This window comes from Staphylococcus argensis (assembly GCF_002902305.1).
Classification (GTDB): Bacteria; Bacillota; Bacilli; order Staphylococcales; family Staphylococcaceae; genus Staphylococcus; species Staphylococcus argensis.
The window spans coordinates 221,092-278,762 of sequence record NZ_PPPX01000016.1; the positions used below are offsets into that span (position 1 = coordinate 221,092).

The following is a 57,671-nucleotide window of genomic DNA, read 5'->3' on the forward strand; positions in this document are numbered from 1 at the left end:
GTCCTTTTAACGCTGGTTGAACGCAAGACACGGTTTGAAATACTTACCTTAATTGAAAACACGAGCGCACAAGCTGTAACACGAAGTATTCGCTGTCTTCAGACACAACTTGAGTCTTATATAAACCATATTCAAATCGATAACAGCTGATAATGGCTCTGAGTTTAGTTTATTAACTTTACAGCTTAAAGGTCAGGTTTCAGTCTATTTTGCCCATCCGTTTGCCTCATGGGAAAGAGGGACGAGCGAAAACCAATATAAATTAATTCGTCGCTTTTTACCGAAAAGTATGCGATTAAGCGTTATTTCAAATCGCAAGGTTCAAGCGATCCAACGATATATGAATAACTATCCTAGAAAAAATTTAGGTAGTCAACCCCCCTCTTGAGTGCTTTAAGCATGAACTTCAAAAGCTTAAACTAAATGTATGACTTTTCAAAGCCCTTTGATATGGAGCCTGTCGTCACAGCGTTTCTCCCCAGAGCGAACAGAATGGAAAAAGCATCTGTTTACCTATAAGGTTAACGCTGTGCCTTCTCCATATAAAAGATGCGACATGAATTAAAATAACGACTTTGAAATAACATGAGCCAATTAAAAATAGGTGGCTAAGTTAAACTTGAAATTTACCATTAACAAAATCATTTGATTGATGCAGAATAATAAAAACCGAACTTCAATTGCGCATCCACTAAAGATCCTTTAGCGTAGTAGCCATTTTTTTCTTTTCCTACACATCCTATTAAAGGATTTGATAGTAAGTTCAGCATATTTTCTACTTCTTCTCTAGTTAAGCTTATATCATTAAATTCACCTTTATCTTTTATTAACATATAAATCTCCCGAATAGTTAATATACCTTTCGTAAACTCATCATCACTGTTAACTATTAAAGTCTCTATAATTAATTTAAATAGCGCATTATATCTATGCATTCTATTATACGTAGTTTCTAGTATACTTATATCAACTTCTCCTACTTGTTGAAATAACTTTTCATATTCAATAGCTTGTAGAGGATAAAGTTGATGTCTTTTAACAAGTAGTTCTAAATTATCTATATCTAATAATAAAACCTGATTATTTTCAGCGAATTTTTTTACTCTTTCATTATAATTTTTACCTACTATAACTAAATAATCTGCTGCATGCTTTTTCTTATGTTCTTTAAGAGCATCAAAATTTACAAGGTTTTCGCTAATTATTCCTTCTTTATTAGTTTTTGCCTCAACAGCAACTTTATAAGTATAATCTGGTACTGTACGTGCGGTTAATAATATATCTGTAGTTCCTGCCTGCGCTAACAATTTAGTTTTAAACCCTAATTCTATAAATGTTTTTTCTAATAGCTTTTCAAATTTATGTGGTTCTGAAGAGTTTGTAGAAGCTAAGCGTAATTCTTTTAATAACCTTTTGTAATTACCCTCATCATTTTGAATTAAGTTTTTTTGTTTCTTTTTTGTATTTTCTTCATTCTTCATATTACTTCTTAATATGGATAACAACAATTCTCCACGCTTAGATAATCTTAAATTTTTTCCTTTATCATTTAAAATTAATTTAGCATTTTTTAAATGTGTTAATCTTTCTCTAATTCTATCGAGGCTTTGAGATTTCATGTTATATTCAGTAACTCCCATAGCCGCTAACTCGGTAGGCTCTTGTGGGGATTTCTCTAATTCAAATAATATTTCAAAGATGTATTTGTATTCATTATTGATAAAAAACAGTAAATTCACATCAGGTAAATCAGAATTCAACAGATTTATACCGTTTTTTGAAGTTTTATATACTTTTTCACCAATTCTATCAAGGATATTTAAATTAGTTAAAAAGGTTAAAAAACTATTTACAGAAGACGATTTATAATCATAATCACTTTTAATGAAATTGATTAATGAAATACTATCTTTTGCATTTAGAGCGTATTTTAGTACACTTAAAATCAAAGTAGTTGCTTGAGATCTTCCCCCAGGTATATAACCTAATCCGTCTTTTTTATTAATGTTGTTTTTATTCCAGTTTTCAACTATAAGCCATTCAGGTAGTTCAATATTCGTTTCACTTTCAGTAGTATCTTCAATAAATTCTGATACAACAATTGGTTTCATAGGTGGGTTTAGAGTTAAAAACCGTTTACCTTCGTCATTTATAACATATGTTCTCTTATAACTCATCGAAGTAATAAGTCCTAAATCTTCTAACCATGCTAAACGTTCATGTATTTGTCCTTTTTGTTTCCAAGACATATTATAATTTTCATTAGCATCATTTAATATATCTTTAGTAGTTTTTGGATTTTCGATATAGGTTAATAGCTCAGATATATATTTTACATTTGAATTTAAAAATTCAGCTAAATTTCTTCTAAAGGTATTATCATCAGAGCTTTTCAATCTTTCATTAATATAGTAATGATCTTTCTCATCTATTTTCACAAAGTTATATCTAAATAATATACTTACGTAATGTTTTAATGTATGGTTTGTAGTACTACCTTCAATTTTCACTGGTGTATCTAACTCTATTTTAGAATCTATCTTATGAAATAAAGTCTTTAATGTATCAACATATCCATTTTTAGACTTAGATCTTGGTAAACGAGGTAAGGCATTAAATTTATTATTCCAGTTTTCAAGAATATCCATATGTCTTTAACTCCTTTATTTTCATCTAATTTCTCAATTGTTTTATATCTTAACTTTAATTTTAGTAATTGCTACTATATACATCAAAAATATAAGTTCACTTTTTAAACTATTTATTACTTGTTATCAAAACTAACTTCAAAATGTTCTTCTATAATCTTCTTTAATTCCTCTTCTATCTTAGAAAATTCCTCACTAAGTTCCAATGTCGTTATACTAATTTTATTACCGCTCATTTGAAACGTCTGATGAGGGGTAACAGCTTCGTCAGTTTTAGCGTAGAGTAACATTCCTGAGACTTTCTTTGTTTTAGTATTTGAACTTGCATCTAAATTTTTCACATACGTATAGATTTGGTAGAGGTTTCCTGAATGCATTTTGGGTGTATTATAGAAATTTTGAACCGTTTTACCGTAATATTTTGCATCAATAATTAAATATTCATCTTTATACGATAGCATAATATCACTTTTCATCAGTGGCAACATGGTAGTTATTCCGTCATCAACAACCTATGGAATATGAGAAGCTGAGACAGAGATTTCAGGAAATTCTTTCTTATAGTATTCTAATATAAACTTTTCATATAGACGTGACATCCGCTGTTCATCTACAAAGTCCATGAACTGTTTATTGCCCTCTTTTGTAGTTTGAATCAAGCCTTCAATAATTAAATTACATATTGAAATCAACATTTTGTAAGTTCGATTGTTGCTAGTAAATCGTAAATTCCAATTTATTTTGCGATAGTTTAAAATGTCTACTTGTTCAAAATAGAATGTAAGTCTTTTTATTTCTTTTTTACGCTTTTTCGGAATATCTGATTTTAGTAAAAGTGTAAGTGTCGTTTTAATAATCTGATTCATGTAATTATTGGGTGAGTATTCATCAAAAGAACAATGCAAGCGTTTGTTAACAATGTCTAAATCTTTAATAGAACGAGTTACATTTATTTTTCCTCGTATCGTAGAGAGCGCATCTTCCTGTTCAATGTATTCATGATGTAGACCTCTTTTAATCTGGTTAGATAAACCTCGTATCAAAATCGCAGCATAAAGCTCTGTTGAATTCACGAAGTCCTCAGTGGCCAAATTCTTGTATTTATCTTCTTTTAACACTGTGAATGCATAAGAGAGCATATAATAAATGTTATTAATCTTTATCATCGAATAGCACTTCTTAACGTATCGGCCCAAATATCAACTTTAGATGGCTCATCAAACCAATATTCTTTTAATAATGGAATAATCTCAAATTCTACGATATTAGATAAAATAGTATCTGTTACTTGCGTTAAATTACTGAAATAACTATGACCAATAATAAAATCTTCTCCTAACATTTCATCATTTCGTATATCATTATTTAAATCCTCTACTCGTTGAATTAATGAATCAAACTTAGGACTTTGAAGCTTTTCTTGATACTCTTTAAAGCCCTCAGTAGAGAAACCGGCACTTATATCGAAGAACGCGAAACGTCTACGTAATGCATAATCAAGTATAGCTAAACTACGATCTGCTGTGTTCATAAGTCCTATAATATAAACATTGTCTGGCACAGTGAATTTTTCATCTGCGTACAATAATTCAAGCTCTGAACCACGCTTATCGTTCTCTATAAGCATAAACAGTTCCCCAAATATTTTACTTAAATTACCACGATTAATTTCATCGATGATAAAGAAATAATCATGATCCATATCTTGCTCTGCTTGCTTACAGAAATTATAAAAAGCACCTGTATGAAGCTTAAAACCTGTTTCTGTCGGTCTAAATCCCATTATAAAGTCTTCATACGAGTAACTTTGATGAAATTGAATCATCTTAACGCGGTTTTTGTCTTTCACTCCCATAATCGAATATGCTAAACGTTTAGCTGCGAAAGTCTTACCAACGCCTGGTGGACCTTGTAAGATCACATTCTTCTTCATTTCAAGTAGTTGAATTAAACGATTGTAATGTTGTTCACTTATAAACACTTCGTTTAAGAAGTCTTCACTACTATACTTTGGATATTTGATTTGTTCTTTACCTAAGTCTTCTTCACTACTAGTAGTAAATATGTCGTTCAATGCTTCTATCGTATCCTTATATGGAGTGATTTTGTATAATTTTTTATTTTTGAGCTTAATTGGAGTTGTCCATTCTCCTTGCTCTTTCCAATCGATTTGACGTATATTTTTGAACTCTCCATTAGGTTCGTAAACTTGTTCAGAAGTTATCTTGCCCCAACCAAGCACTTTAGACTGTTCGAAAGTAGCGTATACAATATCTCCAGCTTTCATTTCGTGAGTAAATTGCAAAATAGCGTTGGCAATATTGTTGTAACTACGATCTGTATCATTTGTTTCTTGGAGTTTCTCTTTAATTTGTTTTTTATCTTCGTAAGTTGAAAAGTCGCCTAATTCGTTAAATCCTAGAGCAATAATACTATTTTCTAAGAACTCTCTCCATTTAGTCTCTTGAGAGTCCAGTGAAATTGTCCAATAATTCACTACTTCAACATCTTTATCGGCATCTGAAGTTTCAATTTCTCTATTCTTATCTTTAATTTCTTGAGAATATTTCCAAGCTTCGTAATATAAGTCAACAAAACTATTCATCACTGTATCAGAGCTTGATAAATATTCTTTTAATTGTTTTACAATTTTTAAATACTGCTTAGCTGATATTTTATTTGGGATTTTTTCATTATGATTAATATATTTATCCGAAATTTTTTCAGTCTCATAAACATATTGTGAAGTTCTCCAATCCAAACTTGAATATACTTCTGGGGCAATCCAATATAAGCCATTGGTTACTTTATTTCTTCCATTACCTTTTTGTTCTATTGACATATCGAAATATTTCATAAATTTTTGTTGATATTTTTTATTCTTGGCATAAGCTAAAGCATTTTCGAATAATGACCATAAGTTATCGATATCGTTTTCTTCTCGATCTCCTAAAAAATAATAATAGGTCGCGTTCATTGTATTAATTGTTGGTACACTTTCAAAGTTAGTTGGAACTTCGGAGTTAATATTGAAAATTTCAGCAACAGTCTCTAAAATTTTTATTTTATTCGAGTCCTTCATAGCACTCTTATTAAATAATCCGAATACAGTAAATGGATCAATATCCACCAATTGATGATTTTTTTCTAGTTTTGGCATCCTTATATTTGTTGTTACATATATCTTTTTTACATTCTCAATTAGTTCTTCACGGTTATTCTTATATTTTAGTAATCTTTCAGCAAGTTCTTTGTAGAAATCAATCCATGTTCTATCTATCTCATAGGTCATACTGATTCTCCTTTTTTAGCCTAATTAGATGTTTGCTTTTCTTTTTCTATTTGTGCTTTACTGTAGTCATTTACTAAATCAAAGACCTCTTTATATTGATCTGATGGTACATCTTCGGAACTAGTTTCGTATACTGGCATACCTTCTTTATAAACGAATGTATTGTAAAAATCAGTAGTTGTATTATAAATATCTTTATTAACATAACCATCTTTATCGTCTATAAATCCATCTGGTGAGGTGATTGCTCCACCACTATCAACTATTTCACCTGTATATTTATTTACAATAGCATAATTTTTAACTGACCCATTAATACCTCCAAAGGGTGTTTCAATAAAAATTTCATTATCTGTACTTCGATCTTGATTATAGATCAGTTTATTTTCGTCCGTAGTTAAACTTTGAACATCGTCTGCTTTATAAGCAATCGCTTTCGCCTCATCAATTGAGATAGGTTCATTATTTTCGGCTACTTGATCGCTATTTTCAGCATTATTATTTGGGTCTTCATTTTCAAACTCTTGATTTGGATTCGATTCATCATCTTCAGAGTGATTCTGTTCATTGTCATTCGTTTGTTGCTCAGATTGATTATTCTCTGTTTGTTGCTTAGACTTATTTGACTTCTTATCTGTTCTCTCTGAAGTTTCATTCTCTTTGTCATCTTTACGATTCTCGTCACTATTGTTTCCACAAGCACTTAGCAGTAAGACAGATGATAAACCAATTGTCCATAAAGCTTTTAATTTCATAAATACATCTCCTATATTATATTCACATTCAATACTAACAGACTTTTACTATTTTGTAATACTATATTTTTATAATTGAGTAGCATGTATAGGTTTATAAAAAAGTAAACCCGACAACTACTCTATATAGTCATCGAGCTCAATTACTACTACATCATATTTTGTATGTTATTAATTATTAATGCTCTACTATAAATATTTATCAACAAAAAACGGCTAGTGAGCTTGGTCACTAACCGTCGAATCTGGTATTATTCTAATCGTTATATGTAACACTTATTTATTCATCATCTCTATCTTTAGTTCTTTTAAATTTATCGCCATCTACTTTAATATGATCTTCATCTATTATCTTAACTTTACTTTTAGCATCACCATCACTTATTTCAAGAGTATCTTTCTTTTTAGTTTCTTTAACTTTTCCAGTCACAAGTGTAATTCCCATATGTTTTAATTCCGCTTTATCATCTTTAATTTTTAAATATATCTTCTCTCCGGATTCTTTGTACTCCCATTTACCTTGTACTTTTTCTTTAGCACTTTTACCACATGCTGAGAGAGAAAGTACTAGTGCACATACAACGCATATCATTACTAATTTTTTCATGATATTCATCCTCCTTAAACATTCCAAAAATTAAAGCTTCTTCCTTAGCAAGAGAAAGAAGCTCCGATTTGTTACTGCTTACTTCTTAGCAAATTTTCTACTAGCTAATACTCCTATACCAAGTACCAATGCCATTGAGCCAATAATAATATTTACTGCAGTGTTATCGTTCTGACCACTATCTGGCAGTTCAGTAGTTTGATTATTAACTTTTTGATTTTGATCAGTTTTTGCTGTAGAGGCATCTTGTTGTCCATTGTTATTTTCAGCTTTTGGTTGTTCAGATTCGGAAGTTTGATTGTTATCTTCTGCTAAATCGTAACTTCCGAATTTGGTAAATTCATCATTAGCTAAACCGCTACTTTTAACCTCCCCATCTTTATAAACACGATATACACTACCACCTACATGTGATTTATTATGCATATGGATTTCATAGTAGTCACCTTTGTCCTTAGGGTCAGAATATTCACCTATATCTGGATTCATACCATGATCTGAACTTACATCTTTCACTATATCCACAGCATTATCGTCATTTACTTCGGAATATTGTTCAGCTGCATCTGCATGATTAAAGCCCATACTACCTGCTAAAACAGCACCAGATATTGTCATCGAACTTAGAATTTTTAAATTTTTTGACATAAATAATACTCCTCTCCCCTTAGATAGTGTGAACTTACCATACATCATATTTAATAGCAATATATTTTTATAATTAATTCTAAATAGTTCATTATTATCATTAAGCAATTATCTAATAATCATCATATTGCCGAACAACCTTTATTAGTATATAATAAGCTTATTATCCACAGAAATAACTTTACATATTATGACTTCAGGAGTGTTTTTATGAAAACTATTTTCAAACTTATACCTATTCTTTTACTAGTTGGAACTTTATATGCTTGTGGAAATGATGAAAGTACAAATGATAATAATGATGAAAGCTATAAACATGCTTCCAACAAAAGTGACTCTTCTAAAAAGGATAATGACAACAAAAATAATACTGAATCTAAAGAGGACGATGCGCAAAAAACTAATAAAATTGAGTTACATGATTACATGAATTCTTCTAAAAAGAAAATTATGTACAGAGTAGCAACTAATATATATGGGGAACCTACAAAAAATGGAGATCAATTTGAATTAGAAGATGTGAAATCAAAAATAAAAGGTTCTTTCGATAAAGACGGTTTCTTAGACAAAATAGTAGCTGTCCAAAACGGAAAGACACGCCAGTTTAAAATTGAGCAAATCGATTCTGCTTCATCAATAACTGGGAAAATTAAATATACATTTAATGAATGTCTTAAATACGACACTGATAAATTGATGGATAAATTTGACCATTATGAAGATAAACATAGTGATCAACCATCTAAATTTGTCGAGCCACGAAAAGCTGCGAGATTAGATGAAGAAGGTAATGTTTCTACAACATCATATTTATTTGGACAAAAAGATACAGGTCACTCGTATGATAAAGATGCAAATAATCGTGAATATAAAGAGTTAAAAGAGGCATTAAAGAAAAACAATCCTTCTCATAGTTCTGTAGATGACGATAAAATAGAAAGATATTTTACATTTAATACTTCTATTAAACCATTTGAATACAAAGGTCAATATTATTCAGGTTTAGCTTATTATAGCGATGCCGGTCATGCTGGGAATATTGAAAGATTATTGCTTGTTCCTGTTGACCATAAGAACGATCAAATTGTTCTAGACGATAAAAATTATTTCAATAAAGATGAAATTATCGGTTATAAAGATACAGATAAAGGTGAAAAAGAGAAAAAGGAAAAAGAAGACGAGTTAGATAACCTTTAATTTCATTGTGATATTATTCATTAAGTGAATTTCTGATTAGAGTCTTTTATGAGCGAATCATAAAGGACTCTTTTACTATTTTATAGAAAACTAAAAGCCCCTCTCTTTGCCCTAAGAGAGAAGCTTTCTAAAAATAACTGTAATATATCCCTAACTCTATCGCCGTGTTCCCAATTTATATTCTGCTCGCTAACGTGCCCGTAAGCGTTGTTGCGTTCAGAACTTCAAAGGTCGAGACAACATGTCATCCCGTAGCCTTTGTATCTTGAACTTATCACACATCATATTTCATCGCAATATATTTAGAAATCTAATTATAGACACGTCAATTATCATTGTAATGCATTTTTAACTTTGTATTATATTGTTTTAAAATTAATTTTAAAGCGTTAACCTACTAAAATTTAAACAATCCACTTCGTTAAAGTTAAGAACAATGGAATTGTGACGATAGAAAGCACTGTACTACAGAATAGCGTAGAAGCCATCTCTTTCTGTAACGTGTTGAATTTGATCGCCATAATTACTACTACTGAACCTACAGGAATGCTGACCGCTAATGCTGTATAGTGAATCGTTTCATAAGAACAGTGGAGTAGTTTTAGCACAAAAATAACAATGAGCGGTGTAACGATATTTCGAATAATGACAGAAAGTATCACGTTAAAGTTAAAAGCAATCTTCTGCGTATAGAGGATAATTCCTGATGTAAACATCGCAATTGCAGGAATGGCCATACCCATAATTTCACCCGTTTTAATAATAATATGTGGCATTGGGAAACGAACTAAAAGTAAGATTACGGCCACTATAGGTGCTAATATCACAGGTTCCTTTAAAGTAATCAGTAAATTTCTCATAAATGAGACGTTATGTTTATTATTCTGAGAAGCAAGCATGATGAAAGTCATCGGTTGTTGAACAAGCGCAATAGCGAACGCAGCTGACACGATCAGCACAGTAGTAATGTCGTCACTCATGAAAGGGGCGAGAATCGGTTTACCGATAAATGGTACCGCCGCTGATGAATACGCTAAACTGCGTAAGGCCGTCTTTTCCGGCGATAATGAACATATGTAATGTAAGACCAGGGTAAAACAGACCATAAAAATGCTGAGTGAGAGAAATATGATAAAGAATAAATTCAAATTATGTAGTAAAGTCTTGATAGGAATTGATAATATGGATGAGAATAAGCTGAATGGCAAGAGATATTGAATCACGATGAGGTTAAACGTGTTGCTATCACTGAGCGTAAAATGTTTTTTGACACTCGCATAGTACCCAATAATTAAAAGTAGGACTATGGGCGTTATTGCAGAAATCGCAATAGAAAACATAACAATCCTTCTTTCTATCAATTGGAATAACTTAACTACTATATCACAAATAATTTAATTATTGGGGAGTACGTTTGGTGGCGAAAAGAGTTGTGTTGGAATTTAACCTGTTTCTGATGCGATTTCTATATTCGTACATACTAAATAAAGCCTCCCAACTCACTAAGTTGAGAGACTAAAATTTTATATGTCCGCCTTATTATGCTTTGAACCAAACTCTAATAATTTAAATCAATCATCTTTTTTCTTTCTGGTAAGCATTGAACCTTTAAATTCATTTTTATCTTTCTGAATCAAGTGGTTAGGTTTATCAGTCATCGTGTAATAATAACCAGGATTATTCTCATTAGCTTCTTGTTCAAGATAATGACGTTCTTGAGCAGTAGGTTGTACGACGATATCAATAATATCCCCAGTCTTTTTATCTACGAGTCCATAGGAAGACATTGGCTTACCTGTAGCACTCGAAGAAGGGAAAGTCACATATTGATACTTATCGGTACTCTTCGCTTTATCATAATGGAATTCTTCAAGTGCTCTTGCACCTTGACCACTATGACTATACCAGTCGTACACCTTATCTATTGCTCCTTTTCGGAAACCTCACCTTTATCTTCATCCTCATCAGAGCCATCATTTTCATCTTTATTTACAGAGTTATCTTGTTCTTGGTTCACATTATTTGAATTATCGTTGTCACCTTTATTGGCAGATTTATCATCATTTTGGTCGTTATTATCTGAGTTTTGGTTTTGTTTTTTATCCACGGGATTATCTTGATTTTGTGAAGTATTGTTAGAATCTTTGTTTTCCGTCTTACCTACTGAATTATCTTGGCTTTGTTGAACATTTTCTGATTTATCGTTGCCCACATCACTTTGTTCATTACTGTTATTACTATTTTCTTCGTGTGTATTATTGTGGCTACCTGACGAGTTATCGTTTTTAGAGTTGTCTTGTGAGTTATCTTGTTGGTAATTGGAACTTGATTCTATTGAACTGTTATCCTCTTTATCGCCACTGTCTACGTTATTGCTATCAGTGTTGTTTGTTTCTGTATTATTTGTCGTATTATATTCATTGTAAACATTGTGCGTTTCGTTACTACCATTGTTGCCATTATCTGCTTGGCCTTGGTCTTGATCGCTTGTAGTTCCTACATCTTCTGAATTATCATTATTTGAGTTATTATCTTTGTCATCATTAGATTTCTTATCTTTATCATGTTGTTCCTTATCAGGATCATTTGATTTTTTATCAGAATCCTCGTGATTTTCTACATTTCCGCATGCTCCTAAAAGTAAAGTCGAGGCTGCCACACCCATCAATAATTTCTTAAATTCCATACATATCTCCCTTTTTTCTATAGTTGATATATAGTCTATCAATTATATGGTAACAAAATATTTATATTGCCTACAAATTGATGATTACTATCTTTTATAGGGTGAAAATGTACGATCTTATCCATTATTTTCAGTTCTCTTATTCAACATTACTTGTATGTATAATGCGATTAATACTTCATCTGGATACACGTTCTTATTTTCTCGACTAATTCTTATATTGTGTCGCTCTCCTCTTCTTTTAGTAATGTGACTTTTACTCAGATCAAAAAAGCTTCTTTCAGCAGAAAATACTTCAACATTATTCTTTGAAATCACCGTATTCATACTAAAATAAGGATTGTTAAATTGATAAGCACCTTTGTTTGAATCAAAGATGAAAGGAAGTTGCTGTTTCATCCCCTTCTCTTTAAATAACTTCTGCATCCTTAAAATCCCGATATAAGTGTTATCTAAATAAACTTCATAATGTGCATGTAGGGACCAAAATTTAATTCGTTTTATCTTTACTGTATGATTCTCTGACTTCACAAACACTCCAAAGAGTGGAAAGAATCCGGTAATACTTATCCACTTTTGAATAATATTATTAAAGTTAGCAGTGTAATACATAGTATTATTACCATGTATCGGAATATACTGCTTATCCATTGTCACATATGGTGCTTGATAGAAGTATTGACCATCTTCAAAAGCTTGTAGATTATTGGAGTTTTCAACATCGTATAAGTTAGAAAACTGTTTTTGCGTATATCTTCTATATAAAATGAAGCCTATCATTATGCCTAACGTAACAACCCATAATAAAATCCATTGCCACAAATCTTTGATTGGGAACATTTCTCCCGTCTTTAAACTATGAATCCCTTGTATAATTAAGAGTATTGATATCCCAATCCATACTACAAAAACGCCAAATATCCCCATTTTCTCAAACCACCTTAAATTGAAGTACTCATTTTTACAATACAAAAACCACTTCCACCCCAATATTATAGAAGAAATGTCACTTGTTCTTCTACCAGCATCGGAATGAAAGTGGTAGTTATTGTATATATTTATCTAGTTTTCGACGATTACATCAACTTTTACCTTACTCAATCGGCGTCGCATAACGCTCGTTCACCTCATTGAGTGCTTGTAAGTTGCGAAGCCCTTCTTCTGCAATCCACTGACGTGCTGCTTCTTCGCCTTCTTTGACGAAAGCTTCGGTCGCACCTTTCCATGTCGCACGACCGCACAGTACGCCGTTGAATGTTGAGCCGGATTCTTTCGCGAACGTTAATGTGCGTTGGAAGAGGTCTGCTGAGATACCACCACTTAAGAAGATGTACGGTAATGTTGTACTTTCCGCTTGTGCTTTGAAGTGTTCGGCCGCTTCTGCTTGTGTATAAACGGGTGTCTCTGCTCCCAATCCTTCAACGAAATTCATATTTGTAGGCGTTTCGACCTTTAATACATCCACTTTGTAACGTGGGGCACTAAAGACTTTCATCGAACGAATGACTTTCGATGGGCGCAATTTCGCATATTCTGAACCCTTTTCATCCTGTAACTGACTGTCGTAAGTCAGAATTTCGAGTAAGAACGGCATGTGTTCCGCTTCACATTCACTACCGACACGCTCAACGAAAGCATGCTTAATGGCGTTCGTCTCCTCAGCGTCGTCCACGTCGTAATACAACAGAATCTTCACGGCATCAGCGCCTGCTTCTTTCAAACGTTGTACGGACTGGTTTAATACCAAGCGAGGTAAGCGTCGATCATCACCTTTGTCATAGCCTGTTTGTTCATAAGATAGGATGAGTCCTGCATGCGCATCACGACGTTTGGATGCAGGCAAGCCATATTCCGGGTCGAGCAAGATACTCGAACCATGTGGCGTGAGGATTTCAGACACGAGACCTTTGAAGGTGCTCATGTTCTCGTCCGTTGCTTGGTCTTGTAAGAGGCGTTTCAAGGCGCCTCGTTGGTCAATCGCGATTGCGGCGAAGATACCGCGCTCGTCTAGTAATGGGGTTAAATTTTTGTTTGTCATCTATACCATCTCCACTTGAATTTGTGTCGCAAAGTGTTCCACTTGCGCTGGATCGATTCGTCCAGTTTCTTTCTGCATTGCGTTAGACATTCCGCATGCGAGTGCGTGTCGTATGAGTCGTTCAGGCTGTTGTTTAAAATGTGTCTTGCCGTACGCTATACCTGCTACGGTTGAGTCACCCGACCCTACTGCGTTAACCGCTTGAATCGTTGGTACTGTTGCACGATAAATGTGATTGTCGAGTTTGATAATGGCGCCTCGTGCACCTAACGTTAGGAAAACGTCGATTTTTTTGAGTAATGTATGCGTTTTCATAAGCTGGTAAAAATTTTTCTCCGAATCTGGATGCTCGCCTACTAATTGCGCAAACTCGTCTTCATTCGGCTTGATACAGTGAATAGGAAGACCGCTTTCGAGTGCTAACTTTAAATCATCAGCACGTGTATCAAGAATCGTGTATTGGGCTTGGGCGGTAGAAAGTACCTCGCGTAAATGTTCAAGCGCCGTAGCACCTTCAAACTGCGGCGAACTACCACTCATCGTCATAACTTCTGGATGTACGTGAGATTTCAATTGATCTATATAATTCGCTTGTGCTACCTGTGATATAACAGGGCCCTTTTCCAACACCTCCGTCTGACGCTGACCATCATTAATCGCTAAACATTGGCGCGTCTCGCCTTCGATCGTGACCGCAGACACCGGGATGTCTAAACGATCAAGTTGACCCGCTATCCAACGGCCATTCGCACCACCTAAATAGGCATACGCATGTAAGTCTGCACCAAGTTGCGCCAGCACCTTTGAAACATTGATGCCCTTGCCTCCTGCATTTTTAATCGTCTCAGTCGGACGGTGAACGTCGCCTAAATGAAAGTCGGGCACCGTATACGTGATGTCGACAGAAGGGTTAAAGGTATGTGTCACAATCGTCATAGCGCGCCCTTACCCTTCGTACTCATAAATCGTCACGCCTTTCACGACGCGGTTAATAAAGCTATCCGGACTCGGGTTATCAGGATTCAGACCGAAACTCACCGACTTCTTACTCGCTAAGAGCTGACCGAAGATGAGATACGTCAACGCAAGCTCGAAATCATTGAAGTCCGCCACGAAATCTAGCTCCGTCGCGAACTCAGAATCTGCTTCGTCGCGACCGAGAATCAGAATATCGTAATCCGTTTGGCCATCTTCAATCTCGTGAATGAGATCTGTTTCATAACGACGGCGGTAAGCATCATTACTCCGTAACATGATAAAGAGCGAATTGTCGTTCAGCCCCGCTTTCGGACCATGGCGGAAACCGAGTGTCGTCTCACGTTGAATCTCGATTCGACCCCCAGTGAGCTCATTGAGTTTCAGAGACACCTCACGCGTAATCTCACCGATGAGTCCCGTACCTACGTAGAACACTTTGCGAAATTGGTTATTTGACGCTACTTGGTTAACGATAATTTCAAGTTCTGTAAAATACTTCTCAATCGTGTCGTAGAAGTGGTCTGTAACTTGGCCACCAAATAAGAGATAAGCCGACAATAACATCGTTGAGAAACTCGACGTCATCGCAAGCGACTTGTCATTCGTCTCTTCAGGAAGCACGATGCGGAAGACATTGTCCGCTTCATATTGCGCTAAGTAGCCATCCTTGTTATTCGTGATGAAAATATGGAAGACGTGTGGTGTGATTTGATTCGCCAACTCCACTGTTCCTTTCGTTTCAGGACTATTGCCTGAACGTGCGAAAGAAACCACGACGTAAACTTTGTTAGATTCGATGAAAGATTGAGGGTTCGTCACGAAATGCGTCGTCGAGACATTTTCAAACTCCCAATCTGGATGTAGCTGATTGATTTCTGATAGACGTAGCGTGTCGCCCACGTAAGCCGAGGAGCCCGCGCCCGTGAAGAGCACCTTGACTGGACGCCCGTCAGCATAGTTGTTCACACGTGTGACGAATGCGTCGAAGTCGGATTTGTAGTCGTCCACGATATCGCGCGTACGACGCCACATCTCCGGTTGTTGCCGAATTTCTTTGTAAGTATGTGTTTCATGTAACATACCTTACACCTCCGAAATTGGTTATGTTGTCATAACCAGTTAATTTAGTAGAGATGACGAGTGCGTGTGGTGTTAAAGTCGCGACTCGCCTCAAGTTATGCGTAGTGTTGGGGGGGTTGGGGAAAATGCAACCTACTAAAAATCAAAAGTGGGTGCGCATTTCCTATTAAGTAAAAATTATCTCTACTATCTGCGAACAATCGAGGTATACGTCTACCTCATTTACCAAAATCCCATCTACCCTCGACTAAAAATCGAAAATGGTGTCTATTCGATATCTAAATTCACGAAAATCGAAAAAGTGTGCCTCGCTTATTAAATAAAACGCACTATTTCCGATTCTGAATTAACTTCACCGTATATTTGTAGTCTTGCGCTTTCGCTACAGATTCCGTAAATTCGACAATACGGTTATCGACGTAGCTATGGCGCTCGATAAACATACACACGTCATCTGGCTCCGTTTCTAAATACGTCGCCTCTGTCGTGGACATTTTACGAGAAGTTAACGTTTCATACGCATAATCGATTTCGATTTGATAGTAATCATGCAATGTCTCGTACAGTGAGTGCTGGTTGAAGTCAAAGCGATCGAGGCCTTCACACATGTGGAGTGGCAAGTACGTCGTTTCATAAATCAACGGTTTCTCGTTTGAGAGACGTAAACGACGCAATTTATACACTTTCTGAAACTCCGTCAACTGCATGTGTTGTTGCACATATGACGGCGGTTCAATCGCTTCAATACTGAGCATTATCGTGCGTGGCGTATCCCCATTTTTAACAATTTCGTCCTTGAAACTATAGAGATTATCCAACATCTGGTTATATTGATTGCCCAAGACGTAAGAGCCACGGCCGTGCTCAGTGCGCAGGTACTGATGCTCCTCCAGATGCTTCAGTGCCTCACGAATCGTAATCCGACTCACATCATACTCGAGCGACAATTGCCGTTCAGAAGGGAGTTTCTCCCCCTCTTTGTATATTCGATTCTTGATCTTATCTTTGAGATCCTCAAACACTTGAAGATACAAAGGCATTTGCAAATTACTCATGATAACTCCTAACTGGTTATAACCACTTTTAGTTTATACTAGAAATTTTGATAAGTAAATAGATTTGTAAAAGGGTGGAGTGAGTGTATTACGATATCAAAAAATAAGTATATCTATTTTTTCAATGTTATGACTCTCGCGTGCTTATGGGACCACACTCAACTAATTCTTTTCGCTCAAAGAGCTCAAAGAATGGATTTTCGTTGTGGTCTAGCTCCATCAAGCGTCTCGAGTCCACATTGAAAACTAATCACCTATTACTTAATTAAGTTATGTCTCACTTCAATTTTTTAATGTCTTTTACTTACTTTCTATTGAACTTTTTTTATAATACGCAATCCCAAGAATTATAATACCTAAAATGTAAGCACTTATTGAAATAATAGAGGCATCCATCCCATACTCTCCACCTGTTAAAGCAACGTTATTCGTTTTAATAGTATACTGTAGAACTCCTATTCCCTCGTTGTGTGTACTAATGTTGATTAAACCAAATAAATTCCACATCATATGTAAATAAATACTTGCCCATATATTGTTAAAAATAAGCATAGCTAAACTGTATAGTATACCTGCTAACGTTCCACCAATCATCAATAGTAACAAACTAGTACCACTTAACATCCCATTAAATAAATGTAACGAAGCGAAGAGCAAACTTGGGATAATTACTGCAACAAACATGTTAAATTTCTTAGCTATATAACTCACCATTACTCCTCTTACAGTCAACTCTTCTACTATAGGAGCAGCTATACTGCTTATAAATACAGTGTCAATAATTGTAGTATACATTGATACATTATGAGTATAATTCGGAATCTCAAAATGTCCATCTACGAATAGTAGATAAATAGCGATAGTTAACGTCGGTATTAAGATGCCAAGTACAAACATGCTAGGGTAAAATCGAAATGACTTAATGTTATAATTTGATAATTTATCATTAAGCACCTTAGTGATAAACAACTTAATAAGTAAGTATGCAGCAATAATATAAGTTATAGCATGCAGTACACTTTCAATTCGATTCCATTGAAATAAATGCCACAATAAACCTAAATTTTGAGCAATAACAGTGATAATAAAAACACTAATTATCATTCCTATTATTTTCAATATCTTAACTATAGAATCCATTACTATTCTCCTTATTCAGTAGTTTATGGTGCAAATATTTGTCCTAGGGTTCCGCAGATTATGATTAAAGCAATAATGAGGACCCACCATCTTTTAATGAGGAAATCCCACATATTCGTCGGGTTAGTCCTCTGTGCTTGTGTAGATTTGTCTATACTTTGCTCTCCAGTTACAAGCTCATCTACAGTTACATCGAATAGTTGCGCTAATTGAATCAACATATCAATATTCGGTTCGATGGTCCCTTGTTCCCACTTAGAAACTGTTTGTCTTGTCGTGTAGAGTTTTTCTGCTAATTCTGTTTGGGTCATTTCCGCATTTTTACGATATTTTTTAATTTGATTACTTACTTTCATCTTCTCACCTCTTACTGCATAATATACCAATATCATATTTAACATTGTGTAACTTAAGTGGATCATTTTCTTGAAATCAGCTTACATTCAGCCTCTGTTCTATAACATAATAAAAAGGCTAGACCCCCGGTAAGTCTAACCTCTATTGTCGTATTAGTCCTCGCTTATTATTAACTACCTGCACCTGCTGAGGATGCACCTTGACTACGTTCAATGTGAAGATTCATAATCGCTTGCGCATAAAGTGCGAGCCATAGTTCTGGTGGATAGTCTGTGGCGTTTTTCGTAATATAGATACGATGTTTTTCGCCACGTTTCTTCGTTACTTTATTTTTACCTAAATCGAAGAATGACCGCTTCGCTTCAAAGAACGTTTTGTCATTTTCTGTAATTTCAATTTCTGTACTGAGATAAGGATTAGAAAGTTCAAATTCGTGTTCGTCGATAAAGAGTTTATAGGCTAGCTGTTTCTTAAATCCTTTCTCTTTAAAGGGTTTCTGCTTACGGAATACACCCATCTTCTCGCCATCCAAATATACATCGTATTTCGCATTATACATAAACCAATTTGCCCGCTTGAGCCAAACTTGATGATGTTCGGAGTTAATTATCGTTCCTTGATAACTTCCCCCTCCCATATAGTAAACCCAACGCTGAAATTTCGATTTAAACCATGGACTAAACGTTATTTCTTCAGAATCTGCGTTATAAATCGTAATCGGATCATCTTTCCAAATCATGAGTGGTGTTTGGTAAAAATATTCACCTTCTCGTAAATTCAATTTTTGAATGACTTCTTTGTTATCAAGCTCTGTAGAATTTGATTTTTTGAACATGTCTGCACGTCCTTTATTTAAATTTAGATCTCTTACATTTTCTAGATATCTAATCTCATTTGGCTACGTTTTCTAAAATCGAGGCCCAGACATCGGCCCCATAGCAACGTTATTAAAGATTTTAAGTCCTTCCTCGCTATTCAAATTCGTTTGAACATAGAGTGCAACTAATATTTCAATAGGTACAGGTAAATCATTGAGCGCTTTCTCTACTCTCAACTTTTGAGAAATACCTCTTACCTGAATCGCATAGCGAATCTCATCTTGTTGACCTTTGAATGCAGTAAGCAGTTTATCGCGACCGTGTGTCAATTGAGTCACTGTACTTTCATAACCTTTATCTAACTCAATCGTTTCATTAACTGTAATCAATTTATAGGCCATTTTACTAAAATACGCTTTCTCACGAATAAGCCGTTTCTTTCTATAAATTCCTACATATTGATTATCTACGTAAACATGATATCTTACCCTTAACGAGAACGGATTTATGCGTTTCAGTTCCACTCTATGGTCTGAAGAAGTCAACTCAATACTTGTGAGTGGCCATCCTACATAGATGTAAAGCCAATTCTGGAGCTTACTTTCCGTATGAAGTTAAAAGGACATCTCAGGATTACCATGTACCGTAATCGTTTGGTTAGCGAAAGCAAGTCTCGGCGCATGGTAATAATATTCGTTAGGTTCTAAATCGAACTCATAATTCTGCTCGGCTTTGTGATAATCATGCTTGTAAATCTTGTACATCATTCCCCGGGAAATAAGGAAGATGATAAAGACAATGGCAACCAACCCCCAGAGGGCAAGTCCGAACCAAAGCGTTGGAGTGATCAATGTCTGATTTGTTATTAAACGATAAAGTATGTAAATCACCATGGCTATGCTGCCGACGATGAGTAGTAGAAAAGTGCTTAATGTACGCACAGCTGTGCCTCCGTATTGTGAATTTCACTTACCTCTAGACTAGCATAAATTAAGAAACGAGTGAGCAGATATCTGAAATAAAAAATCCCCTCACTATTTGAAATAATGAAGAGATTTAATTGGTCATTCTTATGAAATTGTTTTGCAGTTTTAGGATTATCTGCTGTCTATAATATTAATTTTCGCCTGCAGCAGCTTTTTGGATTCTTACACGCTCAACATAATCTTCATAACTTTCATCTTGATCTGCATAATTCCATCCAGCGCCGCCACCACCAGCACCACTTGCTTTTTCTTCAGGCGTTGGGTGGTCTAAAGCGTATTGACTTTTCTGTGCTTCTTTATAATCTTCATAGGAAGGGTCGCCTGGCTCCATCTCAAAATCAGTATCTTTAACTTCTGCACTACTACCTTGTTGCTCACTCTCTCCACCTTGAGATTGCGTTTCACTACCTTGAGTACTCTCAGCTGATTGCTCGCTATCCCCCTCTTCTTTAAATCCAAATTTTTGATGGTCATCGTGATGTTCTGTTTCTGTATCTTCCTTCGCTGTTTTATGTGTGTTTTTATCATCTTGTCGATCTTTATTTGCTGAATCTTTGTTTTCTCCGCATGCACTTAGAGCTAACACTGAAATAAGTACGATTGTAATTAAGTATTTTTTCATTTTCTCTACTCCTTAATTAAATTCAACTTATTATACCACTTTTTTAATATATTTAGTTACAATATTTTAAAGTAATTGAACAACATGAAAGTCACAGAAACTTCATTACTTTTATCTTATAGAGCTGAAATTGTGAAGAAAAGAGGGAATAGTAATAGTGAAGAAAGTAAGAGGGAGCGTGTTAATATGTTAGATTTAACAAATCAAGTAGCTTTAGTCACAGGTGGCGCGAATGGTATCGGTAAAGGTATCTCCGAATCACTCGCAGAAGCTGGTGCTAAAGTCATCATCGGCGACATAGACGAAGAACAAGGTCAGAAGACTGCAGAGGCGCTTAACGGTAAATTCTATAAAATGGATGTCACTGATAAACAAGCAGTTCAAGACATCGTGGATCAAATCGTTCAAGAGTTTGATAAAATTGATATTCTTGCTTCAAATACCGGCGTTTATCCACAAATTGAAATTGAAGATTTAACAGAAGAAGATTGGGATTATATTCAAAACATTAACTTAAAAGGTATGTTCTTCGTTACGCAAGCCGTTTTAAAAGAAATGAAAAAACAACAATATGGCCGTGTCATCATTACTTCTTCAGTAACTGGACCTATTACAGGTTATCCTGGATGGGCACATTATGGTGCTACGAAAGCAGGCCAACTCGGCTACATGCGTAGTGCTGCGCTTGAATATGCGAAATACGGTATCACTGTCAACGCCGTACAACCAGGCAACGTCCTTACAGCAGGACTTCAAGCTCAAGGTGAGGCTTACCTCGACGGCACACGTAAGATTATCCCGACTCACGAATTAGGTGAACCCGCTGATATCGGTTACGCAGTATCTTTCTTCGCTGCTAAGGAAGCGAAATTCATCACTGGTCAAAGTCTTGTCGTTGATGGCGGCCAACTCTTACCAGAAGAACCAGATGCGGTTAAAGATTGATTATATCATTTGAGTGAGTATGAACTGATTTTCTAAAGTTCTGCAGAGCTTGATTTTCTCGCACTTTTTAAAATACTGTTTCAATATTTTCACATACTATTTCTCGACAAATACTTGAAAGCTGTTAGCCTCCGAGCTAGCAGCTTTTCATTTTTAAGCGACACGATATTTTGGGATTTGTGAAAATCTTTTTCTCTAATAATTTGTGAAAATTTTAACAAAGTAATGAATTGTATGTCATTTATTAGTAAAATAGAGATGTAAAGAAAGGAAGCGTTAACATGGGAGAAAATACAAAAACGAAAAATCAGAAACAGACTACATTTAAGCCACTATGGTTGATTATTAGTATCATCGCGCTCGTCGTGGTGTTACTACTTCCAACGCCTGATAGCTTACCATTCATGGCGAAAGGGGCACTTGCAATACTGCTCTTTGCGGTTATTCTATGGGTCACTGAAGCTGTAACCTACCCCGTTTCATCAACAATGGTGGTGGCGCTCATCATCTTGCTCGTAGGGTTCAGCCCAGTCGGAGATTTAACGAAAGAGCTAGGTAACCCTCAAGCAAACGGTCACGTCTTGAAAGGCGACGACATCATGGGCACAGGTAACGCGCTCAAACTTGCATTCAGCGGTTTCTCATCAAGTGCGGTCGCATTGGTAGCAGCAGCGCTATTTTTAGCAACTGCAATGAAAATCACTAATTTGCATAAACGACTCGCACTTTTAGTATTATCTGTAGTAGGAAATAAAACGAAAAATATCGTGATTGGAACGATATTAGTTGCGATTGCGCTCGCATTCTTCGTACCTTCCGCAACCGCTCGTGCAGGTGCCGTCATTCCAATCCTACTCGGAATGATTGCCGCATTTGGCGTTTCAAAGCAGAGTAAACTAGGCGGTTTGCTCGTCATGACAGCAGTTCAAGCCGTATCCATTTGGAACGTCGGTATCAAGACAGCCGCGGCTCAGAACATCGTGGCGATCAACTTTATCAATGCGAAACTTGGCGTCGACGTATCATGGGGTCAGTGGTTCTTATACGCAGCACCATGGTCGATCATCATGTCCATCGCCCTTTATTTTATTATGTTAAAAGTCATGCCACCTGAGCAAAAAGAGATTTCTGGCGGTAAAGAGCTAGTCAAAAAACAACTAAATGAGTTAGGCCCAATTACTGGAAAAGAATGGCGACTCATCGTTATTTCTTTATTACTGCTCATCTTCTGGGCGACTGAAAAAATATTACATCCAATCGATTCATCATCTATTATCTTAATCGCGTTAGCCATTATGTTAACGCCGAAAATTGGAATTATGTCTTGGAAAGAAGCAGAAAAACAAATTCCTTGGGGTACAGTCATCGTCTTCGGTGTCGGTATTTCACTCGGTAACGTGTTACTACAAACTGGTGCAGCACAATGGCTCAGCGACAAGACATTCGGTCTCATCGGTTTAGACAACTATCCGATTGTAGTAACAATTGCGCTCATTTCATTATTCAACATACTCATTCACTTAGGTTTCGCTAGTGCTACAAGCTTAGCATCCGCGTTGATTCCAGTGTTTATCTCACTCACTTCAACGCTACATCTCGGTGACCAATCCATCGGTTTTGTCTTGATTCAACAATTCGTCATCAGCTTTGGATTCTTGCTTCCAGTAAGTTCGCCACAAGCGATGTTGGCTTACGGTACTGAAACCTTTACAGTTAAGGATTTCTTAAAAACAGGTGTCCCTATCACAGTATTAGGTTACATTTTGGTCGTTGTCTTTAGTTTCACTTATTGGCACTGGTTAGGCCTCGTTTAATTCATTTTTGCATAAAAAAAAAGTGAGATGATGTCGTCATCTCACTCCTATACGGACGATAGAAAGTTAGGTGCTTTCGTCGTCCTTTTTTTAATTTATTGACCAGTAACCGTATCTCCTAAAATAGGTTCTGTACCATTGCTGAATCTTATTTTTAGCGATTCACATGAATTCAAACAAGGTCGATTCATAACTTGAAAATGAATGTAAAGCTTACTATAAACATAACTAAAAAAGCCCCTCGCTATTGCAGTAGCAAAGGACCTCATTCATAGTAAACAACAATTCACTTACATAGAATCATATCATAGCCTTAGTCATTACTGATCACTATCATACTGATAATAATATAAATGCTGTCATATTTTCTGTGTTTATCCCCGTGCAAGAAGGAGGTGTATAAACCATGTCAGTTCTGGTAGTAAATATCATAGCTTCAGTTATCACTGGATACATTGTCGCGTATTTTACTCACTGGCTAAGTAATCGTAATAATAAATAGATAATAATGATTTTCCATACCCTTAGGTTCTATGACTATGATACTATGAAAGATATTGTTTCTATAATAGTATTTCTCTTTAAAATGATTATACACTATCGTTTGAAAAATGTATAGTATAAGGATGTTCAAAACGGTATTATTTAGAGCTAAAAATGAGAAACGTGTATAAGAACTTATGATAAAGAGTAGTTAAATGCACGAATTCTCACTATTTTTCAATATACGAAGCGCACTTCTATATACAAATTATATTTCTGTTATTTTTTATAATTACAGGCGTTTTAAGTTATTCTAAATATACTTTATTGGTATAATATAGAAGTCGTCATATCTTCTGTGATAAATAAAGGCACAGAAAAGAGGTGTTTCACCATGATAGAGCTTATAATACAAACTTCAGTCACAATCATTAGTGGCTGTATCATTGCGATATTTACGCAATGGCTACGTAATCGCAATGATCGTAAAAAATGACGGCATTAGTCATCACCGTATAAAACCTCTCACTACTGCAATAGTGAGGGGTTTGGTGTTTCTATGATAGAGCTTTTACAATATAATTATAGTCCAGTACCGAATGGATTGCAAAACTTAACCATACATATGCCTTCTCTTCGCAACCTTCAGGATAAATTTCTATACTACAATCTACTTCGTTAACAATAAAGAACTCCCTACTACACCACATAGTAAGGAGTAATAGTGATTATGCCTCAACCATTAGTAATTGGATTATTGCGATATTTACGCAATGGCTACCTAATCACAATGATAAAAATAGACGATGTTAGCCACCACATAAAAATCCCCATTACTATTAAACTAATGAAAGGTTCAGTGTGCTCATTATTGAACTTTAAATTCATATATTATTATACACTATCGTTTAAAAAATGTATAGTATATAATACTATAAACCACGATATTTATAACTGAAAATGAGGAATAAACATTAGAACTAGCATTAAATATAAGTTAAGTCCACTAGTTATCACTATTTCCGAATATTTATAGGGCACTTCTATATACAAATTCTATTTCTGTTTATTTTTATAATTCCAAGTCATATAAGTTATTCTAATATTAATTACTTGGTATAATATAGTCGTCGTCTGACTCCAGACGTCAATTAAGACGTAGGGAGGAGGTGCTACATCATGATTGAGCAACTAATTCAATTCACAACTACAATATTAAGTGGTTGTATCATTGCATTATTTACGCAGTGGCTTCGTGAACGCAATGATAAAAATGGGCGGCAATAGCCACCACATAAAGACCCCCCTCACTACCAGCATAGTGAGGGGGGTTGTGCTATATCATAATTGAGCTTTTATATTTACATCATACACCAATGTCTATAAGGTTGCAAAGATTAAATGTTCTTATTTCTTCTACTCGTGAAACATAAGCGTAATTATTATGTCTAAAGTTATTTTAAATATTCAATCATTAGTAGCTACACTATCGCGAGTTTCACACACTGGTTAGGTAAACGTGACAAGAAAAATAACAGACGATGATAACCAGCACAAAAAACCCCCTCACTATTGCCGTAGTGAGGGGGTTTGTGCATAAACTGACTCTTTTGCTTATGCGATTATTATACCACCAATATCTCTCAGATTGCAAAGTTTACTCACACCTTCAATTCAACAATATACTCATATCGCCCACCTCTCTTAAATCAACTTTCTGTATATAACTCTCGCTTCCCCCTTAGTTTTAATACTCTTCACTTAATGCTACACTCGAGACACAAAATTATTAAAAGATGAAATGATTAAATGAAATATTTTAAAATTATTACATTTATTTTATCCCTATTTCCACTAGAATTTATCGGCATGATGACTGACTATCAAACGGGTTCAATGATCGGCTATATTCCTTATCTTATCGTCGTTTTCTTAATTAGCATTGCGCTTTTCAATGTTAAATTCAAAACGCGACTCTGTATTCTCGCAAGTCGTGTAGTTGGCATCTTCATTTCTTGGATTTGTGTGCAGCTTTTCATCAATATTTATGAAACGGCAGGTTATTTTAAACCCTTTACCGCTAATAGCTTAACTATCGTCCTCGGCGTGATTCAATTTATCTTAATCTTGCTCGTAACTTTTGTGATTTTTGCTTTTTTACCGCGTAAGACTCATTAGATTAAAATGTACCACTTTTACTCAACCACATACTAGGTACTTTAAATAAATTCAATTACTACTAATAAAGTCTTTTCAATAAATTCAATTCCATCTATTTTCCAATTCACACATATAGTAGAATGAAATTATGTAAGATAATCATTTAATGAGGTGACTTTATGAATCGTATTACGAAATATGTATCGGCTGTCGCACTCGCGGGGGCTGTAACGGTATCTACTCCACTCACTACTCAAGCGTCTGGCGGCGGATCGCAACAAACGGCGCCAAGTCACAGTACGCAAACTCAAACGCCTGGGAGTCAAACGGATCTCGGTGTTCAGAACTATATGGCGGTGTCATGGTATCAGAACTCGGCTGAAGCGAAAGCGTTATATGCGCAGGGCTATAATACTGCGAAGGCAAATTTGGATCGCGAAATTAAGAATAATAAAGGTAAGAAAAAGTTGGCGATTGCCCTCGATATTGACGAAACAGTATTAGACAATTCTCCTTATCAAGGCTATGCATCTTTAAATAATAAGTCTCACCCTGATGGTTGGCACGAGTGGGTTGAATCTGCACAAGCGAAACCTGTGTATGGTGCGAAAGATTTCTTGAATTATACTGATAAAAAAGGTGTCGATATTTATTACATATCTGACAGAGATCAAGATAAAGACTTTAAGCCGACTCAAGAGAATTTGAAGAATCAAGGCCTTCCACAAGCAGATAAAGAACATATTATGTTAAAAGGTAAAAACGAGAAAGACAAATCTGCCCGTCGTGATAAAGTTCGTCAAGACCATAAATTAATCATGTTATTCGGTGATAATTTGCTTGATTTTGATAATCCGAAAGAGGCTACAAAAGAATCACGTGAAGAGTTCCTTGATGAGCATGCGGAAGATTTCGGTAAGAAGTACATCATCTTCCCTAACCCAATGTATGGTAGCTGGGAAACTACTGTTTACGGCAACCAACATGGTTTGAGTAATGAACAGAAAGATCAGTTGCGTAAACAATCTATCAAATATTTTGATCCTCAAACTTCTGAAGTTAAACATAACTAAATTCTAAAAAATGCACAGTCTGGAATGCCGACCAGATTGTGCATTTCTCATATAGGAAGATATTTAGATAATGAATTTCTGTCTAATCACTATTGTTCTACAGTTTTTCAAATATAGAGCTATCTCTATTTCTTTACAATAACTACAATCAACTACTTCGATTTATCATTTATACATTCTTATATGTCCACATACGCCATAATTTCTCCAATGGTCCTTGTCTGAAATAACGGAGCCATAGATAGGAAATCACGAGTTGAAGCATGATAAGCGGTACGCCATAAATAATAATCTGAATTCCCATTAAGTGACCTGTGACACGTCCTAGTATTTCTATGAGAATAATTTGGAGTGTGAATATCGTAAAGGCCATTCGACCTACGTACTTAAATGGCATCAATACATTCTTCATCAAGTCACTTTTTAACAGTATAAAGAGAAGAATAAAGTAAGCAATTGCTTGGAATGGTGTCATGTAAGCTAAGAGATCATTCCACTTCATAGGCAATGCAAAATATAAACTTATAGTTACTGCAAGACCGAATAAACTCACTAGTAATCCCCAATAAGTAGATTGAGATGCTTTAAAATTATAAATCTTACCTGACATCCCTAAATAATAGCCGATGAGCATCAATGAAAAGGTGGGTGGCATTCCTGTTTGATTAAAACGTGTCTCAAGTGAAATAAAGTACCCTGCTAGAGCAATGACTGCAACAGCTAATAGGAGCCATCGCGGTTTGAGTTTAAAACCAAACATGACGATGAGCCCCACAACAGCGTAAATAGTGAAAGGCACACCGAATATAAATAGCGGAATTCCAACTATAAATAAGAATATTAACCGTCGAAACATTAATTTAATCGGGTTTAAATCTTTACTTTCTGCATTACACATAAAGATAGCCATTCCCACCCCAAATAAGATGGTGAAGATACTGATAAATTTGCTGTCAATGGCTACTAATTTCACTACATTAATGATGTGATCTAAGTGTGTTTCCTTAGGCATAACTCCAGACATAATAGGAATCGCATCCTGTAGATTCGCGAAAGCAACAATACAAATGGCGAATCCACGAATAATATCCAAGGCGATGATACGCTTTGAAGTCATTTACTTTCCCTCCCATATCTTCACGATAAAGGAGGTAGGTGCTTACAGCCTTTATTTAACCTTACAAATTTACGGCAGAATCTTACATTTTCGAAAGCTATGCATTTTAAAAAAAGCAAAAAACGTTGCCTCCCGTAAGAAGACAACGCTACATATCTATGTCGACTGTTTCTGGCTCAACACAAGTGAGACAAAGACAATCACAATTCCAATAATTGCATTCACTGATAGGTGTTCATGTAAGAAAATGAGACCTAGCAATAATCCAACTACTGGTACCATATAGTTCGCTAAAGACGCGAAAATGGGACTGTATAAGTTAACGAGTGTGTTGTAGATGACATATGCAAGTGCGGAGTGGACTATTCCGAGAATAATTAAGCTTACCCACTGTCCTCCGTCGAAGTTGAAAGTAAACGCGTGCGGAACGATGATGAGTAATATCAATAGCATGCCACTCGCGATATACAGCACGTTTCTCATGTGATGAAGTGGCGCTGGATCTTTCAAACGCTGCATCAATACGAGTGAGATGGCGAAACAAAACGTCGCACTGACGAGTAAGACGAGTGACAGGATAGAGTCGTAGTCAAAGTGATTTGGATCCCATGAAATGAATACTACGCCAATAAATCCGAGTATGATCGCTAATGTTTCGAATAAATTAAGTTTCTTAGATGTCGCGATAAACATGATGAGTAATGTGAACACAGGCATAAGTGCCATAATCACGGAACTAATACCACTTGAAACGTGGCGTTGGCCTTGTGCGATAAAGATAAAAGGTAACACAACTTCAAATAATGCGATAAATATGTATAACAACCATTGCTTTCTGTATTTCCCTTTCTGCATTAATAGCGTCACAATAGTTAAGAAAATGCTGCCAAGTATCGCTTTACCGAATGCGATAAATGTAGCACTAGCATCATGTGCGATGACTGCAGTAAATAGGAATTGTGAACCCCAGATTAAACTTAATAAAGCGAGCAAGCCGAATTTCTTCACAAAACCGCTCCTTCTCTTGAAAGATTTCTTCGTACTACTACCACTTTATCTAATCATTGTATCAACCGTAAATAGAACTGTTTAGTTGCCCTCTCGCAAAACGCCTAGCCAACGTCCCTCACCAAAACGCACAAAAAACGAGCCAAGAAGTAAATACATCTACTTCTCGACCCACCATAATTATTATTTTCGTCGTTCCAACCTAGTCTTAATGTCCTAACATCGAAGGTAGAAATGGCGCCGCAAACATTAGATGCTTCGCAAAACGCATAATCGCGAGTGCAGCTAGCACAAGAATAACTAGGAAGCCGACTGTCTTGTATTTCTTCTTCTCGGGTTCTTCCTCTTTGGACTCTTTACCATCTAAATACGCTAATAATTCTGCCTCTATCTCTTTATCAATATCGGATTTCTCTTCGTCCTTCTTCGCATCCGCCTCGTCGTTCTGTTTCGACGAAGTTCGCTCACTATTTTTACTATTATTAGACGTCGGGCTGTCTTCTTTTCTACTTTCTGTTGAAGTTTGTTTCAAATCTTCTGTTGAGATCTCGTTTACTTCAACGGTTTGATCTGATTGTGACGCATGTTCAGTTTGGCTTTCTACTGCCTGTTTCTCTATCGTCTTCTTATTCACGCTTAACACCTCTGTTTGTCTTGAATCGTCGTGTTGCCCACTACTTATCCTCAATTATACTATGAACTCACCTGTCCGAGTAGTGATTCATCTACCTTATTCGCGAGCCATTCCTTCCTATAGTAAAAGGCAGGACGGAATCCACTCTTGAATTCTCGTCCCGCCTCATTGGAATTGTTCGTTATCTTATTGTTAACTTCTCTAATGAATGAAATGGTTTACAGAAATACGTTATCTTTTGCGGGGCTTACCTTCATTTTACAATTATTGGGGATAGTTGTTTCTTGAAAAATAAGACTGCCCGCATACTTCGTTTCTTATTTATTCTCTTTAACAGTACCTTGGATTGTACCTTCTTTAGTTTCCTTAACTGTACCTGAGATTGTACCTTTGTTCTCTTTATTCGCCATGTTCGCACACCTCCTCACTCGATTTATGCTTTCAAGTTAATCGTTAAACACTTTGCGATATTGGACTAAGCCAGAAATGTAATGCTCAATGTCATCAATACGCACACGGTAGCCGTGGTGTTTAATAAAGAATGAATTGATAATTCGCGCTGGATTCTTGAAGTACATCGCAAGTTCAGGATAGAAGAATCCGACACGCTCATAGTTAGCACGAATATGAATCGTTTCAATAAATTCCTCTTCGTTGATTAACTCTTCCACTAAATCTGCATGACCTGATTTCTTCGCTTTCTGAATCAAGTGGTATGTCGCCATCAGCATTTCTAAAAATGTTGGGAATGTTGTTTCACGATTTCTAATATAGTTCAAATATGGAGCTACGTTTTGAATACCAAATTCAAAATCCTTACGCTGTGGATAGATTTGTACGAGTTCATTAGTACAATAACCGAGCCAGTGGTCATGGTATTGCCAATATTTCTCTGCGATGAACTTTTCAAACAAGCCTTGAACTGCTTTAAGCCAAGTCTCGTTATGGTCAATTTGATACAAGCGTAATAACGCTAACGCTGCTTCACCGTCATAGTACACTACTCTGAAATGTTCTTTCGTCGTAAGATCAGGATAGTTAATCACGTGTGTAGTCTGCGCATTGTCAGGATCGATCATACTGAGAATTCCGTTGGCAACGAGTTGCGCTTTCTCAAGTAATCCTTGCTCCTCAGGATGATAACGCAGATATTCACATACTGCGAAGACGAATGCGGCATTCTGACCTAGCTTAATCTCGTTAATGCCTTTCGTATCATCAAAGATATGACCTTTACCATCTACTTCGTATAAATAATGTTCAATTAAATACTCTAACGGTTTCTTCGCCAACGTGATGTCTTTGTCACAATAAGCGAGTCCTTCGATTAAAGCATACGTTGATGATGAGTGTCTAAGGTTATTGTAGAAATTGATCTTTTTATCAAAGTGAGGGAAATAACCGTAAATATACTTCCCATTCTCTTGAATTTCATTTCCTAAATAATCCGTAGCTTTGCAGATTAAATCATCAAGTTCTGGGGCAAGATGATCTACCTTTCTTAAACCTTTCATATAGCCATCTGCATGTAGGTCATACACTTGATCGTTCTCAATAAAGAAGCTCTTCGTTCTGAACTTGATCACATCAGCACCGCGCATATTCGCATGACTATACTTACCACGAATACGTTTGTATTTATTCAAATATGTGTTGATATTCGTCTCAGATAAGATGAAACCTTTCTTGTCTTTACCTGGACGGACAAACGCATTAAAGTTGATTTCTTCAGGTAGGAAGACCGTATCCCAATCTTCGTCTAACGCTATACCATAGTCTACATAGTTACGTCGGGTATTAATCAAATCCGCTTTCACATCTTCAAAACGCGCCTCTTCCGTATCAGTAACGAAATCGAGCTTGAGCCACTGCGGACGTTTCCCTGATTTTTTACGATATTTTTCAAGAAATTTAATGATATTATTCTTCAAATTTCTCTTATTTTTAAATAAATGCACTACAGCTTTACTGTTGGGATTCCCTACACTGAGGAAACTATAGTCATTATCAGGATAAGCACTAGCCATCTCCAGCGCTTGAGAAATACTGCTCTGTAATGTCATCTTGTTAACTCCTTAGTTTATAAATCTGATTTTATTCTTAAATGTAATCCTATAATATATTATAACTCAGCTATAGGTAAAAGCACTACTTTCTAGGAAATAATACATTTTAATAATCAATAAGGTAGAGCGGCTAAGCTCAAAGCCTAACCACCCTATTGTTTAAAAAGATTATTTCTCCTCTTTAGAATCTTTGCGACGACGGAAGAATAGAAGTGAACCGAGACCCGCAAGCACTGTGCCTAATAATGTTGTGTTGGCATTGTCGCTACCAGTGTCAGGAAGTGCTTTGTCGTGGCCTTTGTCAGAGCCGTGATCTTTAGTATTGCCGTCATGGTTGCCGTCTTGAGTGTGGCCATCATGATCTGCGTTTGGATCGTGTTCAGTGCCGTGGTCTGAGTCAGCGTCAATCTTCTGCCATAATTCTTTCACTTGTTTCGTTTTTTAATACAGTTTCAACCTCCCCCTTGACCCTCACGTTACGTTATCCTTTAACTTAAAGTTAGAGTTAATAAAGTACTTTTAAACAATTTGGCCAAAGACAACTCGCAAAATTATACAATGGAGGTCATCGGAAATGACACAATACTATAGTATGAAAGAGGTAACGCAGATTACTGGAATTACGAAACGGACACTTCACTATTACGATGAAATTGGCTTATTGTCGCCGTCTCATCGTGCAGAGAACCAGTATCGTATGTATAGTCAACAAGATTTGATTGAGCTGCAGAAGATTCTCTTTCTAAAAGGGTTAGGTGTTCCGCTCAAAAATATTGAAGAAATGATGAAACTTGAGGATGAGAAGTTAAGAGAAGCACTTACATCTTACCAAGGTGAGCTGCTCGCAAAAATCGAGAAATTACAGAAGCTAAATCGTCATTTAACAGAATTCTTAGAAGGTGAAGCGCTCATTAACTTGGATATCTTTAACCAACCGCTTCAAGACCAATATGCCAAGGAAGCTGAAATTAAATATGGAGAGACACCTGCATACCAAAGTTATCAAGCGCGTACCGCTTCACAATCTAACGAGGATTTCAAGGAGGTGCAGCACAGAATGGATGCTGTGTTCGAAAAGTTCAATACATTAGCTGAGCAACAAGCACCGCTCAACGAGACGCAATCTATAGTTGTAGAATGGAAAAAGGTTATGCGTGAAAATGCTGATTTCTCAGATGAAGTCTTAGTCATGATTGCCCAAGGCTACGAACAAAATCCACGCTTCAAGGATTACTTCAAGAAATTCGGAAACTCAAACCTTCCATCCTATATTGCTAAACATGTGACGCATCATCTAGAGTAATAGCGCACATTCGGCCACAATAAATCACTTTTTAACAACATCATCGCCTACACAAGTAAGAGCAATCCCTACCATTTAGGCAAGGATTGCTCTTTCTTCATGCTCATTTCTACTAAGATTTCAAATGCTGTTTCACACTTGGAATAATTTGTTCGCCAATGAGCTCGATATTTTTCATAATCTTATCGAAAGGGACGCCGCCAAAGTCAATTTGAGCCATGAAACGTTGATGACCGTACAATTCGTGTTGATAGAGGATCTTTTCTACAATTTGTTGTGGACTACCCACCATTAAAGCGTCGCGTTCATCAGTTGCGGCATTAAATTGCGCTTTCGGATAGCCAGCGCCTCTGATGAAAGACATTCCAACATTGAGATGAGGATAGTACTCTTCAAGAGCTTGTTGAGACGTCTTAGCAGTATAGAATAAGCTAGCTGTGGATAGCGGCATAGATTTAGGTGACGTGTCATGTCCAGCATCTTCACCTGCTTGGCGGTAAGCATCGACTGCATCTTTAAAGACTTCTGCCGGACCACCTAAAGTTGTCATCATCATAGGTATACCTGCTTTACCTGCTTTAATCGCACTCGGTGGTCGTCCCCCCACTGCACGCCAAATGGGTAGATAGTCATCGACAGGTCGTGGGAAGATCTTCATATTATTCAAGTCTGGGCGGAATTGACCAGACCATGTAATTTTGTCATTTGCATTCAATTGCATGAGTAAATCCAGTTTTCCTCAAACAAAGCGTCATAATCATTAATATCTAAACCAAAGAGCTCAAACAAGCCTGTACGTGAGCCGCGTCCTGCTACGAGTTCAGCCCGGCCTTGAGAGATAAGGTCTAGAGTCGCAAATTCTTCAAAGACACGCACTGGATCAGCTGCACTAATGATAGAGGATGAACTTGAAATCTTCATTTTTGAGGTCGCCTGTGCTATAGCACCAAGCACGACACTGTGAGCTTGAGTTGTAAAATGTTCTTGATGGCTTTCTCCGACCGCAAAGACATCTAAGCCAGCTTGTTCCGCGAGTTGACTCATTTCAATAATTTGACGAATTCGTTGTTCGTAGCTCAATTTCGTTCCATTTTCTGGATTCATCAAATGGTCTCCTAACGTATATAATCCAAATTCTAATGGTGTGTGTTGATTCATAGTTAATCTTGCCAATGCGTTTCAGTCCTTTCGTTCATAACTCATTGTGTAGAGTTATCGTTTTAATATGTTAAACGCATACTACACCTTGCAGACAAAGGGGTCATGTGATTTGCTCATAATGAGACTTGAACCCCTACTGTCTGCTTTTACCCGCATAGCCATTGACAGTACTTTGGATTCACTTTATCCTAGTAATTCATTCTATTTTAAAAATTCAAACAACTTTAGTTTTACTCATATGAAAAATGCATCTATATGCAGAATTGACATTACTAACTCAACGAAACAAGGGGGAATTGGATGGCTTCAAACAACCATTCACAGAATCAAGATTTGCGCATTCAAAGTAAGATCATCAGCGAAGGGGTGAGTCGGACGCCGAATCGTTCTTATCTACGCGCGCTTGGATTTGAGGATGAGGATTTCCAGAATCCGATGATTGGTGTGGCGAGTACATGGAGTGAGGTCACGCCGTGTAACGTACATATCGACGGTCTGGCGCGTGATGTGAAGCATGGTATCGGTGAGATGGGGGCGAATCCGCTCATCTTCAATACGATTACAGTATCCGATGGTATATCGATGGGGACGCCGGGCATGCGTTACTCCCTGCCGAGTCGTGAGCTGATTGCTGATTCTATCGAGTCTGTCGTGAATGCGGAGAATCTCGATGGTGTAGTCGCGATTGGTGGTTGTGATAAAAATATGCCAGGTTGCATGATGGGTATCGCGCGTCTCAACTTACCTGCCGTCTTCGTCTATGGGGGTACGACATTACCTGGAAACCTAGAAGGTCAGAAATTAGATGCCGTTTCTGCGTTTGAAGGCGTAGGTCAGTACAATAATGAAGAAATTGACGACGATCGTCTCAACCAAATTGAATGTTCTGCTTGTCCTGGTGCGGGATCATGTGGCGGTATGTTCACTGCGAATACGATGGCTTCCGCTATTGAAGCGCTCGGTATGAGTTTACCGGGAAGTGCATCACATCCTGCTGTCTCTGCAGATAAATCTAAAGATAGTCGTGCTGCAGGTCAGGCTGTTTATCGTTTGCTCGAACGTGGCATTTATCCTGAAGATATTATGACGAAACCGGCGTTTGAGAATGCGATTACGGTTGCGATGGCGTTAGGTGGTTCAACAAATGTCATCCTTCACTTGCTTGCGATTGCGCATTCGATGGATGTCGATCTGTCATTAGACGATTTCGAAGAGGTGCGTGCTCGTGTACCTCACATCGCTGATTTACGTCCGAGCGGTCAGTATGTCATGGCAGACTTGAATGATTACGGCGGTGTTCCTGGCGTGATGAAAGTATTATATCAACATGGTTTGATTCACGGTGATTGCATGACGGTCACTGGCCAAACAGTTGCGGAGAACTTGGCTGAAGCGCCAGATCTTTCTGACGATGGTAAGATCATCGATTACGACAATCCGCAATATCCGACAGGTCCACTCGTTGTCTTGAAAGGTAATCTAGCTCCAGAGGGTGCCGTGGCGAAGATTTCTGGTTTAAGCGAAACTTACATTAAAGGTCCGGCGAAGGTCTTTGATACTGAGGAAGCAGCGACCAACGCAATTCTGAACGACCGCATCCATCCTGGCGATATCGTCGTCATTCGTTATGCGGGGCCTAAAGGTGGTCCTGGCATGCCTGAGATGCTTTCCGCTTCCTCTATTCTTGTAGGAAAAGGCTTAGGCGAATCGGTCGGATTATTAACAGATGGTCGTTTCTCCGGTGGTTCCCATGGTCTCGTCATCGGACATGCGGCACCAGAAGCACAAGTCGGCGGACCTATGGCATTATTGGAAGAAAACGACATCATCACCATCGATGCCGAAAATCATCTCATCGACTTCGATGTTTCAGATGAAGAATTAGAACGCCGTAAAGCGAAATGGCAAGCCCCAGAATTAAAAGTATCGAAAGGCGCACTTTATAAATACGCACGCTTAGTGAATTCCGCTTCGAAAGGTGCAACGACAGACTAATTTGTTAGAAAGTGGTCTCCCTAAATTATCACCCGGGAAATAATATAAAGTATAATTAGGCCCCCAATTACGTATTTTGAGTAATTGGGGGCCATTCTCTATAATATTTAAAATAAACTGCTTATCATCAACACAATGATATAAAGAAGAATTGCAAATCCGGCACTCATTCCGCCTGAAATCAACATAATCTTAGGTCTACTCGTAATATTTTTAGCTTTAATCACTTTATTCGCTAAAAATGAGCCAATGAGTACACTCACAAATATAATAATGACTTTAAACACACTGCCGTCCAGAACATTCACCTTCCCTCGTCTTAATCATTTCATCATATTAGTCGTTTCTTCAGATTCCTTAACCACCGTTATAGAACTACGAGACTTCGCCTTATTCTTTTCCCAACGACGCTTTCGTCGCAGTCAACAACATATCAATATTATTGAAGTCTACTTTATCTAATAATTTGCGATACTGTTGCATCATTCGCTCAGCAACCTCAATTCCCTTATCCGTCAAACAGATAATCGTCGCACGCTGATCCTGTGCACACTCATTACGACAAACGTAAGGCGTCTCCCCACGCTCGAGTCGATTGACCAAACGGGACATCGCACTCTGACTCAAACGCACAGATTGAATCAAATCGTTAATCTTACAGCGTTTCTCTGGCTGTTTATACAAATTATAAAGCACGCAGAACTCTCTCAAACTTAACCCGTACTGTTGTTTGAAATTACGCTCAATCATCTGCTCGATATAGTGAAAGTATTCTGTACTCTCCATCCACTCATCGATTCCACTCACTCGTTCCATCATTTCACCTTCTTCCCCTCTATGTACTCGCTTACATTCTTAATTGCTATTATACAAGTTTATCTCAGTTCTATAAATGGTAGATAGCAAAGTGCAAAGTGATTTCTTTCATTAACTCCAATCTCTATACTGAAATCTACATTTTTTAACTAAAGGATGATGATAATTAGTAAAATATTCGTTACAGGCGCAACAGGTCTCATTGGCACACGTTTAACACGCCGACTCGTTGAGGAAGGCCATGAAGTTGCAGGCTTTACGACTTCTGACCATGGTAAAAAGAAACTCGAAAATCAAGAAGTGAAAGGTTACATCGGAGATATTTTTAATTATGAAGATGTGGAAGCAGCGATTGGTGACTTTAAACCTGAGATTATCATTAACGAACTGACGGATTTGAAAGCCGTAGATATGACGGCGAACACGCGCGTTCGGGTCGAAGGAACGAAAAATCTCGTGAAAGCTGGGAAACAACATGGTGTTGAACACATGCAAGCGCAAAGTATCGCGTTTACGTACGCACCAGGAGATGGCTTAGCTACTGAAGAAACGCCGCTCGATTATAACTCTGAAGGCGATCGCAAAGTGACGGTGGATGGTGTCGAAGGTCTTGAGACACAAACACAAGAAATACCTCATCACGTCATCTTACGTTACGGTTACCTCTATGGCCCAGGTACATGGTTCGGTAAAGACGGCATGATTTACAATCAATTTATCGATGGCGAAGTGACGATGTCAGATGGCGAACAATCTTTCATTCATCTCGATGACGCGGTTGAAACTGCGATTCAAGCTCTCAACTTCGACAGTGGGATTTACAACGTCGCGGATGACGAGCCAGTAACTGGTGGCACTTGGGCTGACTGGTTTGCTGACATGTTAGGTGTAAATCCTAAAATGAATATTCAACCTGCCGCTGATTATGAACGTGGTGTATCAAATGAGAAGTTCAAAGCACAAGGTGGTCAATTAATTTACAATACTTGGCGCGAAGGCATGAAAGAAGATAATTAATATATTTAAGAGTAGGATGACGTCCACATTGTGTCGTCACGCCTACTCTTTTTAATGTTTCACTCTACCCGCACGTCTTAAAAATAATAAATTCGCACCTCATCTATATTATTGCTCACTATTTGAATATTATCCTGCTATAATAATATAAAATATATCATCTTAGACTACCCTCGGAGGTCCTCAACATGCGCAATCAACTACGCCCCTTAAAGCATAAGACAGTCATCGTGACTGGTTATGTGACTGACTATGTCCTACGCTACAGCAGCACCTCGAATAATAACTACATCCGTAACTTACGTATTCTTCTAACTCACGTGAATATTAATGGTATTTACGTTTCTCATATTTGGCTTATCGAACGACGTAGATTATTAAAGGAAGTTGAAACCTTAATGAATGAGAAAGTGAAATTTAAAGCGAAAGTGATTTGTTATCTCAAAATCGGTGAAGTAGGCATGATAGAAGATTACGGCATCGAACGGAAGACACGATTAGTACATGCGGATCATTATCAAGTCAAGTATGACTGAGTGGCACGGGTATCACATCACAATAATTCACTCAACCCTCGCTCTCATTTAGACATCCGGCACTCTAACTGCAGACAACCCGCACTCTGACCCATTAAACCACAAAACCTATAATCACGCACTTTCAAACTAATTAAAAAGACCCACTCGCGCATATCAACTCGACTGCGTGAGTGGGTTCGATTTATATGTTATACCGTTGTTTCAATCACTTGGGCTTTACCATTAATCTTCACGTGAACTTTGTCCCCTACTTCGTACTGACAAGCACCCAGAATACGTGTCTTCACTCGACCGATTCCTTTGATATCTAAATAAATCAAGGAATCATGTCCGAAGAAGTCTGTATCTTGTACGGTTGCTTCAATTCCATGTTCATCGTTACTAATTTCCAGTTGTTCGGGACGAATCATGACTTTTGCTTCTGAACCTTCAGATTGAGGCACTTCATTAATTTCAAGATGACCCATGCTTCCTTTAAAGTGGTCACCTTCAATGTGGCCATCTAAATAGACTGCATCGCCGACGAAGTCTGCGATCTTTTTACAGTTAGGATAGTAATAAATTGTCGTAGGTGTACCTACTTGAATGTTGCGCCCTTCCACGAGAATCATCGTTGAATCAGCCATAGACAACGCTTCTTCTTGGTCGTGAGTCACGAAGATGGATGTCGCATTCACACGTTTCAACATGCGCTTTACTTCCGCACGTAACGTTGTTCTCAAACCCGCATCTAAAGCACTAAACGGTTCGTCTAAGAGCACGAGTTTCGGATTTGGCGCAAGGGCACGGGCTAAAGCGATACGCTGTTGTTGCCCACCTGACAATTCGTTAGGCATACGGTTCTCATAGCCTTGCATGTTCACGAGTGCGAGCATCTCTTGGACACGGTTCGACTTACGTTCTTTACGCGTCAATCCAAAGGCGATGTTCTGTTTCACAGTAAGATGTGGGAATAACATGCCCTCTTGTGGCACGTAGCCGATCTTACGCTTATCCGGTGCGACATTCGTCTTTGCATCAAAGACAACTTCGCCATCAATCTTAATCTCACCATGATCGGGATCTTCAAATCCGGCAATCGAGCGCAGTAACGTCGTCTTACCACATCCGGATTCCCCGAGCACGGCTAACATGTCGCCTTCTTTGACATCAACCGTAATATCGCGTAACGCATGCACGTTACCAAATTGTTTACTTAGTTGTTTGACTTGTAATTTCGTGTTCAACAATCTTCACTCGCTTCCAATCTGTAAAGGATTTCATCGTTAATAAATACACAGGTAATCCTGAGAAGACGATGAGTAATAAGGCGTACGGCGCTGAGGCACCATATTCAAGTTCGTTGGTAAATTCCCAAATCTTCGTCGAGAGGGTATCGATCCCCACTGGACGTAAGAGTAAGGTTGAAGTAAGTTCTTTCATCACTTCGAGAAATACTAGGGCTAAACCTGAGCCGATACCTGGTGTGAGTAGCGGCAAGGTGATTTTGAAAAAGTTACTTATAGGCCTTTTACCTAAAGACCGACCTACCTCTTCCAAACTGGGCGGAATCTGTTCCATCGACGTCCGGATAGAGGACTGAGCTAACGGCAGGTATAGGATGACATAGCCGATGAGTAACAGTGTCACCGTTTGATAGAGCGGGGTGAGATAACGAATCGCAAAGAACACGAGCGTGAGACCAATCACGAGTCCTGGCAAGCTGTGAATAAGAAATGGCAAGTTATTTGCGACTTTACTCGCCCAACCACGATAACGAACGACCGCATAGACGATCGGTAGCGCGACGATCACAGTAACGACTGAACCTTCAAGACCGAGTCTCAAAGTAGACAGTAACGTATGGATAATTTCATCTAAATCAAAGTACGTTGAGTTACCATAAATCGCCCAATAGATGATCGTTGTGACCGGCACACCTACGGACAAGATACTCAAGATCGCGATAAATAAGTACGCGAGGCCACGCCCAAAGATATTCAAACGTGCCTTGTACTGCTGACTACTGCGGCCTGAACGGCGTGACGTGAATGATTTGTTGCCGATAATGAGCCTTTGGATAAAAATAATCACCAAACAGAGCATGAGCAACACGAGCGTCATCATTGCCGCAGCCGAACTATTGAAGGCGACATCATATTGGTCAAAAATCGCTGTCGTAAAGGTTTCGTAGTTTAAAAATGCAAGCGCCCCGAATTCCGCAAGCATGTGGAGTGCAATTAAGATACCTCCACCTACAATGGCCGGTTTCAACTGAGGCAACGTAATGCGTACGAACGTCGTGAATTTACTCCGACCTAGGGAACGAGACGTTTCTTCAAGCGCAGGATCGAGCCCTTTGAGTGCAGCTACGACGGGCAGATGCACTAGCGGATAACTGGATAATGAAAGGACAAGTAGTGCACCTTTGAATCCTTCTAGGGATGGTGCGACAGAAATCCAACTATAGCTTGCCACGAAGGCCGGCACGACGAACGGTAAAGTGATGAGTGCGTTTAGGAGTTTACCACCACGCACATTCGTCCGTTCAACGATAAGTGCAGTCGTCGTTCCAATCAAGACCGCTCACTAATGTGACGAAGAAGCTTAATTTAATGGTATTCCACAAGAGATGGAACATGCGCGGACGCAAGAGCAAGTCTAAAGAAGCTTGCCAACCAATTTCTTTCGCTTTGATAAAGACATAAGCCACCGGTAACAAGAACAGTAAAGCGAGAAATAAAATAATGATATACAGAAGAACAGGACGTCTCCCGTTCTTAGAATTTCTTCCTCGAAAAAGACGTCCTTGTGTATTACTATTCATTATTATAGTAAACCTTCTTCTTTAAGTAAGTTCACTGCTTCTTTACCGTCAGCGTATTTACCTAAATCTTGTGTACCTTCTGGTGGTCTCAACTCAGAGAATGGTTTCATACCTTTAGTATTTGCTTCTTTGTTTAAAGGATATTGTTTACTCTTATCAGTTAAGATTTGTTGACCTTTTTTACTAGTTGCAAATTTAACGAATTTTTCAGCTTCTTCTTTATGTTTGCTTGATTTCACAACACCTACACTTGCTACAGTTAACATGTCACCTAAGTCATGGTTACCGAAGAAGTATAGACGAGAGTTTAAGTTGTCTTTACCTTTCTCAGCTGCTTGTCTATCCCAGTAGTAGTTGTTGATCAACGCAAATGGAATATCGCCGTTCTCAACAGCTTGAAGCGCACGTTTGTTGTCTTTGTAAGTCTTACCATTCTTCTTGATGCCTTCTAACCATTCTTTCGCTGCGTCTTTACCTTCAAGTTTAATCATTGCTGAAAGTTGTGCTTGGAACGCACCGCTTGTAGGTTGGAAAGCGAATTTGTCTTTCCATTTAGAATCAGTTAAGTCTTTTACTGATTTAGGAAGTTCACTTTCAGAGATCTTGTCTTTGTTGTAAGCTACAACTCTTGAACGTGCAAGTAATCCTGTCCAAGTATCGTCTTTAGATTTGTATTTAGAATCGATTGGTTTGCTAGCGTCTTTGTCGATTTTCGCAAGTAAACCTTTGTTATCTAACATGATTTGAGGTGAAGATTCTTCTGTGTAGATTAAGTCAGCAGGAGAGTTCTTACCTTCTTCAACGATTTGGTGAGCAAGTTCGTTACTCTTACCGTCACGTTCTTCAACTTTGATGCCAGTGTCTTTCTCAAATGCTTTGATTAAAGCAGATGTAGCGCTCTTATGTTGACCGTTGTAAATGACAAGCTTGCCATTCTTACCGTCTTTAGAGCTTGATTTGTCTCCGCCGTTACCACAAGCTGCAGTGAGCACGAGTACAGCGACTAAGATGATTGGTAATAAGATTCTTTTCATCGCTCTATGTCCCTATCCCTTCTATGTAAAATATGTTGAGTTGGTTTGAAGTAATGGTTTCGATTCGTGATAATGATAACCATTTTCAGTTAAAAATATACCACAATATTGTACACTGCACAAGCGCTTTCATGAATTTCTTGTAGAAAATGTAAATTTTATATTAAGTGAGACGAACACAACTTACGATGGAAAGTACCTGGAGCATAACTAAAAGTTATTTATTTTTCAATGTAGTGACTCTCGTTTGCATATGGGACCACACTCAACTAATTCTTTTCGCTCAAAGAGCTCAAAGAATGGATTTTCGTTGTGGTCTAGCTCCATCATGCGTCTCGAGTCGACATTGAAAATAATGATTAAAAGTGATTTCAAAAGTGCTTTTCATCTATCTCAAACATTAACTTTTGTAAATGTCCCTCATTTTTTCATGTTCTTTATTTTTTCTAAACTCAATCACAAAGATTTTTATTCTAACCTCTAAGTCATTAATTCATCTAAATTACTTATTTTGTTCAATGGTATCTTTTAATTCCTCAACACTTAGAGGTGCATATTTTCTATGAATCATTAGATGGCATTTTGCACATAATAGAAATATATACTAAATACATCTCGTGGTACTTATTTCACATGACCCCACACTCCGAAATTCATGTCGCGGATGAAAGCGACTTTGTGTGCTTTGGCTTCTTCTGTCATCTCTTGTTTGAACTGGTCTAGGGTGAAATCATCGTCAACAATGTGATGTGCTCGCATACGTTCGATCATAATTTCAGTTAGCCACTGTAAGTCATTATCTTCAGCCGTTTGCATCACCGCTTCTGCTTCGATATATGGGCTTTCAATGCCTAAGCGCAGAAATAAATCATACAATTTCTGACCTATATGAATGTCGCCCCCTTCAGCTTGAACCGTCTTCCATACACGTTGAATCGCTTCCTGATGACGAGGTAATCGATCTCCACCTACTCCGCCATTAATCGCATCACTTTCTTGAAAGGCGATGATGCCATTCGGTTTGAGATGTTGTATTAAAAGTTCTAACGCACGTTCGGGATCAGGGAGATACATCAATACACGACGACCTACAATTGCGTCAAACTGTCCAAGATTTTCAGGTAAGTCGTAAATGTCTTGTTGTAAATACGTAATATTAGAATCTGGATTGTTCTGTTGCGCCATCTCAATCATCTGACCACTCGCATCGATTCCTACGACTTCTCCTTCTGTGCCCACCATTCTAGCGACGAGCCGTGAAACTTCTCCCGTCGCATAACCGACATCGAGCACGCGCATGCCTTTACCGATTCCTGCTTGTTCGAATAGCTGCGTCGTAAAATCATTTCGTTTCTGATGTTTCACGTGTAACATCCTTTCGTTTTATTTTTTCTTCATTATATCGTTAAAAACGCTCTACTATTTTAACCTGTTCACTCCATTGAAATCATTTCACTAAAACTAAATCATCTAACTTACCAACCCAATTCCGTACTACCTAATAAATATTTTAAGTGAAAAAGATAGACAACCGGGCGAAACTGTGTATAATAGATTATAGTAATTACAAAGTAATAATTATTTTCAATTACATAGCACATGTTGACGTTTGCGTCTCATCCATTTCACCATGTCATGAGATGACATCGACGGCATCAATCGTGAGTATGAAGGCAATGAAGTGTATCTCACAATGACTTAACGAATTATTCAAATTCTCAATTTTACCATAAGCGTATAAAAGATAATTTGAAATTATTCTAAAGACAGCGTCCTTCAACTCAACACCAAAGGAGATATAACTATGAGTAAATTAACTGGTTTATTTGGCGCACCCGTATCAGACAGAGAGAATAGTATGACGGCTGGTCCACGTGGTCCACTGTTAATGCAAGATATTTATTTCTTGGAACAAATGGCGCACTTCGATAGAGAAGTCATTCCTGAACGACGTATGCATGCGAAGGGTTCAGGTGCCTTTGGGACTTTTACCGTAACAAATGATATTACTCAATATACAAGTGCAAGCATCTTCTCTGAAGTTGGTAAGCAAACAGAGATGTTCGCTCGTTTCTCAACTGTAGCCGGCGAACGTGGTGCGGCAGACGCAGAACGTGATATTCGTGGTTTCGCGTTGAAATTCTATACGGACGAAGGGAACTGGGATCTCGTAGGTAACAATACGCCTGTGTTCTTCTTTAGAGATCCGAAGCTATTCGCAAGTTTAAACCACGTCGTGAAACGTGATCCGAAGACAAATATGCACAATCCTGAAGCGAACTGGGACTTCTGGACATCACTTCCGGAAGCACTTCACCAAGTGACAATTCTCATGTCAGATCGTGGTATTCCAGATGGTTACCGTCACATGCATGGTTTCGGTTCTCACACGTACTCTATGTATAACGATAAAGGCGAACGTGTGTGGGTTAAATTCCATCATGTATGCCAACAAGGTATTAAGAACTTAACGCCTGACGAAGCGACACGTATCGTAGGACAAGACCGCGAATCTTCTCAAAGAGATTTGTTCAATGCGATTGAAGAAGGCAACTTCCCGAAATGGAAGATGTACATTCAAGTGATGACTGAAGAGCAAGCGCGTAACCATAAAGATAATCCATTCGATTTAACGAAAGTTTGGTATAAAGACGAATATCCACTTATCGAAGTCGGTAAATTCGAGTTAAACCGTAACCCTGAGAATTACTTCCAAGACGTAGAACAGGCTGCGTTCGCGCCTACAAATATCGTTCCAGGTATCGATTTCTCACCTGACAAGATGTTACAAGGTCGTCTCTTCTCTTACGGAGATGCACAACGTTATCGTCTTGGCGTGAACCACTGGCAAATTCCAGTCAACCAACCTAAAGGTGTAGGTGTTGAAAATATTTGCCCGTTCAGCCGTGATGGTCAAATGCGTATCTTAGACGAGAACCAAGGAGCGAAGACACATTATTATCCAAACCAACACGGCGAGTTAGAAAGTCAGCCACAGTTTAAAAAGCCTGGTTTACCATTAGAAGGTACAGCTTATGAACATGACTTCCGTGAAGATGATGCGAACTACTTCGAACAACCGGGTAAACTCTTCCGTCTGTTGTCTGAGGAGGAACAACAACGTTTATTCGAGAATACTGTGAATGAAATGGCACCAGTAAGCGAACACATTAAACACCGTCATATTCGCCACTGTTTCAAAGCGGATACTGCTTATGGTGAAGGTGTCGCAAAAGCACTCGGTATTGATATTAAAGATGTCGAACTCGATATCGTAGATTAATGATAAATTAGGTGCCATTAATGGGTAAGTGAGGCATCCCCAAGTATAGATGAGAACATTGTTGATACTCTTTCTAAAATGTGAAGCGACTCATCTGCAGCACTTTCTTTAATGGCACTGCCCTATTGGATATTGTAGGGCGATTCTAAGCGCAAGGTCAGCACACTTGCGCTTAGCTCCTTTTTAAAGACTTATGCAAAACACGAAGCGGTAAATATTAAGAAATAGACGAGGACTTAAGTAATGATATTAGATAATGTAAATCCGAATGACCTTTTTCCTACTGAACAGAAAGGACCTACGCTACTCGGCGATATGGACTACCCTGTGCGTGGTGAAGTGAAGACCTTTGAAGCGGGATATGTGGCGACGAGCGAGCGTTTGATTCTGAATGTGGATATGGACGGCGAGTTCTACTACCGCAATATTAATTATAGTGAGATTGAAGCGATTACGTTGGCAGATGTGACGTTAACGATTCGTTTCGCGGTTGGCGCGTTTCCGATGCGCAATGTGGATGTTGAAAAAGCAGAGCCATTTAAAGCTTATATTGAAGAACATATGGATTGATAATGATAGAAGAGTCTGGGATGAGATTAAAAGATATTTATTTTATCCTGGGCTCTTCTTATTTACTTTTAAAACGACAATGTTCGCGTTGTCTGTCAGTTCATAAATTAATTGTCATGATGATGACATTTTATAACGTCATCCATATGTTGAATGTTGTACAATAATATTATTCATATAAAACACCAATGAGGAGACATGTAATCATGATTACGAAGACTTATTCATATGTACAGAAACACTTAGAAGATATGATTCATAAAGTTAATGAGGATTGTGACGTAGTAACGATTACAACTAAGGATTGTAATGCGGTAATGATGTCAGAAGATCGCTATAACGAAATTATGGAAACATTATACTTACAACAGAATCCAGCTAATGCCAAGCATTTATCAAAATCTATCGAAAACCTAGAACGTGGTACTGTGAAAACAAAGGATATTTATATCCCTGATTAAGTTGAAGAATTTTTACTATAGAGCTTCCAGCTGCCACAAAAATTATCAAATAGAGTATAAAAACGACAAAAAATTAATACCCCGACATGATACACACCCCTAAAAGTTAAAGTCTAACTTCATGGGGTGTACTTTTTATGCTTACACCTCAATCCCACAAATAAACCCCACAGCCAACCTTAACTTGACCGTGGGGCTCACATACTTATTCTTCTATATTCAATCCACGATAACGATTAATCGTCGCGATAAATTCTTGTTTGCGTGGTAGGGCTAAATCACCTGGATATCGGTTCTTCGGCGCAATGGCATCGAAACCTTCTTCAGCAATTTTACTATAAATTGTATCGGCCGCTTCAACGATACTCATCTTACGCCCTGCCAGCTGATGTTGATAGTAATCCAGCATCATTGCGATGCAGTTCGTCTGACTCGGATCAGCGAGTTGCTCCAAGCCTGAAATGTCAATCGGCTCTTTGCCATACATAATCGCATGCTTGCCTTTCGCTTTCAGACGGCTATCTTTGCCTTTCTTGTTAAAGCTTGCTTTCGACGGCACGCGTTTCGGAATGTCACCGAACTCGCTATCTGAAATATCATCGCGCTGATATTCTGGCGCTTGCGCAATGGCCTTCGCATCGTCTGTCACGTCTTTCAACTCATACTCATCCATCATAAAGACTTGGTCGGCGACGTCGAAGTAGTCACCAGAACCGCCGACAATAAGAATCGTAGACACTTGATAGTCGTCATAGAGTGGTTTGACTTTACTAGCGAACGGTGTAATCGGCTCTTTCTCAGGCGCAATCAGTTTCTGCATGCGGTCGTCACGAATCATAAAGTTTGTCGCTGTCGTATCTTCGTCGATGAGGAGTAGTGATGATCCCGCTTCGAGCGTTTCCATCGTATTCGCCGCTTGGGACGTACTACCACTAGCATTCGTCGTAGAGAAATGTGCCGTGTCCTTTTTACTTGGCAGATTATCAATAAACGGTGTGATATTCACTTTCTCCACGCTCCGACCGTCTTCAGCACGAATCTTCATGCCATCCGCACGTGTAATGACGAACTCACGACCATCTTGCGCGATGTGGTTATAAACGCCGATTTCAAGCGCTTCAAGCAACGTTGATTTACCGTGGAAACCACCACCGACGATGAGCGTAATGCCAACCGGGATACCCATTCCTGTCAGTTGGCCACCATATGGCAAGTCGAGTGTGATTTCATAACTTTCCGGACTGGTAAAAGGCACTGCGTCTTGCAGTGGTAAGTCAGACACGCCATTTTTACGTGGAAGTATCGCGTCGTTGCCTACAAATGCGACGAGGTCACGACGATCTAGCTCTTCACGAATAAATTGCTGGTTGAGATAAAGTTCCACTTGCTCCTTCAAGCGATCTTGATCTAAGTTGCGATACATTAAGGCTTGTTCGACGACGTTTGGCATGTGATCGATCATGATTGTCGCAGCCTTTTTACCTAAGATCTTACGGCCTGCAGCTGGCATACCAATCTCGAAACGCACTTCAATCTGCTGCTCATCGATTTGTACGGCAGAACGGTCGAGAATCTCTTGGCCACAACGATCAATCACCATCTTGCCTTTAGACCCTTTCGCACCTTTCTGCGCACGGTTAATTTCTTGACCAAACGCACGTGTTAAGAAGTCGGTTACCGCTACGACTTTATCGTGTGAATCGAGCAGTTCGTCCGGAATTCCCGCTGTTTCACGATCTATAAGCACACGCACTTTACTTGGCGGCGCAAACGGATCCGCTTGCACATGTTCCACGACAAAGGTGAAATCATCGAAGCGGTATTGATTGCCATTTAAACGTTTATACGCGCCGTATTTACCTCCATCTATTGAATGTAACAGTTGTTTCAAATCTTTCGCAGTCTTCAACAGCATCCTCCTCGTTTCTGTTCTCTTATTAATTGTTTACCCAACTCTCGAGGGCTAGGAAACTTCGCGCCACTCACTGTTTTTACAGATAAAATTTCAGAATTATTTGACTTAACGGTAAATTTTAAGTACTCTTTTTGTAAACGATTACAAAGGAAGTGTTATTATGTCCATCAATCTTCAACAGGTGCCGGCTGTGGATGTTCATTGTCATCCCTTTGTTGCACCTGAGAAGCCACACACCGTAGAAAGTTTCTTGAATACATTATCACTTTCAGTCATCCCCGATATGTTTACCAAGCAAGACATTTCAGAGAATGGCATTGTTCCGGGTATGAATATGTATTTACAACTCACTATTCGACGCTTGGCTCAATTCTTCCAATGTGAACCACATATCGAGGCTGTAGTGGAAGCGCGTAATCAACATGCTGAAGATTATGCCAACTACACTCAAAGTTTGTATCAAGATGCGAATATCGCTGGCATGATTGTCGATTACGGTTATCCTGTGCCACATATTCCGAAAGCAGACTTTGAACAAACGGCAGGCTTTCACACCTTTGAAATTTATCGCATTGAACCCGTGATGGAACATTACGGCGCGCAATGTAAGACTTTTACCGAATTCAAACAAGCCTACTACGACGATTTACTCCAAACCTTGCAGCGACCTGATGTCGTAGGTCTGAAGTCCATCATTGCTTACCGCAGTGGTTTAGAAGTTCTGCCAAAAGACGAGGACAAAGCGGCAGATGCCTATGCTACATTCCGCGATAATACGCGAGCAGCTGTGAAACCGTTACGCGACTACTGTATGCATTTGGCGATGGAAGCGTGTACGGAGACGAACAAAGTGATGCATATCCATACTGGCGTGGGCGATGGTGAAGTGGTCTTACCGAAAGCGAGTCCAAGTTTGCTGATTGATATGTTACGCACGCCGAAGTACAGCCAGACGAAAGTCCATTTCGTGCATGGTGGCTACCCGTGGATGGAGGAAGCGGCGTTTATCACGAGCATCTTGCCTAACGTTTATATGGACATCTCACTTCAGATTCCGTTCGCGGGTCACGGGGCGAAACGCATTCTCTCTACCGTCTTCGAGTTCGCGCCGTTCGACAAAGTGATGTTCGGCTCAGACTGTTTCAGCGCGCCAGAGATGAACTGGTTAGCAGCGAAGTTATTCCGCCAAGATTTGACCGAGGTCTTAGAAACGTGGGTCGAACGCGATTATATGGACGAGCACATGGCGCAAGAGATTGGTGAGATGGTGCTCTACCGTAACTTCGAGCGCGTTTATCAAGATGCGATTGTTGCTTGTAGTGACGCGTAGGAGAGTATCACTTTCTAGAGTGGTAAAAGGACGGGGCGCCTGACATACGTGAACATTTTACTATCACAAGAAAGAGCGAGCGTTCCCCCACTAAGCAACACAATCCAACTAAAGGAGTGAGAAGATGACGCAACCTGTAAAGTGGTCTTGGAATGAAGCGTTGAATGACACGTTGTTTGGCATTCGCAAACATTTACATCAGCACCCTGAGTTGTCGTTCCAAGAACATGAAACGCAGAAATATATTGAAAAGATCCTCGACGACTGGGGGATTCCGTATCAAACCATTACGGATACCGGGGTGTACGTCGATATTGAAGGCGCAGAAGATGGCAAACATATTGCGTTACGCGCAGATATCGATGCCCTCCCTATTACAGAGAAATCGAATGTCGACTTCCCTTCTCAAAATGAAGGTGTTATGCACGCATGTGGACATGATGGGCATACGACAATTCTGTTAGGTGCGGTCTATCATTTGTGGCAACACCGTGATCAACTGAAAGGTTCGGTACGCTGCATTTTCCAACCTGGAGAGGAAGCAGATGGCGCTGCTGAACAGTTGATACAGGCTGGTGTACTGACTGATCCACAGATTGAGAATATCATCGCGCTACACGTGTGGCCGAAGCTCCCACTCGGTACAATCGGCACAATTAAAGGACCAGTAACCGCTTCGTGCGATGATTTCGTACTCAAAGTTCACGGTAAAGGTGGGCATGCGGCGCGACCTTACGAAGGAATCGACGCCCTAGCGATTACACACGAAATTGTTCAAGCACTCAAATTTCTCGAAACACGTGTGCTTGATCCAGTGAAACCCCACCTCATCCATGTAGGTAAAGTTGAAGGTGGACAATCCAACAACTCAATTGCAGATGAAGTCGTAGTGGAAGGTTCAGTACGTACCGTTGACCACGACATGCGTAAAGAAATTGAAGCGCATTTTACCCGACTGGTGAAAGAGACAGCTGAACGCTTTGGCGGCAACGTCGATATCGAGTACATTAACGGCCATCCGCCTGTGATTAATGACGATGAAATTACTGATCAGCTCGAGCGCAGTGCCAGTCAGATTGTCGGCGAGGACAACATCATCGACCTTGGCCAACCTTCGATGGGTGCCGACGATTTCGGTTACTACTCTGAACAACTGCCGAGTACCTATTTCCGTCTAGGAATTAGCGAGGATCATGAGACGACCTACGATTTACACCACCCGCAGTTTAAATTTAACGAACAAGCCATCATTTATGGCGCGAAGATCTTTACGCAATATGCATTAGATATGTTGCGTTAACTGATTTGTATTCCGTAACTCAGCACTTCGACACGATTTAAGGAGGCGATAACTATGGTAAATAATCAGAATGACAAGATTCAACAAGTTCTAGATCGAGTACAAGATGACAATATTGAATTTATTCGTATGGAGTTTCTCGACTACACAGGAGTGACACGTGGGCGTACGATTCGCAATGACAACTTGCGTGCAGCGATGGAAGACGGCGTTAACTTCAGTACGGCGATTATGAGCTTTGACATGTTCGATGAGTTTATCGAAGGTGGCGCGTATGGTTCTAACGATGGGGACTTCTTCGCGATTCCAGACCCTGATACGTATGCGGTCGTTCCTTTCCGTGAGAAGACTGCCCGCATGCTTTGTGACCTATACGATGTGAATGGTGAACCATGGGAAGGCTGTCCACGTAATGCTTTAAAACGTTTGTTGGAAAAAGTAGAAAAGTTATTAGGCGGCAAGTTAAACATGGCCTACGAACAAGAAGCGTATCTATTGGATACAGATGAGAAAGGCAACATCCTTCCAGCTGACCAATCACATTGTTTTTCAACAGATGGCGTCGATATTCAAGATAGTTTCGTTCAATCATTCGTCCATGCTTTAGAGACAATGGGTGTAACGACAGAACAAATTTCCAGTGAATATGGTCCGGGTCAACTTGAAGTAAACTTGAAATATGCCGATGCGTTGAAAGCAACAGATGACCAAGTGACGTTTACGCATTTATTTAAGCAAATCGCGCGTCAGCATGACATGTTAGGTACGTTAATGGCGAAACCGTTTGAGGATCAGCCAGGAAGCGGCTTACATGTGCACATCAGTTTGTATGATGAAGACGGCAATAATTTATTCGAAGATCCAAGCGACAAGCGTGGCTTACAGTTATCTCAGAACGCGTATTACTTTATCGGCGGCTTGTTGAAGCATGGTCGTTCCCTCGTCGGTATTGGCGCACCAACGTTCAACTCTTACAAGCGTATGCAACCAGGTTCTTGGGCACCTGCGCATGTGTGTTATGGTGATGCGAACCGCTCTGTTCTTGTCCGCGTACCCGAAGTCCGTCGTGCGCGTCGCTTTGAGTTCCGTGGTGCTGACGGTTCTTGTAATCCTTACTTACTGTCTACGTGCTTGTTAGCGGCAGGTCTTGATGGTATTCAGAATAAAATTGATCCAGGTAACCCAATGCAAGAAGACGTAGCTGAGTTTGATGATGAACAATTGAAAGAACACGGCATTGAGTGGGTGCCACGTGATTTATTAGAAGCGGTTCAAACGATTGAGAAAGATGCAGTGTTAGGAGAAACGATCGGTCAATCGATTTGGAAAGAGTTTATGAATGTGAAGCGGAGCGAATGGAAGAAATATACACAGCACATTAGTGATTGGGAATTAGAGAGCATTTCGAAGATATTCTAATGTGTAGAGTAAATTCTTTTGGGGCTATTCTCCCTATTAATTTAAATAATTTCTATGATAATAAGGAAATCCAGCCAATGCGTGATGCACTGGCTGGATTTCTTCATATATTAGAGTTCTTGCTTTTTAATGATAGATAAAGAAAAGAAATATGATGCGAGTAACACTATTATTCCAACTATGCCAAATCCAATAACACTGATTAACGCAGTGGTATCATGTACCACACCAGTAAAGCTTTCTGCTCTTATAAAAGCAGGTTGAATAGTTAAAAAGTAAACTCCGAAAAACGCTATCATTAATATAATAGTAACTATAATTAATATTGAATTTGAATTCTCTGGACCAAATTTAAAAGTAAATGGAAAAATTAAAGAGTATATACCTACTGAGCCTATACCAAATAAGATCGCAAGTAAAGCTAGGCCAATGCTTTGATGCATGACTAATATAGCAATCATACCAAGTATTAAGCCAATAATCACAGAAATAATAACAAATGTAAAGTATGAATTGACGTACCCTTTCCGTCCGTTAGGAAGTGTCGCTACATAATGCATCCAATGCGACTCTTTTTCTTGTTTAATATTATCAGAAACAGGACTGAGTAAGAACATCATAGGTAAGAAACAACTCATTACCGGGTTGATAAAACTAAAAACAAACGTTGCAACTATAGAGATAATGAAATATATAATAAATTGCTTTTTCGTCGCATAGAAATTCGTTAGAAATATACCTTTCATTAGATTTCACCTCGCATCAAGATTTTTGTCGCATCATCAATCGAGTTTAGAGATTCTGCCCCGTCCACTTGCGTATAATCATTCACTAGAGAAATGCGCTCTCCACGATATTTTCTTGTCGCAACGAGCACTTGGTTCGGCACGTAGAACGCCTCTACCGGTTGACGCACAATCCCGTACTGCTGTAATAACTTTTCCTTCTCTTCGGTTAAAATGATTCGACCATCTCTCATAAAGATAAGTTTCGTCGCAATAGTCTCAATATCTTCTGAAATATGGGAAGAAATCATAATGCCATTGTCCTCACCTACATAATCGTCTAATATATCAAGCACCTCTTCACGACCTGAGACATCCATCCCTGCAGTCGCTTCGTCGAGGATCAGCAGACGACTATCATGTGCGAGCGTCATTGATATCGCAACTTTCATCTTCATTCCTCGTGAGAAGTCCTTTACCGGGCGATTGGTTGGTAACTCGAATTGTTGAATTAATTCGTTAAATTTGTCGCTATCCCATGTTTGGTAAATATGAGAAAATGCTTTCTCAATATGTTTAATATCTAACTTATGAGGCACACGTAAATCATCGAATACGACGCCTAAATATTCTTTATAACCTTGATTCTGTTCCGTTACTTTCTGATCGAAGAATTCAATTTCTCCTGAGCTTGGAAAACGATTCCCTACAAGCGTGTTGATTAGCGTAGATTTACCTGAACCGTTCTTCCCTATTAAACCAACGACTTCTCCTGGTCGAATCGTTAAATTAAGGTCAGATAACGTAAATTCACTATTTTTATAAGATTTATTGAGATCTTTCACATTTAACAAATAGTCCATTATGTTCTCCCTTTCTTAGTTTTTATAGTATTTTGCAACTTTGAAAGTATACGTTAATGAGTTATAGATGAAGATAATGATTAATACGAGCATGCCAATGCTTTGATTGTCGCCTGTTGCCATTGAATAGAAGTATAAAAATAAGAGGCCAACTATTACTAAAGAAAGTGTAACCGCATTAACTTTAAAAAGAGATTTCAATGTAATATGACGTTTACCTTCGTCCATCACACTTAAACGCTTTTCTGTATAATTCTTGTCTCCAAGTTTAGGCATTCGAGAATCTAATTTATGTATATAGATTCCATTAATAATAGATATAATTGCTGTTACACATACAGGAATTAATGCAATAAAGTAAACATTAAGACTTCCATGCCCTAGCACGATAATAAATAAATTCAAAAAAGCAACTATGTTACTAATTAATATCAAAATTTGTGCTCTATTAAAGTGAATATTATAGTTACGTTCGTATATGTCTGCTTCTTCGTCATAAATGTTAGATTCAAGCACTTTATTATTTTTTAAAGCAGAGCGTAAATAAATATAAGCAGTTAGGGCTAAAATCAAAGTAAGAATTGTTGAAATCATTGAGATGGTAACTGAATTTTTAAAATCAGCAAAGAATAATAATCTTTTTATGTTAAAATTTTGGGCTACACCAATAACCCCTCCAATAATTCCACCAATAAAGCAACCAAGTATAAATAACCATATGTATCTTCCGACTTTCACAATTCGTCCTCCTCAAATATAAAGATATCTTCAACAGGTTCGTTAAATATACGTGCGATTCTCACTGCAGTCAGAATAGATGGCATGAAGTCGTTTCGTTCAATCAAAGACACCGTTTGTCTAGAAATTCCGGCTTTTCTAGCAAGCTGTGTTTGATTATAGCCATCTCGAGCACGTAATTCTTTAAGTCGATTGCGCAATTTCACTCAACTCCTTAGTTCATAATATATAATACTTTAGTCATTTTGACAAGTATAGTTTTCAAAAAGAAACACATAGTAGTCATTCGTCAGTTGAAATATATCAGATTATCAAGTTTGTATTAAGTTACTTTGTTTCTATAGAAGGGATGCCACGATACTAAGGAATTGGTTTCTTGTAGTTTACTAGGAGGATTGTTCTATCAATTACACAAATTTCCTCTTCTAAAAAGACAATATTTGTCCATTTCTGGCTATATAATAAATGCAGGAGTTGAAGTTTATGAATAGAGTAGAACGAATTTTATACATATTTTTAACATTAATCAATGGCAAGCATATTACCGTAACTGATTTTACAGAAAAGACTGGTAAGGGCGCTAAAACACTACAACGTGATGTTAAAGATATGAATCTGTTCTTTTACCAAAGTGACGAATGGCATGCGACTGATACAGAAATTAAACACAAACCCAGTCCTAAAGGCACAGTGTATTATCTTGATAATTATAAATTTACTTACGATAGCTATGCAGTATTAGGTGTGTTACTGCAAATTAAGAGTCTCACTCCTTACCTCCATACAAGTGTGATGAAACTATTAGAAAAATTGAAACAAGGGTCACGAATCGAAGAGGCAAAGACAATACAAGACGTCATCAATCATTTTAAACCGCGAGAAGGTAAAGTGCTTCCGGGAAAACAATTGATGGCAATTCAAACCGCTATCCGCCAAGGTGTACTGATCGATGTGACGTTTACTGATCAAACGAAGAGTACGATTGTGCCCCATTCCCTCATCTATATGAACTATAATTATTGGCTCACGTATGAGGAGCAGGACTCTTTGAAGAGTGTAGATGTGCGTAAGATCGATAAAGTGGAGATCACGGAGTTGGAGTTTAAGCAGTGTTATGCGCGAGATGTTGTTACGCTTGAAGTACACAAAGATATTAAGAGCAGTTTATGTGAAATTTATACTGTCATCGATGAACGTCCGTCATCTCATAATGATTATTTGATTATTGATTTGGCTGTGACAGAGCTTGATGCGTATTACATTGCTTATCAGCACACGCCTCATGTGCGTATTCTTGGTCCCGCAAAGTATATTAATGGATTCTTGGATCGTATGAAAGAGATTATTGCGCATTACGAGAGATGATATTAACTAAACAAAGCCCTTTCTAAGTGAGTAGCTTATCACTTAGAAAGGGCATTCTATTATTAATCAAATTTCAACTTAAGCTGTTATACCACACGCTTCCGCAACAACTTCCACGATGTGTTTAACTAAGATTCGGTCACTTAGTCCTTCGCGTTCGACCCCTAACTGCATTTGAATATGACAGCCAGGATTAGATGGAATGACTAAGTTTGGATGTGCTGCTTCAACGTTTTTCATTATCACTTTTTAAATTAAATTATTTTACTCTTTATGTTTACTTAAAAACGACAAAAAAATCCCGGAGTATTTAAACTCCGGGTCACCTTATATATATCTATCTTTACAACGCTGTATAGCCACCATCAATTGTAAACACGCTACCTTGTGCGAATGAAGAAGCATCGGATGCGAGATAAACGACGATACCGCCAAGTTCATGTGGTGCACCTGGACGACCCATTGGTGTGAAGCCCATCCAATCGTCGATCATCGCCCCACCTTTATCGAAGAATGGTTTCGTCAATTCAGTCTTCATGTAACCTGGCGCAATGGTGTTGACTTTAATACCGTATTTAGACCATTCCATCGCCAGACTTTTCGTCAACATGATCACGCCTGCTTTAGATGCGTTGTAAGAACATTGTTCTTGTGGTTTGTTTGCGATCAGACCTGACATAGATGATGTATTAATGATTGAACCGTAACCTTGTTTTATCATTATTTTACCTACAGTTTGAGCAACTAGGAAGATACCGTTCAAGTTTAAATCCATGACTTTCTTCCAGTTCTCGTATGACATTTCTTCCGCTTTCTCGTTAATT

Annotated in this window: 61 protein-coding genes and 1 pseudogene (2 of these 62 only partly in view); 21 read left to right on the top strand and 41 right to left on the bottom strand. The window is 38.3% G+C overall.

Going from position 1 to position 57,671, the window contains the following annotated elements; all coding sequences use genetic code 11:
* On the top strand, window positions 1-150 hold the 3' end of the coding sequence (locus CD039_RS12105) for an IS30 family transposase (protein ID WP_103372405.1). The gene continues 585 nt to the left of window position 1, outside the view; only the last 150 of its 735 coding nucleotides appear in the window; the start codon falls outside the window, past its left edge; the stop codon is at window positions 148-150.
* A complete protein-coding gene (locus CD039_RS12275; protein WP_369008174.1) occupies window positions 140-388 on the top strand; it encodes an IS30 family transposase in 249 nt (82 codons plus the stop codon). Before CD039_RS12105 ends, CD039_RS12275 begins: the two co-directional genes overlap by 11 nt.
* Before the next feature lie 253 nt (window positions 389-641).
* Here the strand turns inward: CD039_RS12275 and CD039_RS09930 are convergent, their stop codons facing one another.
* The 7 genes from CD039_RS09930 to CD039_RS09955 form a co-directional block, all read right to left on the bottom strand.
* Window positions 642-2,648 carry a restriction endonuclease gene (locus CD039_RS09930; protein ID WP_103372178.1) on the bottom strand — a complete coding sequence of 669 codons (2,007 nt, stop codon included), beginning with the start codon at window positions 2,646-2,648 and terminating at the stop codon, window positions 642-644.
* Between the two features lie 116 nt (window positions 2,649-2,764).
* Window positions 2,765-3,124, bottom strand: a complete 360-nt coding sequence (locus CD039_RS12280) for an McrC family protein (RefSeq protein ID WP_412072759.1) — start codon at window positions 3,122-3,124, stop codon at window positions 2,765-2,767.
* Between the two features lie 36 nt (window positions 3,125-3,160).
* Entirely contained in the window at window positions 3,161-3,814 is a 654-nt protein-coding gene (locus tag CD039_RS12285) for a 5-methylcytosine restriction system specificity protein McrC (protein WP_412072758.1), read from the bottom strand.
* The gene (locus CD039_RS09940) at window positions 3,811-5,940 is read right to left on the bottom strand and encodes an AAA family ATPase (RefSeq protein WP_103372179.1); all 2,130 of its coding nucleotides are present in this window, start codon (window positions 5,938-5,940) and stop codon (window positions 3,811-3,813) included. Before CD039_RS09940 ends, CD039_RS12285 begins: the two co-directional genes overlap by 4 nt.
* Before the next feature lie 20 nt (window positions 5,941-5,960).
* Window positions 5,961-6,695: a midas domain-containing protein gene (locus CD039_RS09945; RefSeq protein ID WP_103372180.1), complete on the bottom strand. Its 735-nt coding sequence runs from the start codon at window positions 6,693-6,695 to the stop codon at window positions 5,961-5,963.
* 280 nt (window positions 6,696-6,975) lie between these two features.
* Entirely contained in the window at window positions 6,976-7,302 is a 327-nt protein-coding gene (locus CD039_RS09950; protein WP_103372181.1) for a hypothetical protein, read from the bottom strand.
* Between the two features lie 78 nt (window positions 7,303-7,380).
* Window positions 7,381-7,950, bottom strand: a complete 570-nt coding sequence (locus CD039_RS09955) for an LPXTG cell wall anchor domain-containing protein (RefSeq protein ID WP_103372182.1) — start codon at window positions 7,948-7,950, stop codon at window positions 7,381-7,383.
* Window positions 7,951-8,160: 210 nt separating this feature from the next.
* Here CD039_RS09955 and CD039_RS09960 point away from each other — a divergent pair, with 210 nt between their 5' ends.
* A complete protein-coding gene (locus CD039_RS09960) occupies window positions 8,161-9,147 on the top strand; it encodes a hypothetical protein (RefSeq protein ID WP_103372183.1) in 987 nt (328 codons plus the stop codon).
* 404 nt (window positions 9,148-9,551) lie between these two features.
* Here CD039_RS09960 and CD039_RS09965 read toward each other — a convergent pair whose 3' ends face one another.
* The 14 genes from CD039_RS09965 to CD039_RS10030 form a co-directional block, all read right to left on the bottom strand.
* A complete protein-coding gene (locus CD039_RS09965; RefSeq protein ID WP_103372184.1) occupies window positions 9,552-10,487 on the bottom strand; it encodes an AEC family transporter in 936 nt (311 codons plus the stop codon).
* Window positions 10,488-10,718: 231 nt separating this feature from the next.
* Window positions 10,719-11,063 carry a hypothetical protein gene (locus CD039_RS09970; protein ID WP_103372185.1) on the bottom strand — a complete coding sequence of 115 codons (345 nt, stop codon included), beginning with the start codon at window positions 11,061-11,063 and terminating at the stop codon, window positions 10,719-10,721.
* Window positions 11,064-11,068: 5 nt separating this feature from the next.
* Complete coding sequence (locus CD039_RS09975) at window positions 11,069-11,833, bottom strand: hypothetical protein (protein ID WP_103372186.1); 765 nt, start codon at window positions 11,831-11,833, stop codon at window positions 11,069-11,071.
* A gap of 117 nt (window positions 11,834-11,950) precedes the next feature.
* The gene (locus tag CD039_RS09980) at window positions 11,951-12,760 is read right to left on the bottom strand and encodes a hypothetical protein (protein ID WP_103372187.1); all 810 of its coding nucleotides are present in this window, start codon (window positions 12,758-12,760) and stop codon (window positions 11,951-11,953) included.
* 166 nt (window positions 12,761-12,926) lie between these two features.
* Window positions 12,927-13,871, bottom strand: a complete 945-nt coding sequence (locus CD039_RS09985) for a tagatose 1,6-diphosphate aldolase (RefSeq protein ID WP_103372188.1) — start codon at window positions 13,869-13,871, stop codon at window positions 12,927-12,929.
* Complete coding sequence (locus CD039_RS09990; protein ID WP_103372189.1) at window positions 13,872-14,807, bottom strand: 1-phosphofructokinase family hexose kinase; 936 nt, start codon at window positions 14,805-14,807, stop codon at window positions 13,872-13,874.
* A 9-nt stretch (window positions 14,808-14,816) separates the two neighbouring features.
* A complete protein-coding gene (locus CD039_RS09995) occupies window positions 14,817-15,929 on the bottom strand; it encodes an SIS domain-containing protein (protein WP_103372190.1) in 1,113 nt (370 codons plus the stop codon).
* Window positions 15,930-16,258: 329 nt separating this feature from the next.
* Entirely contained in the window at window positions 16,259-16,984 is a 726-nt protein-coding gene (locus CD039_RS10000; RefSeq protein ID WP_103372191.1) for a GntR family transcriptional regulator, read from the bottom strand.
* Window positions 16,985-17,284: 300 nt separating this feature from the next.
* Window positions 17,285-18,124, bottom strand: a complete 840-nt coding sequence (locus CD039_RS10005; RefSeq protein WP_103372192.1) for a CPBP family intramembrane glutamic endopeptidase — start codon at window positions 18,122-18,124, stop codon at window positions 17,285-17,287.
* 23 nt (window positions 18,125-18,147) lie between these two features.
* A complete protein-coding gene (locus CD039_RS10010) occupies window positions 18,148-18,480 on the bottom strand; it encodes a helix-turn-helix transcriptional regulator (RefSeq protein ID WP_103372193.1) in 333 nt (110 codons plus the stop codon).
* A 170-nt stretch (window positions 18,481-18,650) separates the two neighbouring features.
* Window positions 18,651-19,316 carry a hypothetical protein gene (locus CD039_RS10015; RefSeq protein WP_103372194.1) on the bottom strand — a complete coding sequence of 222 codons (666 nt, stop codon included), beginning with the start codon at window positions 19,314-19,316 and terminating at the stop codon, window positions 18,651-18,653.
* A 72-nt stretch (window positions 19,317-19,388) separates the two neighbouring features.
* Window positions 19,389-19,823: a hypothetical protein gene (locus CD039_RS10020; RefSeq protein ID WP_142384384.1), complete on the bottom strand. Its 435-nt coding sequence runs from the start codon at window positions 19,821-19,823 to the stop codon at window positions 19,389-19,391.
* A 90-nt stretch (window positions 19,824-19,913) separates the two neighbouring features.
* On the bottom strand, window positions 19,914-20,240 hold the full coding sequence (locus CD039_RS10025; RefSeq protein ID WP_103372196.1) for a hypothetical protein: 327 nt from the start codon (window positions 20,238-20,240) through the stop codon (window positions 19,914-19,916).
* Window positions 20,241-20,415: 175 nt separating this feature from the next.
* Entirely contained in the window at window positions 20,416-20,907 is a 492-nt protein-coding gene (locus CD039_RS10030) for a hypothetical protein (protein ID WP_103372197.1), read from the bottom strand.
* Between the two features lie 186 nt (window positions 20,908-21,093).
* On the opposite strand from CD039_RS10030, the gene CD039_RS10035 reads away from it, so the two are divergent.
* The 7 genes from CD039_RS10035 to CD039_RS10050 all read left to right on the top strand — a co-directional run bounded on the left by CD039_RS10035 (window position 21,094) and on the right by CD039_RS10050 (window position 27,382).
* The gene (locus CD039_RS10035) at window positions 21,094-21,852 is read left to right on the top strand and encodes an SDR family NAD(P)-dependent oxidoreductase (protein ID WP_103372198.1); all 759 of its coding nucleotides are present in this window, start codon (window positions 21,094-21,096) and stop codon (window positions 21,850-21,852) included.
* A 281-nt stretch (window positions 21,853-22,133) separates the two neighbouring features.
* Window positions 22,134-23,666, top strand: a complete 1,533-nt coding sequence (locus CD039_RS10040; RefSeq protein WP_103372199.1) for an SLC13 family permease — start codon at window positions 22,134-22,136, stop codon at window positions 23,664-23,666.
* Between the two features lie 406 nt (window positions 23,667-24,072).
* A complete protein-coding gene (locus tag CD039_RS11780) occupies window positions 24,073-24,168 on the top strand; it encodes a type I toxin-antitoxin system Fst family toxin (RefSeq protein WP_142384385.1) in 96 nt (31 codons plus the stop codon).
* A 375-nt stretch (window positions 24,169-24,543) separates the two neighbouring features.
* Window positions 24,544-24,645 (top strand): type I toxin-antitoxin system Fst family toxin, encoded by a 102-nt coding sequence (locus CD039_RS11785; RefSeq protein WP_142381363.1) that lies wholly within the window; start codon window positions 24,544-24,546, stop codon window positions 24,643-24,645.
* Between the two features lie 683 nt (window positions 24,646-25,328).
* Complete coding sequence (locus CD039_RS11790) at window positions 25,329-25,436, top strand: type I toxin-antitoxin system Fst family toxin (RefSeq protein ID WP_142384386.1); 108 nt, start codon at window positions 25,329-25,331, stop codon at window positions 25,434-25,436.
* Between the two features lie 522 nt (window positions 25,437-25,958).
* On the top strand, window positions 25,959-26,327 hold the full coding sequence (locus CD039_RS10045; protein ID WP_103372200.1) for a hypothetical protein: 369 nt from the start codon (window positions 25,959-25,961) through the stop codon (window positions 26,325-26,327).
* 161 nt (window positions 26,328-26,488) lie between these two features.
* Window positions 26,489-27,382 (top strand): 5'-nucleotidase, lipoprotein e(P4) family, encoded by an 894-nt coding sequence (locus CD039_RS10050; RefSeq protein WP_103372201.1) that lies wholly within the window; start codon window positions 26,489-26,491, stop codon window positions 27,380-27,382.
* 169 nt (window positions 27,383-27,551) lie between these two features.
* Here the strand turns inward: CD039_RS10050 and CD039_RS10055 are convergent, their stop codons facing one another.
* The 5 genes from CD039_RS10055 to CD039_RS12290 form a co-directional block, all read right to left on the bottom strand.
* Window positions 27,552-28,499, bottom strand: a complete 948-nt coding sequence (locus CD039_RS10055) for a DUF418 domain-containing protein (RefSeq protein ID WP_103372202.1) — start codon at window positions 28,497-28,499, stop codon at window positions 27,552-27,554.
* Between the two features lie 156 nt (window positions 28,500-28,655).
* Window positions 28,656-29,507, bottom strand: a complete 852-nt coding sequence (locus CD039_RS10060) for a DMT family transporter (RefSeq protein ID WP_103372203.1) — start codon at window positions 29,505-29,507, stop codon at window positions 28,656-28,658.
* 208 nt (window positions 29,508-29,715) lie between these two features.
* Window positions 29,716-30,141: a hypothetical protein gene (locus CD039_RS10065; protein WP_103372204.1), complete on the bottom strand. Its 426-nt coding sequence runs from the start codon at window positions 30,139-30,141 to the stop codon at window positions 29,716-29,718.
* 446 nt (window positions 30,142-30,587) lie between these two features.
* A complete protein-coding gene (locus CD039_RS10070; RefSeq protein ID WP_103372205.1) occupies window positions 30,588-32,204 on the bottom strand; it encodes a poly(glycerol-phosphate) alpha-glucosyltransferase in 1,617 nt (538 codons plus the stop codon).
* 171 nt (window positions 32,205-32,375) lie between these two features.
* Window positions 32,376-32,636, bottom strand: a complete 261-nt coding sequence (locus CD039_RS12290) for an LPXTG cell wall anchor domain-containing protein (RefSeq protein WP_103372206.1) — start codon at window positions 32,634-32,636, stop codon at window positions 32,376-32,378.
* Between the two features lie 145 nt (window positions 32,637-32,781).
* Here CD039_RS12290 and CD039_RS10080 point away from each other — a divergent pair, with 145 nt between their 5' ends.
* Window positions 32,782-33,510, top strand: coding sequence for a MerR family transcriptional regulator (locus CD039_RS10080; RefSeq protein ID WP_103372207.1), 729 nt, complete (start codon window positions 32,782-32,784; stop codon window positions 33,508-33,510).
* Between the two features lie 112 nt (window positions 33,511-33,622).
* On the opposite strand, the pseudogene CD039_RS10085 reads toward CD039_RS10080, so the two are convergent.
* A pseudogene (locus tag CD039_RS10085) lies at window positions 33,623-34,683 on the bottom strand (LLM class flavin-dependent oxidoreductase).
* A gap of 288 nt (window positions 34,684-34,971) precedes the next feature.
* Between CD039_RS10085 and ilvD the strand changes: the two are divergent.
* On the top strand, window positions 34,972-36,666 hold the full coding sequence (ilvD, locus tag CD039_RS10090; protein ID WP_103372208.1) for a dihydroxy-acid dehydratase: 1,695 nt from the start codon (window positions 34,972-34,974) through the stop codon (window positions 36,664-36,666).
* 107 nt (window positions 36,667-36,773) lie between these two features.
* On the opposite strand, the gene CD039_RS10095 is transcribed toward ilvD, so the two are convergent.
* Complete coding sequence (locus CD039_RS10095) at window positions 36,774-36,974, bottom strand: hypothetical protein (protein ID WP_103372209.1); 201 nt, start codon at window positions 36,972-36,974, stop codon at window positions 36,774-36,776.
* A gap of 82 nt (window positions 36,975-37,056) precedes the next feature.
* Window positions 37,057-37,485, bottom strand: a complete 429-nt coding sequence (locus CD039_RS10100; protein ID WP_240595143.1) for a MarR family winged helix-turn-helix transcriptional regulator — start codon at window positions 37,483-37,485, stop codon at window positions 37,057-37,059.
* 162 nt (window positions 37,486-37,647) lie between these two features.
* On the opposite strand from CD039_RS10100, the gene CD039_RS10105 reads away from it, so the two are divergent.
* Window positions 37,648-38,499 carry an NAD-dependent epimerase/dehydratase family protein gene (locus tag CD039_RS10105; protein WP_103372406.1) on the top strand — a complete coding sequence of 284 codons (852 nt, stop codon included), beginning with the start codon at window positions 37,648-37,650 and terminating at the stop codon, window positions 38,497-38,499.
* A gap of 188 nt (window positions 38,500-38,687) precedes the next feature.
* Window positions 38,688-39,035 carry a hypothetical protein gene (locus CD039_RS10110; protein ID WP_103372211.1) on the top strand — a complete coding sequence of 116 codons (348 nt, stop codon included), beginning with the start codon at window positions 38,688-38,690 and terminating at the stop codon, window positions 39,033-39,035.
* A gap of 191 nt (window positions 39,036-39,226) precedes the next feature.
* On the opposite strand, the gene CD039_RS10115 is transcribed toward CD039_RS10110, so the two are convergent.
* The 5 genes from CD039_RS10115 to CD039_RS10130 form a co-directional block, all read right to left on the bottom strand.
* Window positions 39,227-40,264 (bottom strand): ABC transporter ATP-binding protein, encoded by a 1,038-nt coding sequence (locus CD039_RS10115; RefSeq protein ID WP_142384387.1) that lies wholly within the window; start codon window positions 40,262-40,264, stop codon window positions 39,227-39,229.
* Entirely contained in the window at window positions 40,230-41,597 is a 1,368-nt protein-coding gene (locus CD039_RS10120; protein WP_240595145.1) for an ABC transporter permease, read from the bottom strand. Before CD039_RS10120 ends, CD039_RS10115 begins: the two co-directional genes overlap by 35 nt.
* Window positions 41,566-41,844 carry a hypothetical protein gene (locus CD039_RS12115; RefSeq protein ID WP_240595147.1) on the bottom strand — a complete coding sequence of 93 codons (279 nt, stop codon included), beginning with the start codon at window positions 41,842-41,844 and terminating at the stop codon, window positions 41,566-41,568. Before CD039_RS12115 ends, CD039_RS10120 begins: the two co-directional genes overlap by 32 nt.
* 2 nt (window positions 41,845-41,846) lie before the next feature.
* Entirely contained in the window at window positions 41,847-42,878 is a 1,032-nt protein-coding gene (locus CD039_RS10125) for an extracellular solute-binding protein (RefSeq protein WP_103372213.1), read from the bottom strand.
* A gap of 624 nt (window positions 42,879-43,502) precedes the next feature.
* Window positions 43,503-44,243 carry a methyltransferase domain-containing protein gene (locus CD039_RS10130; RefSeq protein WP_260843959.1) on the bottom strand — a complete coding sequence of 247 codons (741 nt, stop codon included), beginning with the start codon at window positions 44,241-44,243 and terminating at the stop codon, window positions 43,503-43,505.
* A 439-nt stretch (window positions 44,244-44,682) separates the two neighbouring features.
* On the opposite strand from CD039_RS10130, the gene CD039_RS10135 reads away from it, so the two are divergent.
* The 3 genes from CD039_RS10135 (at window position 44,683) to CD039_RS10145 (ending at window position 47,192) form a co-directional block, all read left to right on the top strand.
* Window positions 44,683-46,161 carry a catalase gene (locus CD039_RS10135; RefSeq protein WP_103372215.1) on the top strand — a complete coding sequence of 493 codons (1,479 nt, stop codon included), beginning with the start codon at window positions 44,683-44,685 and terminating at the stop codon, window positions 46,159-46,161.
* Window positions 46,162-46,404: 243 nt separating this feature from the next.
* Window positions 46,405-46,731, top strand: a complete 327-nt coding sequence (locus tag CD039_RS10140) for a hypothetical protein (RefSeq protein WP_103372216.1) — start codon at window positions 46,405-46,407, stop codon at window positions 46,729-46,731.
* Between the two features lie 206 nt (window positions 46,732-46,937).
* Window positions 46,938-47,192, top strand: coding sequence for a type II toxin-antitoxin system Phd/YefM family antitoxin (locus tag CD039_RS10145; RefSeq protein ID WP_103372217.1), 255 nt, complete (start codon window positions 46,938-46,940; stop codon window positions 47,190-47,192).
* Window positions 47,193-47,397: 205 nt separating this feature from the next.
* Here the strand turns inward: CD039_RS10145 and CD039_RS10150 are convergent, their stop codons facing one another.
* Window positions 47,398-49,101, bottom strand: coding sequence for an ABC-ATPase domain-containing protein (locus CD039_RS10150; RefSeq protein WP_103372218.1), 1,704 nt, complete (start codon window positions 49,099-49,101; stop codon window positions 47,398-47,400).
* Window positions 49,102-49,267: 166 nt separating this feature from the next.
* On the opposite strand from CD039_RS10150, the gene CD039_RS10155 reads away from it, so the two are divergent.
* The 3 genes from CD039_RS10155 to CD039_RS10165 all read left to right on the top strand — a co-directional run bounded on the left by CD039_RS10155 (window position 49,268) and on the right by CD039_RS10165 (window position 53,156).
* Entirely contained in the window at window positions 49,268-50,437 is a 1,170-nt protein-coding gene (locus tag CD039_RS10155) for an amidohydrolase family protein (RefSeq protein ID WP_103372219.1), read from the top strand.
* A gap of 124 nt (window positions 50,438-50,561) precedes the next feature.
* Window positions 50,562-51,737, top strand: coding sequence for a M20 metallopeptidase family protein (locus tag CD039_RS10160; protein ID WP_103372220.1), 1,176 nt, complete (start codon window positions 50,562-50,564; stop codon window positions 51,735-51,737).
* Window positions 51,738-51,791: 54 nt separating this feature from the next.
* A complete protein-coding gene (locus tag CD039_RS10165) occupies window positions 51,792-53,156 on the top strand; it encodes a glutamine synthetase family protein (protein WP_103372221.1) in 1,365 nt (454 codons plus the stop codon).
* A gap of 110 nt (window positions 53,157-53,266) precedes the next feature.
* Here CD039_RS10165 and CD039_RS10170 read toward each other — a convergent pair whose 3' ends face one another.
* From CD039_RS10170 to CD039_RS10185, 4 genes are read right to left on the bottom strand one after another with little or no spacing between them, the layout of a single operon-like run.
* Entirely contained in the window at window positions 53,267-53,902 is a 636-nt protein-coding gene (locus tag CD039_RS10170; RefSeq protein WP_103372222.1) for an ABC-2 transporter permease, read from the bottom strand.
* The gene (locus CD039_RS10175) at window positions 53,902-54,744 is read right to left on the bottom strand and encodes an ABC transporter ATP-binding protein (protein ID WP_103372223.1); all 843 of its coding nucleotides are present in this window, start codon (window positions 54,742-54,744) and stop codon (window positions 53,902-53,904) included. The genes CD039_RS10170 and CD039_RS10175 overlap by 1 nt, the downstream gene beginning before the upstream one ends.
* A 15-nt stretch (window positions 54,745-54,759) precedes the next feature.
* The gene (locus CD039_RS10180) at window positions 54,760-55,482 is read right to left on the bottom strand and encodes a DUF3169 family protein (protein ID WP_142384388.1); all 723 of its coding nucleotides are present in this window, start codon (window positions 55,480-55,482) and stop codon (window positions 54,760-54,762) included.
* Entirely contained in the window at window positions 55,479-55,682 is a 204-nt protein-coding gene (locus CD039_RS10185) for a helix-turn-helix transcriptional regulator (protein ID WP_002471958.1), read from the bottom strand. Before CD039_RS10185 ends, CD039_RS10180 begins: the two co-directional genes overlap by 4 nt.
* A 283-nt stretch (window positions 55,683-55,965) precedes the next feature.
* Between CD039_RS10185 and CD039_RS10190 the strand changes: the two genes are divergently transcribed.
* Window positions 55,966-56,847 carry a helix-turn-helix transcriptional regulator gene (locus CD039_RS10190; RefSeq protein WP_103372224.1) on the top strand — a complete coding sequence of 294 codons (882 nt, stop codon included), beginning with the start codon at window positions 55,966-55,968 and terminating at the stop codon, window positions 56,845-56,847.
* A 78-nt stretch (window positions 56,848-56,925) separates the two neighbouring features.
* On the opposite strand, the gene CD039_RS10195 is transcribed toward CD039_RS10190, so the two are convergent.
* Together CD039_RS10195 and CD039_RS10200 are read right to left on the bottom strand one after the other, a co-directional pair.
* Window positions 56,926-57,087, bottom strand: coding sequence for a hypothetical protein (locus CD039_RS10195; protein WP_313955607.1), 162 nt, complete (start codon window positions 57,085-57,087; stop codon window positions 56,926-56,928).
* Window positions 57,088-57,190: 103 nt separating this feature from the next.
* On the bottom strand, window positions 57,191-57,671 hold the 3' portion of the coding sequence (locus CD039_RS10200; RefSeq protein ID WP_103372225.1) for a glucose 1-dehydrogenase. The gene runs 302 nt beyond the window's last position; 481 of the gene's 783 nt are visible here — the last part of the coding sequence; its start codon lies off the right edge, out of view; the stop codon is at window positions 57,191-57,193.

Excerpts from the sequence above, each read along its gene's own strand:
- CD039_RS09930 (WP_103372178.1), bottom strand. The coding sequence starts at position 2,648 with ATGGATATTCTTGAAAACTGGAATAATAAATTTAATGCCTTACCTCGT.
- CD039_RS12280 (WP_412072759.1), bottom strand. The coding sequence starts at position 3,124 with ATGAAAAGTGATATTATGCTATCGTATAAAGATGAATATTTAATTATT.
- CD039_RS12285 (WP_412072758.1), bottom strand. The coding sequence starts at position 3,814 with ATGATAAAGATTAATAACATTTATTATATGCTCTCTTATGCATTCACA.
- CD039_RS09940 (WP_103372179.1), bottom strand. The coding sequence starts at position 5,940 with ATGACCTATGAGATAGATAGAACATGGATTGATTTCTACAAAGAACTT.
- CD039_RS09945 (WP_103372180.1), bottom strand. The coding sequence starts at position 6,695 with ATGAAATTAAAAGCTTTATGGACAATTGGTTTATCATCTGTCTTACTG.
- CD039_RS09950 (WP_103372181.1), bottom strand. The coding sequence starts at position 7,302 with ATGAAAAAATTAGTAATGATATGCGTTGTATGTGCACTAGTACTTTCT.
- CD039_RS09955 (WP_103372182.1), bottom strand. The coding sequence starts at position 7,950 with ATGTCAAAAAATTTAAAAATTCTAAGTTCGATGACAATATCTGGTGCT.
- CD039_RS09960 (WP_103372183.1), top strand. The coding sequence starts at position 8,161 with ATGAAAACTATTTTCAAACTTATACCTATTCTTTTACTAGTTGGAACT.
- CD039_RS09965 (WP_103372184.1), bottom strand. The coding sequence starts at position 10,487 with ATGTTTTCTATTGCGATTTCTGCAATAACGCCCATAGTCCTACTTTTA.
- CD039_RS09975 (WP_103372186.1), bottom strand. The coding sequence starts at position 11,833 with ATGGAATTTAAGAAATTATTGATGGGTGTGGCAGCCTCGACTTTACTT.
- CD039_RS09980 (WP_103372187.1), bottom strand. The coding sequence starts at position 12,760 with ATGGGGATATTTGGCGTTTTTGTAGTATGGATTGGGATATCAATACTC.
- CD039_RS09985 (WP_103372188.1), bottom strand. The coding sequence starts at position 13,871 with ATGACAAACAAAAATTTAACCCCATTACTAGACGAGCGCGGTATCTTC.
- CD039_RS09990 (WP_103372189.1), bottom strand. The coding sequence starts at position 14,807 with ATGACGATTGTGACACATACCTTTAACCCTTCTGTCGACATCACGTAT.
- CD039_RS09995 (WP_103372190.1), bottom strand. The coding sequence starts at position 15,929 with ATGTTACATGAAACACATACTTACAAAGAAATTCGGCAACAACCGGAG.
- CD039_RS10000 (WP_103372191.1), bottom strand. The coding sequence starts at position 16,984 with ATGAGTAATTTGCAAATGCCTTTGTATCTTCAAGTGTTTGAGGATCTC.
- CD039_RS10005 (WP_103372192.1), bottom strand. The coding sequence starts at position 18,124 with ATGGATTCTATAGTTAAGATATTGAAAATAATAGGAATGATAATTAGT.
- CD039_RS10010 (WP_103372193.1), bottom strand. The coding sequence starts at position 18,480 with ATGAAAGTAAGTAATCAAATTAAAAAATATCGTAAAAATGCGGAAATG.
- CD039_RS10015 (WP_103372194.1), bottom strand. The coding sequence starts at position 19,316 with ATGTTCAAAAAATCAAATTCTACAGAGCTTGATAACAAAGAAGTCATT.
- CD039_RS10030 (WP_103372197.1), bottom strand. The coding sequence starts at position 20,907 with ATGAAAAAATACTTAATTACAATCGTACTTATTTCAGTGTTAGCTCTA.
- CD039_RS10035 (WP_103372198.1), top strand. The coding sequence starts at position 21,094 with ATGTTAGATTTAACAAATCAAGTAGCTTTAGTCACAGGTGGCGCGAAT.
- CD039_RS10040 (WP_103372199.1), top strand. The coding sequence starts at position 22,134 with ATGGGAGAAAATACAAAAACGAAAAATCAGAAACAGACTACATTTAAG.
- CD039_RS11780 (WP_142384385.1), top strand. The coding sequence starts at position 24,073 with ATGTCAGTTCTGGTAGTAAATATCATAGCTTCAGTTATCACTGGATAC.
- CD039_RS11785 (WP_142381363.1), top strand. The coding sequence starts at position 24,544 with ATGATAGAGCTTATAATACAAACTTCAGTCACAATCATTAGTGGCTGT.
- CD039_RS11790 (WP_142384386.1), top strand. The coding sequence starts at position 25,329 with ATGATTGAGCAACTAATTCAATTCACAACTACAATATTAAGTGGTTGT.
- CD039_RS10045 (WP_103372200.1), top strand. The coding sequence starts at position 25,959 with ATGAAATATTTTAAAATTATTACATTTATTTTATCCCTATTTCCACTA.
- CD039_RS10050 (WP_103372201.1), top strand. The coding sequence starts at position 26,489 with ATGAATCGTATTACGAAATATGTATCGGCTGTCGCACTCGCGGGGGCT.
- CD039_RS10055 (WP_103372202.1), bottom strand. The coding sequence starts at position 28,499 with ATGACTTCAAAGCGTATCATCGCCTTGGATATTATTCGTGGATTCGCC.
- CD039_RS10070 (WP_103372205.1), bottom strand. The coding sequence starts at position 32,204 with ATGACATTACAGAGCAGTATTTCTCAAGCGCTGGAGATGGCTAGTGCT.
- CD039_RS10080 (WP_103372207.1), top strand. The coding sequence starts at position 32,782 with ATGACACAATACTATAGTATGAAAGAGGTAACGCAGATTACTGGAATT.
- ilvD (WP_103372208.1), top strand. The coding sequence starts at position 34,972 with ATGGCTTCAAACAACCATTCACAGAATCAAGATTTGCGCATTCAAAGT.
- CD039_RS10100 (WP_240595143.1), bottom strand. The coding sequence starts at position 37,485 with ATGATGGAACGAGTGAGTGGAATCGATGAGTGGATGGAGAGTACAGAA.
- CD039_RS10110 (WP_103372211.1), top strand. The coding sequence starts at position 38,688 with ATGCGCAATCAACTACGCCCCTTAAAGCATAAGACAGTCATCGTGACT.
- CD039_RS12115 (WP_240595147.1), bottom strand. The coding sequence starts at position 41,844 with ATGAATAGTAATACACAAGGACGTCTTTTTCGAGGAAGAAATTCTAAG.
- CD039_RS10125 (WP_103372213.1), bottom strand. The coding sequence starts at position 42,878 with ATGAAAAGAATCTTATTACCAATCATCTTAGTCGCTGTACTCGTGCTC.
- CD039_RS10135 (WP_103372215.1), top strand. The coding sequence starts at position 44,683 with ATGAGTAAATTAACTGGTTTATTTGGCGCACCCGTATCAGACAGAGAG.
- CD039_RS10140 (WP_103372216.1), top strand. The coding sequence starts at position 46,405 with ATGATATTAGATAATGTAAATCCGAATGACCTTTTTCCTACTGAACAG.
- CD039_RS10145 (WP_103372217.1), top strand. The coding sequence starts at position 46,938 with ATGATTACGAAGACTTATTCATATGTACAGAAACACTTAGAAGATATG.
- CD039_RS10155 (WP_103372219.1), top strand. The coding sequence starts at position 49,268 with ATGTCCATCAATCTTCAACAGGTGCCGGCTGTGGATGTTCATTGTCAT.
- CD039_RS10160 (WP_103372220.1), top strand. The coding sequence starts at position 50,562 with ATGACGCAACCTGTAAAGTGGTCTTGGAATGAAGCGTTGAATGACACG.
- CD039_RS10165 (WP_103372221.1), top strand. The coding sequence starts at position 51,792 with ATGGTAAATAATCAGAATGACAAGATTCAACAAGTTCTAGATCGAGTA.
- CD039_RS10170 (WP_103372222.1), bottom strand. The coding sequence starts at position 53,902 with ATGAAAGGTATATTTCTAACGAATTTCTATGCGACGAAAAAGCAATTT.
- CD039_RS10175 (WP_103372223.1), bottom strand. The coding sequence starts at position 54,744 with ATGGACTATTTGTTAAATGTGAAAGATCTCAATAAATCTTATAAAAAT.
- CD039_RS10190 (WP_103372224.1), top strand. The coding sequence starts at position 55,966 with ATGAATAGAGTAGAACGAATTTTATACATATTTTTAACATTAATCAAT.
- CD039_RS10195 (WP_313955607.1), bottom strand. The coding sequence starts at position 57,087 with ATGAAAAACGTTGAAGCAGCACATCCAAACTTAGTCATTCCATCTAAT.